We start from the raw sequence: 55,787 nt of genomic DNA, 5'->3' as shown, positions 1-55,787 counted from the left end.
CACCCAGCCGTCCACTTCGATGCGTTCGGCGGCCGGGGCCGCCTCGGTCAGCGTGCGCTCCACCTCTCGGATGGCCGAGTTACGGACGGTCCGGGTGGACAGCTGCTTGAGCGAGACGATCGCCGCCACTGGCACGGTCTCGGTCGCCCCGTCGCGCTCGAGGACCAGCCGCTCGGCGGAGGCCTCGACCAGGATCCCGGTCAGGTCGGACAGGGTGGGCGTGTGGCTGAGCGCGGGATTGGGCGTGGCGCGCCAATCGGCCGGCCCGCCCGCGCCCAAGCGGTAGCGGACCACCACGCGGTCACCGCTGAGTGGCTGCACCCTCGTCTCCGGCGGCCGGGGCTAGTCGTCGTGCCCGAAGGGGTCGACGTCCGAGCCGGGCAGCCAGGTGAGGCCGGGCACGCCCCAGCCGTTGCGCTTGACGGCCTTCTTGGCGGCGCGCGCGTTGCGGCCGATCAGCACGTCCACGTATAGGAAACCGTCGAGGTGCCCGGTCTCGTGCTGCAGCATGCGGGCGAAGAAACCGTGGCCCTCGATCTCGACGGGCTTGCCGTCGCGGTCGGTGCCGGTCACCTTGGCCCACTCGGCGCGGCCGGTGGGGAAGCCCTCACCGGGCACCGACAGGCAGCCTTCGTCGTTGTCGTCCGGGTCCGGCATGGTCTCGGGGAGCTCGGAGGTCTCCAGGACCGGGTTGATCACCTCGCCGCGGCGCCGTTCGGCACCGTCCGGGCAGTCGTAGACGAACATTCGCAGCCCGCGGCCGACCTGATTCGCGGCCAGGCCGACGCCGTTGGCGGCGTCCATGGTCTCGTACATATCGTCGAGCAGTTGGACGAGTTCGGGCGCGGGGCGGCCGGTGTCGTCGAGCTCGACCGGGGTCGTCGGCTGGTGCAGCACGGGCTCACCGATGATGCAGATGGGGAGAATCGCCATGAAAAGGACTGTACTGGCCGCCCCGTCGGTGAGTCATCGCGCCGGGTGAGGCCGACTCGTGATTAGATACTGAGCGAAAGAACATCGCTGTCATTCGACAGTCTGACTGCGTGCACGAAGAAGGGGAACTCACCGGTGTCGAATGGCGCAGCCGCTGAGCAGGAGTCGGGCCGACCCGACCCGCATGAGGTCGGCGCGGACGGCCTCACTCGTCGCGAACACGACATCCTCGGCTTCGAGCGGCAGTGGTGGAAGTACTCCGGCTCCAAGGAAGACGCGATCAAGGAGCTCTTCGGACTCTCCTCGACGCGGTACTACCAGATCCTCAATGCTCTCGTGGACCGACCGGAGGCCCTCGCCGCCGATCCCATGCTGGTCAAGCGGCTGCGCCGACTGCGTGCCTCGCGGCAGAAGGCACGTGCCGCCCGGCGCCTCGGTTTCGAGATCACGTGATGTCTCGCGCGGCCACGCCGGTCGCGTGAGTTAGAGTTGCCGTGATGAATGCTGACCGCGAACCCAATCGTCTCCCGCTGCGCGCGGGGGCCATGCTGCTGCTCGCCGTCGCCGTGGTCTTCATCGGCCTCGGGTGGAGTTCGGCAGCCAAGAGCGGCGACGAGTCGCCCCAGGAGAAGCTCGCCAAGAGCGGTAGCCAGAGCACCGCTTCCTCGGTGGTCTCGTCGGAGGGCAAGTCTTCGTCGGCCGCCACGTCCGAGGCTCCCAAGTCGACGACCGCCGGTGCCGCCGACGTTCCCGCGCTGTGCGTCCTCAACGCCGGTTCCACCAAGGGCTGGGCCAAGGACGTGTCCGACCAGCTGAAGTCGGCAGGCTTCACGATCGGCTCCGAGCCGGGCAATCTGAGCACCAGCAGCGTCACCGAGAACACCATCTTCTATGGTGAGGGACAAGAAGACGCCGCGCAGAAGGTGGCCGACGCCGTCCCCGGCGGCGCCTCGCTGAGCGTGCGGCCGCCCGCATTCACCCGCTGCGAAGGCGAACTCGCCGTCGTGGTGGTCAACCCGTAAATCCGTCCGACCGCAGTCACCTGCGCGTCCAGCCCCAGTAAGAACCCGCCGAAGGAGCCGACATGACCGCCAGCCTCACCACCGGTGCCAAGATCACGCGTGGAGTCCTCACGCTCGCTGCTGCCGGTCTGGCCGGCGCGGCGCTGACTGCCTGCACCCCGAACGAGCAGCCGACCAGCGCTCCGGGCACGACGCCCCCGGTGGTCACCGGCAACCAGGTGATCCCCGGCGATCTGGTCAACGCCGACGACGTGCCGGCCGAGCCGGGTTCGGCGATCGGCACCGTCACCCTGCTCAGCTCCGAGGGCGACAGCGTGGGAGCGGCGAGCTTCGTGGCGCTGGGTTCGAGCACCAAGGTGAACCTGCGCGTCACCACCCTGGAAAAGGGCCAGTACAAGGTCGAGGTGCGCACCGGCACCAACTGCGACACCATGGGCGAGAAGTTCACCGGCACCGGCAACGCCATCGCCGGCGGCTCGCTGCCCGGCATCTCGGTCAACGACAAGGGTGCGGGCTCGGCCAACCAGACCGTGAACGTGAACATCGGTGAGCTCGACGGCAAGGCAATGGTGCTGCTCGACGGCACCGCCACCGAGCCGGTCGCCTGCGGCGTCATCACCGCCAACTAGTCGACGCTTCGTCGACGCCGAACGCAGGTCGCATGGCTCCGGCGGCGCGCACCACACCCATCGAGTTCCGCGCGTCGGCTGCTCCGACGCTCGGGGTCGAATGGGAGTTGGCGCTCGTCGATCGGCACACCCGGGACCTGGTCAACGCCGCCGACCCTCTCTTCGAGCTCATCGAGGGGCGCGGGCTGAGTCGGCGCACGCACATCCATAAGGAACTGCTGCGCAACACCGTCGAGCTGGTGACCGGCATCTGCCGGACCACCGCCGAGGCGATGGACGATCTCGGGGCGACGCTGGCGCAGGTGCGCGAGCTCACCGACGAGCTGGGCATCGACCTGTACGGCGCGGGCACGCATCCGTTCGCCGAATGGTCGGGGCAGCAGCTCACCGAGGGTAGCCGGTACGCCGAGCTGATCGAACGCACCCAGTGGTGGGGCCGCCAGATGCTGATCTGGGGCGTGCACGTGCACGTGGGCATAGACCACCGCGACAAGGTGCTGCCGATCCTGTCCAGCCTGCTCACCTACTATCCGCACCTGCTCGCCTTGTCGGCGTCGTCGCCGATGTGGGCGGGCCAGGAGACCGGCTACGCCAGTAACCGATCGATGATGTTCCAGCAGCTGCCCACCGCGGGGCTGCCCTTCCAATTCCAGCAGTGGTCGGAGTTCGAGGCCTTCGTGGGCGACCAGCGCACCACCGGCATCATCGACAACCTCACCGAGATCCGCTGGGACATCCGGCCGTCGCCGCATCTGGGCACCATCGAGGTGCGGGTGTGCGACGGCGTCTCCAACCGCCGGGAACTGGCCGCGCTGGTGGCGCTGACACACTGCCTGGTGGTGGACCTGGATCAGCGGCTCACTGCGGGCGAGGAACTGCCGCAGATGGCCCCGTGGCTGGTGCAGGAGAACAAGTGGCGAGCCGCGCGTTACGGGCTCGACGCCATCGTGATCCTGGACTCGGACTGCCACGAACGGCTGGTGACCGACGACCTCGCCGACCTGCTGGTGCGGCTGGAACCGGTCGCGGCACGACTGGGCTGCACCGAGGAGTTGGCGTCGGTGGCCGAGATCATCGCTGGGGGCGCCAGCTACCAGCGGCAGCACCTGGTCCACCGCAGCGCCGGGAATCTGCGTTCGGTGGTCGACGCGGTGGTCGGCGAACTCGACTGACCGCGGCCGCGGTTCGGGAGCCGGTCAGTCCTCCGGGGTGTCGCGCCTCTGTACGCGCAGTTGCGACTCGTCCATGAGACGCCCGCCGCTGCCGGGCGATTCCCGGTACACCAGGCGGCCGACGCGCTGGGCGATCACCGGCGCGGTGATCAGCATGAACAGCGCGGTCAGCACCAGCATGCCGCCGTCGGGGTGGCCGGCGATCTGGATGAGAGTGCCGATCAGCACCAGCGTCATGCCGAAGGTCTGCGGTTTGGTGGCCGCGTGCATGCGCGAGAGCGTGTCTGGGAAGCGGACGATGCCGATGGCGGCGGTCAGCGCCAGCAGGCTGCCGCTGAGCACGAAGGCAGCAGAGAAGATGTCCCGGATCATTGGTCGTCCCTCACGCGGAAGCGGGCCACCGACACGGTGCCGATGAAGCTCACCAGGGACAGCACCACGATGCCGGGCACGATGGTGGTGTTGTAGGTGGCGGCCACCCACACGGCGAGCGAGGAGATGATCATCGCGACGAGCGTGTCGATGCCGACCAGTCGGTCGAGGGTGGTGGGGCCGCGCAGCGACCGGTACAGGGTGAGAACGATGGCGGTCATCAGCATGGCCCCGCTGATCGCCCAGACGATGCTCATGGCGGCTACCGCTCCTTTCGGCGACGACGCGACGGCGGCGTCGCGTCGGCCACCCGCTGGCGTTCGGTGAACGGGACGTGGTGGAAGTCGTCGTCGATCCCGTGGAAGGGGCTCGGCTGCCACTCGCTGTCGCGCTCGAAGGTCTTGATGAACTGACGCTCCACGTACGCCATCTGCTGGTGGAAGGAGTCGACCTGCTTCTGGGTGCGCACATCGAAGACGTGTACGTACAGGATGCGGCGCAGGTGATCGACCTCCACCACCATGGTGCCGGGCACCAGGTTGATGTAGTCGATGGCCAGGGTGAGCACCATGTCGGACTTGATGGCCAAGTGGACGCGGACCACGCAGCCCAGCGGAGGGGCACCGGGGCGCACCGCCGCCCACGCCACCTGGGCCGACGAGACCAGGAAGTTCCACAGCAGGTTGGCCAGCAGATTGACCGCGGCGATCGGGTGGACGCGACCCTCCACCGGCACCCGCGGCAGCGGCAGCAACAGCATCACGGCGACGCCCACCACCATGCCGACGACGATATTGCCCCAGGTGACGTCGCCCCACAGCAGCACCCACACGAAGGTCAGCCAGGACAGACCCCACAGGCGGACACCGAACTCGCGCAGGTCCCCGCCCATCCATTTGGGCATGTGCAGGCGGTTGTGCAGCCAGACGATGAACGTGGTCAACGGCCAGGCGAAGCCGACGACCGCGTTGCGCCAGAGGGAGCCGAAGAACGCCGGGACGCGGCGTTTACCCACCGGGCGCGGGCTGGGCCGGTCCGGGTACGGGGTGTTGCTCATCGGTCACCTCCCAGCACGGCGGTCAGATAGGGTCGACGGTCGTTCAGGTCGTGCGCGGCGTCGCCGGTGAAACCGAAGATCGGTCCCGCCCACACGGTCAACGCGATCCCGGCGGCGAGCATGGCCGCGGTCGGCAGCACCATGGCGGCGGGCATGCGGCCCACATCCTCCCGCTCCTCGAGTAGCACGTCCTCGCCCTCCTCGATGAGCGCGGAGGCGGTGCTGTTGGTGAGCCCGCCCTCGGGGGCGTCGGCGCGCGGCCGCCAGAAGGCCTTGGTCCAAACGCGAGCCACCACGTACAGGGTGAGCAGGCTGGTGATCACCGAGCCGGCCACCAGCAGCCAAGCCAGCACCGAGCCGTCCTTGACGCCGCCTTCGAGCAGTGCGACCTTGCCGATGAAGCCGGAGAACGGCGGGATGCCGCCGAGGTTCAGGGCCGGGATCAGGAAGAGCGCGGCCAACACCGGGCTGGCGAACAGCCCGCCCAGGCGACGCAGCGACGCGCTGCCGGCCTGGCGTTCGATCAGGCCGACGACCAGGAACAGGGTGGTCTGCACCAGAATGTGGTGCGCCACGTAGTAGATCGCCGCCGACAGCGAGATCTCCGAGCCCACCGCGATACCGAAGATCATGTAGCCGATGTGGCTCACCAGCGTGAACGACAGCAGACGTTTGATGTCCGACTGGGCGATGGCGCCCAGGATGCCCACCAGCATGGTCGCCAGTCCGGCCACCATGAGCAGGTTGTCCATGGAGCCGCCGGGGAACAGCAGAGTGTTGGCGCGGATGATCGCGTACACGCCCACCTTGGTCAGCAGGCCCGCGAACACGGCGGTGACCGGCGCCGGCGCCGTCGGATAGGAGTCGGGCAGCCAGGTGGAGAGCGGGAAGACCGCCGCCTTGATCCCGAAGGCCACCAGCAGCACCGCGAACAGGGCGTTGCGGGTGCCCGAGGACACGTCGTCGAGCCGGACCGCCATCTCCGCGAGATTCAGAGTGCCGGTGGTGGCGTAGGCGAAGGCGATACCGGCCAGGAAGATCAGCGACGACACCATCGAGACCATCACGTACGACGCGCCGGCACGGACACGGTCGGCGCTGGCCCCGAGGGTCAGCAGCACGAAGCTGGCCGCGAGCAGCACCTCGAACGAGACGTACAGGTTGAACAGGTCGCCGGCGAGGAAGGCGTTGCACACGCCCGCGGTCAGAATCAGGTACGACGGCAGGAAGATGGACACCGGCTGGTCGGTGGTGCCGTCGCGGATACCCTGCCCGATGGCGTACACCACCACCAGCAGCAGCACGATGGTCGAGACCACCAGCATCAGGGACGCCAGCCGGTCCACCACCAGGGTGATGCCGAGCGGACCGTTGGGGTATCCCTCGTCGCCCCAGCCGCCGATCTTGACCGCGTACGGGCCGTTGACGCTGGTCAGGTACAGCATCATCGCCGAGGCGATGAGGGCGACGCTGATCGCGCCGACGGTCACCGCGCGCTGGAACCGCGGGTTGCGGCCCTGCAGCAGGCACAGGGCGGCGCCGAGGAACGGCACCAGGGTGGGCAGTGCGATCAGCACGGTGATCCACGACGACTGCGGGATCAGGGCGTCCAGGCTCATCGCCGCTCCTCCCCGTCGCGCGCGGTGTCGTCCTCGGTCTCGTCGTCGGTGTCCTCGCCGGGCATCTCGTCCGGGCTGAACTCGGGGAGCCGGTCGATGATCGACGCCTCGTCGGGCATCAGGTCGGGTTCGATCACGGTGCGGTGCAGGGCGGCGAACTCCTCCGGGGTCAGGGGGTTGCCGCGCGCGTCGAAGAGGTCGCCGATCACGGTGAACTGGCCGGTCTCCGGGTCGTCGCTGCGGTCGCGGTCGGGGCGTTCGCTCAGCGACCCCTGGATCACCTTGAGGTCCTCGGAGTCGTCCTCGAGGTCGTCGTCCACGTCGCGGTTGATCACGAACAGGCGATAGGTGAGGGCCAGGACGAACGCGGCGATGCCCATGGTGATGACGATGGCGGTGAGCACCATCGCCTGGGCCAGCGGGTCCGCGTCGGCGGTGGCGCCGATGGACTCGGCGCCCTTGATCGGCGGGCTGCCCGCGGGACCGGCGACGGTCACGATCAGGATGTTGAGACCGTTGCCCACCAGCAGCAGACCCAGCAGCATGCGGATCAGGCTGCGCTCCATGATCAGGTAGGTGCCGGCCGCCGCCAGGATGCCGGCGACGATCAGCAGCCCGAGGTTCACGCTCATCGACTCACCTGCCGGGGCGGGGCGATGGGGGAGAGCCCGATGGTGCTGTCGGAGTGCTCCGGCGCATCCAGGCGCGCACCGAGGCTGCGCAGGACGTCCAGGACCAGGCCGACGACGATCAGGTAGATGCCGGCGTCGAAGAACATCGCGGTCACCAGCGTCACCTCGCCGAAGACCGGCAGGTACATCTCGATGACCGCCGAGGACAGGGCGGGCGCACCCAGGACGAGGGAGGTGGCGGCGGTCGCCGCCGAGACCAGCAGGCCGGCCCCCAGGATGTTGCCCGGCTCCACCGGCAGCGCCTCCCCGAGTTCGTAGCGGCCACCGGCCAGATAGCGCAGCACCAGGGCCAGACCCATCACCAGGCCGCCGGCGAAACCGCCGCCCGGGGCGTTGTGCCCGGCGAAGAAGAAGTACACCGACAGCACCATCAGGGTGGGGAAGACCAGGCGGGTGGTGGCTTCGAGCACCATCGACCGGTGCTGCGGGTTGCCCAGTTCGCTGCCGCGCAGCCAGGTGGTGCGGTCGGTGGAGGCGTCGTCGTCGAGCCCGGCCTCGCTGCGGACCAGCGCGGTGACCCGGGGCGCGCCGCCGGTGCGGCGGCTGCGGAAGACCATGGACGCCACACCGGTGGCGGCGACGATCAGGACCGAGACCTCGCCGAGGGTGTCCCAGGCGCGGATGTCCACCAGCAGCACGTTGACGGTGTTGCCGCCGTGCCCGATCTTGTAGGCGGCCTCGGCCAGGTCGTCGGCCAGCGGACGCGCCGACCGCGCGGCGGCGGCGAAGAGCCCGATCAGGATCATGGTGACGCCGAAGGCGACCGCGATGAGGGCGCGTAGCGGGCGGAAGCCGGTCTTGTGCCGGGGCTGCGGTTCGGCGGCCAGCTTGCGGAGCACCAGGACGAAGATGACCAGCGTGAGACTCTCCACCAGAAACTGGGTGAGGGCCAGGTCGGGTGCGCCGTAGATCGCGAACAGGGCGCCGCAGCCGTAGCCGGTGATGCCGACGGTCAGGGCGCCGGCCAGACGGTTGCGGAGGAACACCGCTACCAGTGCGGAGGCGGCCACCACGAGGCCGATCACGGCCTGTTCGACGTTGTCGAAGCCGCGCAGCTCCAGCCGGTCGCGGGCGCCGAGGAAGAGTGCGGCCACCGGCACGATCACCGCGGTGGAGATGATCACGCCCTGGGTGATGGGCAGCGAACCGCGCTGGGTGTTCCGGGTGACCCACAGCGACAGCGTGTCGGCGCCGCGGATGACGCGGTCGTACACGCGGTCGGCGTTCAGGCGCGGCGGATGATCGAACAGCTGGTCGCGAATGCGGCGCAGGATCAGGAACAGCGCGGGACCGGCCAGATACACCACGATGGTCAGGACCACCGGCAGCCCGAATCCGTGCCACAGGGCCAGGTGCTCGATCTTGTGGCCGTAGGCGGGCAGCGTCTCGGCGTAGGGCTCCAGGCGGTCGGTGAGCCAGGAGCCGGAGAATCCCGCCACCACGCCGAACGCCGCGAGCAGCGCCGGGGGCAGCAGGAACATGGCGCTCGGCGGGTGCAGCTGCGCGACGGCGCGGGTGGGCAGGGACCGGACCTTGCGGCCGAACGCGCCCCACAGGAAACGGGCCGTGTAGGCGAAGGTGATGATCGCGCCCAACACCACCACCAGGTCGATGGCGTGCGCGAGCCAGGGGGTGTAGGCGCCGGTGGACCACAGTGCACCGAAGGCCGATTCCTTGCCGACGAAGCCCAGGGTGAACGGCAGCCCGGCCATGCTGGCGCCGGCCACCGCGGCGGTGGCGGCCAGGAACGGCAGCCGGTGGCCCAGGCGGGCCAGCAGTCGGATGTCGCGGGTGCCGGTGGAGTGGTCGATGATGCCGACCACCATGAACAGGCTGGCCTTGAACAGGGCGTGCGCGATGACCATCGCGAGGCCGGCCATGGCGACGTTCGCGTCGCCCACGCCCACCAGCACCACCATCAGGCCGAGCTGGGAGACGGTGCCGAAGGCCAGGACCAGCTTGAGGTCCAGCTCGCGCAGGGAGCGCCAGCCGCCGAGCAGCATGGTGCCCAGGCCCAGGGTCACGATGATGACCTGCCAGCTGATCTGGGTGTGGAAGGCCGGGGCCAGGCGCGCCACCAGGTAGATACCGGCCTTGACCATGGCGGCCGCGTGCAGGTAGGCGCTCACCGGGGTGGGGGCGGCCATGGCGCCGGGCAGCCAGAAATGGAAGGGGACGATGGCCGACTTGCTGAGCGCGCCGACCAGCAGCAGCGCCACGGCGATCGCGGCGTACACGCCGTCGGGCGGGTTCTCGATCAGGTCCGAGAGCAGGTAGCTGCCGGTGCGCTGGCCCAGCATGATGATGCCCACGAGCATGGCCAGGCCGCCGAATGTGGTGACCAGCAGGGCCTGGGTGGCTGCGCGCCGGGAGGTGGCGCGGACCGCGTTGAAGCCGACCAGCATGAACGACAGCACGGTGGTGGCTTCCCAGAAGAAGTACAGCACCAGCATGTTGTCGCTCAGGACCAGGCCGAGCATGGCCCCGGCGAAGGCGACGATCTCGCCGCCGAACACCTCGACGCGTTTGCGCATCTCGTCGAAGTAGTTGGCGCAGTACACCAGGACCAGGGAGCCGACCCCCAGGATCAGTACGCCGAGCACCGCGGACAGGGTGTCCAGCCGCAGCACGATGTCCATCTGCAGGTCGGGCACCCACGTGAAGGTCTGGGTCTTCGGTTCCTGCCCGGCCGTCGGCCAGTTCAGCGCCAGCCAGACCAGGGCGCCGGCCGGCATCAACGCCAGCACATAGAAACCTCGTGCACCCAGGCTTCGCATGATGGGGGGCGCGGCGAGCGCACCGATCCCCAGCGCGATCAGAACCCCGAGCAAGGGGTCCTCCGAACCTGAGTCAAAAGAGGCACTCCGTCGTCTGTCGTATGGGCGGGCGGGGTGTCGGTGAGCGATTACTGCTGGCTTACTTTACCGTTCAGGCATGCGGCCCTTACAACGAGTCCTTGTCGCGATCGTCACGGCGGTGCTCACCCTGCTGGCGGTGACCGGCTGCGGTGGCGACGATGCCCCGTCCACCGAGGGGGCGGCGCTGCCGAAGGACTTCCCCACCGCGCAGGTGCCGCTGGTCGACGGCACGGTGCTGACCGCCGACGGGGAGACCTCCGAATGGCAGGTCACCGTGCAGGTGCGCGCGGATGCGGGCGACCCCTTCACGACGGCGGTCGACGAGCTGGTGGAGGCCGGATACGCCGAATCCTCGCGCACCGAGACCGACCGGGAGAAGTCGGTGCTGCTGTCCAAGGAGGTCGACGGGAAGACCTACTGGGTCACCGTCGGATTGTCGGCGGCCTCCTCCACGGCGGCCAGCACGGTGATGTACTCGGTCACCCTGACCTGACTCGCAGGAGGTCGGTACCGGCCTCACAGGGAGTTGGCAGGAAGCGGCGGCAGGCTGGTCCTCAAGTGCCTGAGAGTCACTCGGCACATGAGGAAAAGGGGACCGATTCATGACCACTCCAGGCAACCAGCCGCACGACCCGCAGAACGCACAGGACCCGCAGGACCCGCAGGCCGAGCAGCCGACGCAGGCGCTGCCGGAGGCCCCCACCGCGCCGATCGCGCCGGTCGCCGGCGCTCAGCAGGCACCGCCGACGGCGCCGGCCGCGGCACCGAACAAGCGCAAGTGGGTGATCGGCGGCGCCGTCGCCGCGGCGGTGGCCTTCCTGCTCATCGGTTTCGGCCTGGGCTACATCACCGGCGACCTGACCGGCGACGATCACGACGGCCGCGGCGGGCACGCCCGTTCCGGGCAGGACTTCGGCTCGCGCGGCGGCGGCCCCGGCGGTGACATGCGGATGGACATGCAGCGCGGCGGCCAGGGCACGACCGGCGATCAGCGCGGGCAGCGCCCGGGCCGCTCGACGGACGAGACCACCCCGAGCACGACGCAGCAGTCCACCACCGAGCAGGCGCCTGCGGCGAGCTGATCAGCGGCGCCGGTCGTCCTTGGGCGGTCCGGCGGGCACGCGCAGGCCGAGCCGCGCCGAGGGGCGACGCACCGGAATCACCCGCCGACGGGTGCCGGCGGCCACCTCGGCGCGACGCTCGTCGCGCCGTTGCAGGCGGCGGTCGCGCGGCGCACTGTCCCAGTGTTCGGGTCGGCTGCTCACCCAGCGCTGCATCCGCCACGCGAACGGGATGTGCAGCAGGTACGCGGCCACCATCACCAGCATCAGCACGTAGGGGAAGGTGAACAGCAGGGCGGCGGCACCGGCCACCACGATCAGCCCGGGGGCCAGCAGCCGCGCCCGCGGTTTCGCGGACTTGAGGCTCAGGGTGGGCACGCGGCTCACCGCGAGCAGGCCGATGAACACCAGCCAGCAGCCGACGAACACGGTGCTCGTCCACCAGCCCTCGCCGAACTGTTCCAGCAGCCCGACGGGCAGCAAGACCATGACGGCGGCCGCCGGAGCGGGCACGCCGACGAAGAAGTCCCGGGTGTAGGCGGGCGCCGAGTCGTCGTCGAGCAGGGTGTTGAAACGCGCCAGCCGCAACACGATCGCCGAGCAGTAGACCAGGACCAGCGCCCATCCGATGCCGGAGGCGGCGTCGGAGTGGTCGCGCAGCAGGATCGTGTAAACCATCACCGCGGGCACCACGCCGAAGTTGATGGCGTCGGCCAGCGAATCCAGTTCCGCGCCGATGGCGCTGGAGGCGTCCATCATGCGCGCCACCCGGCCGTCGAGACCGTCCAGCACCGCCGCGGTGACCAGCAGGAGCAGCGCGAGATCGGCGCTGCCGCCGTCCGCGGTGCGCATAGCGGTGAGCCCGGCGCAGATCGCCAGCACGGTCAGCGCCGACGGGATGAACAGTCGGCCGGAGCGGGCGGTGCGTTCGGTGCGGCGGGCCCGTGCCGGGCGGAGGCGTCCGGCGACCCGTCGACGGCCGGACCGTCGGCGCGGGGTCATCTCGGCAGCTCGGCCAGGACGGTTTCGGCGCCGATCGTCTGCTGGCCGACGGCGACCTTCGGTGCGGTGCCCGCCGGCAGGTACACGTCGACCCGCGAACCGAACCGGATCAGACCGTAGGTGTCGCCCAGCGTCACCGTGTCCCCGGCGGACGGCTCGCAGACGATGCGGCGGGCGATGAGCCCGGCGATCTGCACCACGCCGACGGCCTCGCCGGCCTCGGTGCGCAGGCGCAGGCAGGTGCGCTCGTTGCGCTCGCTCGCGGCGGGCAGGTCGGCGGAGAGGAACTCGCCCGGGGTGTGCGTGACCGCTTCGACGGTGCCGGAGATCGGAATGCGCTGCACGTGCACGTCGAAGACCGACAGGAACGTGCTCACACGGGGCAGCGGCGCGCTGCCCAGACCCAGTTCGGCGGGTGGGACGGCGGTGTCGACCAGTGCGACGGTGCCGTCGGCCGGTGCCACCACCGCGCCGGGTGTGGTCGGCGGCACCCGCGACGGATGCCGGAAGAAGAAGGCGCTCGCCCCGGCCAGGGCCGCAGCCGGGCGGGCCAGCCACGGACGTCGCCGCGCCACTATGGCGACGGCGGCGGGACCGAGAACGAAGGGCAGGCCCTTGGGGTGCACCGGCGGCACGGTCTCGGCGATGAGATCGAGCAGGTGCGCCGGCCCGGTGCGGTCACCGGGCTGAGCGGGTCGTCGTGCCATGTCTGATCAGTTCTCGACGGCGCGCTTGACCTTGCCCAAGGTCTCGCGCATACCGGCGGCCAGCTCGGCCTCGAAGCCGTCGTTGCCGCCGAAGACTTTGTCCACCAGGAACGACGACACCTTGCTGGTCTCGCCGCCCGGCACCGTGCGCCGCTGAGTAACGCGGGCCCCGTCGGAGGTCTCCTGGATCTCGAAGCCCCACACCGAGTTGTTCTCGGCCACGCGCCAGGCGATCTCGCGGCTCGGCTCGAAGGCCACCACCTTCGACGAGGTGGGCCACACCAGCGGGCCGCGGCGGTTGACGTTGAGGGTGCGGGTGCCGAGCTTCACCGGGCCGCCGAAGATCACCATCTTCTTGCACTGGGGGCTCCACTCGCCCATCCGGGCGAGGTCGGAGACCACCGTCCAGACCTGCGCGGGGGTACCGGCGATCTCGATGGATTCTTCGATGAGGGGTGCAGCCATGATCCAACTCCTCTGGTTCTCGGTTGCCCGAACGACTCTGTTCCCGAAACTATAGGTGCCGCTCGGTCACAGGGAGAGGGCGGCGCTGACGAACAGGCCGATCGCCACGAAGATCACCGCGTTCAGCCACACCGCCGGATGGTGGCGCCCGGTGCTCTCGGCGACGTCGTCCCCGTCGTCCTCGGGTCGTGCGTCGTCGTGATCGAGCAGCACCGCGCCGAGGCGGCCCGGGGTCAGCAGATCGATGAGGACGAACGAGAACATCATCAGCGCGATGGTGACCACGCCGTAGACGGCAGTGTTGACGATGCCGCGCCACAGCGGCAGGCCGGGATCGGCGGCGATGCCGCCGGCGAGGGCGAAGATCAGGCCGAGGGACTGGGCCACGGCCAGGATGACGGCGCTGCGGTTGCCTTCGCGCCAGATCTTGTTCCGCAGGTTCCCCGGGGTCACCAGCTCCAGGCCGAGGAAGCCGAGGAGCAGCAGCCCGACGGCGAGCAGGCTGTACGAAGTGAGGTCGGCCAGGTTCTCGCGCAGGAGAGTCAGCGAATCCATGCGTTCACCCTACTGTGCGAGAACCGGCCGCCCGGGTCACTCGGCGTCAACTCAACCGACGGTCAGCATGTCCCAGTCGCGCAGGCGCGCCCCGAGCTGTGCCACGTGCGCATCCGCGTCGCCCAGGGTGTGGGTGATGGCGGTCAGGCGGCTCACGTAATGCCCGATCGGGTACTCGGCGGTCATGCCGATGCCGCCGTGCATCTGAATGGCCTCCTGGCCGATCAGGCGGCTCGAACGGCAGATCTGCAGCTTGCCGCGCGAGGCCGTGATGGCGTCGGCGCTGCCCTCGGCAAGGGCGGCGGTCAGGTACGTGCTCATGCTGGCGGCCAGCTCGAGGGCCACGTACATGTCGGCGGCGCGGTGGGTGAGCGCCTGGAAGGCGGCCAGCGGCACCCCGAACTGCTTGCGCGTCTTGAGGTAGTCGACGGTCATGTCCAGCGACTTGGTCATCGCACCGACGGACTCGGCGCACAGGGCGCTCTGCTCGATGACGGCCACGGCCTCGATCACGGCGGAGGCGTCGGACTGGGTCAGGCGGGTGCCGACGGCGTCGGTGAACACCACCTGCGCGCCGCGCCGGTTGTCGTGCGTGCGGTACGGCACGCGTGCGACGCCGTCCTGGTCGGCGTCGACCAGGTACAGGCTCACGGTGCCGTCGGCCTCGCGGGCCGAGACCACGAAGACGTCGGCGCAGTCGCCGCGCGAGACCAGCGACTTGGTGCCGCTGACGGCGGTCCCGGTGGCGGTGGTGCCGATCGCGTACGACGGCCAGCGGTCGCCCTGCTCGTGGTGGGCGAAGGCGGCCAGGCGCTCGCCGCCGGCGAGGGCGGTCAGCACCTCTTCCTTGACGGCGTCGTCGGCGTCGGACCGCTCGATCAGCAGGCCGGGCACCACGACGGAGTCCAGCAGCGGCTCGGGGGCCAGCGAACCGCCGAACTCACCCATCACCACCGACAGTTCCTCCGGTCCGGCGCCCATGCCGCCGAACCGTTCGTCGAAGGTGAGCCCGAGGATGCCGATCTCGGCGAGCGAGGACCACACCTCACGGCTCCAGCCCAGCGGGGTGTCGGTGACCGCGCGCAGCGTCTCGATGTCGTACTTGCGGGTCAGCACTTCGCGCACGGTGTCGCGGAGCATGCCCTGTTCGTCGGAGAGCTCGAAATCCATGGTGTCTTCTTCCTTGACGTCTTCTCGCTCGGCCTACAGCCCGAGCACAGCCTTGTCGATGATCTGGCGCTGCACTTCCGAGGAGCCGCCGTAGATCGTGACCTTGCGGTAGTTGAGGTACTCGGGCACCGTGTGCGCGGCCCAGTCCGGGCTGAGCAGACCGGCCAGTTCGGCTTCCGGGTCGTCGGCCGGTGCGACGGGCAGCGAGTCGGCGCCGGCCAGATCGGCCAGCAACTCCAGTGCCTCCTGCTGCAGCTGGGAGCCGCGCAGCTTCAGCACCGACGACGCCGGGTTCGGCTTGCCGTCGGAGGAGGCGGCCACCACGCGCAGCTGGACCATCTCCAGGGCCAGCAGTTCGTTCTCCAGACCGGCCAGGCGGGCGGCGAACAGCGGGTCGTCGAGCATCACGCCGCCACCGGGTGCGCGGACCTGCGCGGCCAGCTTCTTGGCGCGGGCCAGCTTGGTCTTGGTCCAGCCGACGCGGGCGATGCCCGAGCGCTCGTTGCCGAGCAGGAACTTGGCGATGGTCCAGCCGTCGTTCTCCTCGCCGACCAGGCTGGTGACCGGGATACGGACGTCGTTGAAGAAGACCTCGTTGACCTCGTAGCTGCCGTCGATCAGCTTGATCGGCCGCAGCTCCACACCCGGGGTGTCCATCGGGAACAGCACGAAGCTGATGCCGGCCTGCTTCTTGGCGTCCGGATCGGTGCGCACCAGGCAGAAGATCCAATCGGCGAACTGGCCCAGCGTGGTCCAGGTCTTCTGGCCGTTGATCACGTACTCGTCGCCGTCGCGGACCGCGCGGGTCTTGAGCGAGGCCAGGTCGGAGCCGGCCTCCGGCTCGGAGAAGCCCTGGCACCACCAGATGTCCAGGTCGGCGGTCTTGGGCAGGAACGTGTCCTTCTGCTCCTGGGTGCCGAAGTGCGCGATCACCGGGCCCACCATGCCGGCGTTGAACGGCAGCAGATCGGGCACGAAGTTCAGTGCCATTTCCTCGCGCCAGATGTGGTGCTGCACCGGCGTCCAGTCCTGACCGCCGTCGGCCACCGGCCAGTGCGGCACGGCATAGCCGGCCTTGTTCAGAAGCTTGGTGGTGGTCACCACGTCGTCGGGGTAGATGGTTTCGCCGGCTTCGTTGCGTCGGCGGATGTCTTCGGGGATGACGGTGGTGAAGTATTCCCGCAGTTCGGTGCGGAACGCTTCCTCTTCCGGTGTAAATCGCAGCTGCATGCCTTATTTTTACCTGATCGAGCGCTTACCTGGTGCGGCAAGTACCTTCGAGAGGCATGAAACACGTTCACGCCTTCGGCGACGATGTTCTGGCCGAGCACGACGCCGTGGGGGTGGCCCGGGCCATCGCTGCCGGGGAGTTCCCGGCCGCCGAGGCCGCCGAGGCCGCCCTGACGCGGATCGATGCGGTGAACCCGGTGTTGGCCGCCATCGCCTACGACGATCGTGAGCGGGCGCGGGCGCGGGCCGGCGCGAACGGTTTCTCCGGGATCTTCGCCGGGGTGCCGTCGCTGATCAAGAACAACACCGACTTCGCGGGCCTGCCGACGGGGCAGGGTTCGGCGGCGGTGGCCCAGCGGCCCGCCGCCAAACACGAGCCGTTCACCGAGGAGTTCCTCGGCACCGGCGTCAATGTGCTCGGGGCGTCGACCCTGCCGCCCTTCGGGCTGACCGCCACCACCGAGTTCGTCGATCGTGAGCCCACGCGTAATCCGTGGAACACCGACTTCAGCTGCGGGGCCTCCTCCGGCGGCTCGGCGGCCCTGGTGGCGGCCGGTGCGGTACCCCTCGCGCACGCCAACGACGGCGGCGGTTCCATCCGTATCCCGGCCGCGGCCTGCGGCCTGGTGGGGCTCAAGCCGACGCGCGGTCGTACGGCGCCGGTACCGGCTTCGGCGAAATCACCGATCGACCTGGTGTGCAACGGCGTGGTGTCGCGGTCGGTCCGCGATACCGCCTACTTCCTGGCCGATCTGGAGCGGCAACGCCCGGTGAAGGGGCTGGAACCGGTGGGCCTGGTGGAGGGCGCGGGTGCGCGCCGCCTGCGGGTGGCGCTGATCGTCGATCCGATCACCGGCCAGCCGTTGGATACCGATACCGCGCGGGCGCTGACCGACATGGCCGAGCTGCTGAGTGAGCTCGGCCATCGCGTGGAGCAGGTGCCGCTGCCGGTGGACCAGGCCTACATCCGACAGTTCGTCGACTACTGGGCGCTGCTGGCGTTCTCCTTCGAGTACACCGGCCGGGCGCTGATCGGCCCGGGATTCGACCGTGCCCGGCTCGACCCGTTCACCCGGGGCCTGTCCCGTCGCTTCCTGCGGGGCTTCTACCGGTTGCCGTCGTCGATCATCGGGCTCAAGCGGGCCACCGCCCGGCTGCGGCGGTCCTTCGCCGATTTCGATGTGATCATGTCGCCGACGCTGGCGCACACCACGCCGGAGATCGGCTACTTGGATCCGGCGGGCGACTTCGACGAGATCTTCGACCGGCTGGTCCGGTACGTGTCCTTCACCCCGGCGAACAACTCGTCGGGAACCCCGGCGCTCTCGCTGCCCCTGGCCGGGTCGGCGGACGGGTTGCCGATCGGCATCCACTTCACCGCCGACCTGGGCGAGGAGCGCACGTTACTGGAACTGGCCTACGAGCTGGAGGCCGCTCGTCCGTTCGCCCGGATCCAGGACCTGTAGCGGTCGGACGTCCGCCGCGGTCAGGCCTCGTTGACGGTGATCTGCACGCCGTCGAGCATGGCCTGCGAGTCCTCCTGGTAGGTGGGGTCGTCCGGGTCGGTGGTCTGCACGGTCAGCACCACGGTGTTCGAGCCGCCGCCCTCCTTCGGGACCACGATCATCCGCGAGGTGATCGGGTGGACCGGCAGGCCCTCCATTCCGGAGGCGTCGTAGGTCACGGTGTACGACTCGAAGCCGCAGACCGTGCCGAGCTCGCCCTCGGGGACGTCGGTCTTCATCATCTTCTGCAGCGTGGAGATCTCGTTGTCGATGATCTGGTCGAAGGTGCCCGACGAGGGCACCACGGTGACCACGATGTTCGGCGCGAAACCGTTCTTGACCAGCGAGGTGTTGATCAGGACCAGGCGCACGAGTTCGCTGTCCTGCATGGTGTTGCGCTCCCAGCCCGCGGGCTGCGGGAGCTGGATCTCCGGCTGACCGGCGGCCGTGATGAGCGGGCCCTCGGTGGCGGCGCACGACCCGACGGCCGCGTTGTCGCCGATGCTGACGGGGGCGGTCGAGTCCGAGTCGGACGAGCAGCCGGCCAGCAGCGCGAGGGTACCTGCGGCGGCGACCGCGGTCAGGGTGCGGGCGACGCCGCGCGAGGTGAGGTTCATGGGTGGGGAGAATACCGGTGCACGCGGTGCGGGGCGCGTCGGATGTCTCCGGCGCGCCCCGCACAGCGGTACCAGCTGGTCGGCTGGTTCTGGGTCAGTGCGAGCTGGCCTGCTCGGCGCCGACGCCGGTGAGCGAGCGGACCTCCATCTCGGCGCGACGGGCCACGTCGGGCTTCTCCCGCGAGCTCAGCGTGCCGATGATGCCCAGCAGGAACGCGGCCGGGATGGACACGATGCCGGGGTTGGCCAGCGGGAACCAGGCGAAGTCCGAGTCGGGCAGCATGGAGTTGGCCTTGCCCGAGACGGCCGGGGAGAAGATGATCAGCACCAGGGTGATCACCAGGCCGCCGTACATGCTGAACAGGGCGCCGCGGGTGTTGAAGCGCTTCCAGAACAGCGAGTACAGGATGGTCGGCAGGTTGGCCGACGCGGCGACCGCGAACGCCAGGGCCACCAGGAATGCGATGTTCTGGTCCTTGGCCAGAATGCCCAGCACGATGCCGATGATGCCCAGCACGATGACCGTGTAGCGGGACACGCGCACCTGCTCCTCTTCGGAGGCGCCGTTCTTCTTGATGACGCTGGCGTAGATGTCGTGAGCGAACGACGCCGAGGCGGTGATCGCCAGGCCCGCGACCACCGCGAGGATGGTGGCGAAGGCGACGCCGGCGATCAGACCGAGCAGGACCTCACCGCCCAGGTGCAGGGCCAGCAGCGGTGCGGCGGCGTTCTGCTTGCCGGGGGCGGCCATGATGGTCTCCGGGCCGACGAGGGCGGCCGCGCCGTAGCCGAGGATCAGGGTGAAGATGTAGAAGCCGCCGATCAGGCTGATGGCCCACACCACGGACTTGCGGGCCTCCTTGGCGGTGGGCACGGTGTAGAAGCGCATGAGCACGTGCGGCAGGCCGGCGGTGCCGAGCACCAGGGCCAGACCCAGCGAGATCAGGTTGAACTTGGACGTGAAGTCGATGCCGTACTGGGCGCCGGGCGCCAGGATGTCGACGTCGGTGCGGGCCTGCGCCTCGCCGAGCAGCTTGGAGATGTTGAAGTTGATGCCGTTGGACAGCAGCACCCACACGGTCATCACGGCGGTGCCGGTGATCAGCAGCACGGCCTTGATGATCTGCACCCAGGTGGTACCCTTCATGCCGCCGATGAGCACGTACACGATCATCAGCAGGCCGACGATGGTGATCACGGTGGCCTGACCGGCGTCGCTCTCGATGTTCAGCAGCAGCGCGACCAGCGCACCGGCGCCGGCCATCTGGGCCAGCAGGTAGAAGATCGACACGGTCAGGGTGCTGATCGACGCGGCGAGCCGGACCGGACGCTGCTTGAGGCGGAAGCTCAGGACGTCGGCCATGGTGAATTTGCCGGTGTTGCGCAGCAGTTCGGCCACCAGCAGCAGGGCGACGAGCCAGGCGACGAGGAACCCGATGGAGTAGAGGAAGCCGTCGTAGCCGTAGATGGCGATGGCCCCGGCGATGCCGAGGAAGCTGGCGGCGGACAGATAGTCGCCGGCGATGGCGATGCCGTTCTGGGTGCCGCTGAAACCGCGGCTGCCGGTGAAGAACTCCGAGGCGCTGCTGGTGCCGGCGGAGCTGACCTTGATCACGACGAGGAGGGTGACGATCACGAAGCCGACGAAGATCAGGATGTTCAGCGTCGCGTTGCCGGTGTCGACTTCCTGTTCGGCGAGGAGGAGTGAGTTCACGACTGAGCTCCTTCGGTGGCCGCGGTCGGGGCGGTGTCGTAGTCACCGTCGGCGAAGCCCTGGCGGACGACCTCGGCCTGCGGGTCGAGGCGGTGGTTGGCGAAGTAGATGTACGCGGCGGTGATCGCGAAGGTGGTGACGAACTGCAGCAGACCCAGGATCAGGCCGACGTTGATGTTCCCCCACACCTTGGTGGCCATGAAGTCCGTGGCGAACACGCCGAGGCACAGGTAGACGGCGTACCAGGTGAGGAAGAAGGCCGTCATCGGGAAGACGAAGGTCCGCAGGGTGCGCCGCAGTCGCTGAAACTCCGGGCTCTGCTGCGCGACGATGAACTCGTCGGCGGTGTGTGCGACCCGCTCTGGGGGTTGCTCTGGGGCGATGGACACGGGACCTCCTCGATGCGATGCCGCGGGTCGCGGCCTTGCAAGAAGGTTCGAGGAGATCTGCCTCACAAACAATCGGAATTGTGACCGCAGCGACGAGGCCCGCCTGTGGTGCGGTGAGCGGTTGCCGCGCGCCGGTGAACGGCACCGGACTCGGTGTCGGATGCGCCGGTTATGTCAGGGTGCGGCCGTCGGCGTCAGTCGCCGGTGGGAGTGCGTTCGAGCACCATGCCGAAGCGTTCGGGCACGTGCATGCGGGCGAACACGGTGGCCACGTCCGAGCGCACCGATCGGCGGGTGGCCAGCGAGACCGCGATCATGGTGGCGAAGCTGAGCGGAACGGTGACGGTGGCCGGGAACGACAGGACCGACGCCGCCCAACTGTCGCTGGAAGCCATGACGGTGCCCGCCACCACCGCGGCGCCGGAGGTGATCGAGCCGACGACGAGGCCGGCGACGGCCCCGGCGGCGGTGAGGCCGCGCCACCAGATGCCCAGGACCAGCAGCGGACACAGGGTGGCGGCCGAGACGGCGAACACCAGACCCACCGAGCGCGACAGTTCGAGAGTGCCGGCCACCAGGGCCAGGCCGATGGGCACCAGGCCGCCGATCAGCGCGCACACGCGGAAGGTCCGCACGCCTGGACGCAGCAGGTCGGTGGACACCACGCCGGCGATGCTGATCAGCAGGCCCGACGCGGTGGCCAGGAAGGCGGCGATCGCCCCCGCGGCCACCAGCGCGACGAGCAGCTGCCCGGGCAGGCCGTCGAGGACGGCCGCCGGAATCATCAGCACGGCGGCGTCGGCGGTGCCGGTGGTGAGCACCTGCGGGACGTAGACGCGGGCAAGGACGCCGAGTACGGTGGGGAACAGGTAGAAACCGGCCAGCAGCGCGATCACGGTGAGCGCCGTCCGCCGCGCGGCGTTGCCGTTGCGGTTGGTGTAGAAGCGCACCAGCACGTGCGGCAGCCCGAGCGTGCCGAGGAAGGTGGCCAGCATCAGCGACAGCACCTGGTAGAGCGGGTGGCCGCCACCGAAACCGCCGCCGGAGCGGGACCAGGCGGCCCCGGTCTGCGGGGCATCGGAGACCACCGGGGTGGCAGCCCCGGCGTCGAGGACCAGCGTGGAGTCGTCACCGATGACGAAGGTGCCCGCGGTCAGCGGCTCGTCGGTCACGGAGCGTCCGTCCAGCGTGCCGGTGGCCCGCACCCCGGCCGGATCGGTCACGGTGACCGTCACCTCGGTGGGCACCTGGACGGTGGTGGCGGCGACGACCCGCGGTGGCAGCGGGGCGCCGAGGTCCTGTGGCTGCTGCGCGAAGTGGATCACCGCGAACAGGGCGGGAACGGCGATGGCCGTCAGCTTGAGCCAGTACTGGACGCCCTGGGCGAAGGTCACCGAACGCATGCCGCCGCTCACGACGTTCACCACCAGCGCCACACCGACCACCACCACGCCGACCCAGCCGGGCACGCCCAGCAGGATGTTCAGGGTGAGGCCGGCGCCCTGCAACTGGGGCACCAGGTACAGGACGCAGACCGCCACCACGACGATCATCGCGACGCGGCGCGCCCGCAGCGAACCCAGACGGAACTCGGCGAAGTCGGGGACGGTGTAGGCGCCGGACCGGCGCAGCGGCGCGGCCACGAACAACAGCAGCGCCAGGTAGCCGGCGGTGAAGCCGATCGGGTACCAGAGCGCGTCGGCGCCGTACTTGGCCACCAGCCCGGCGACACCGAGAAACGAAGCGGCGGAAAGGTATTCACCGGAGATGGCGGCGGCGTTCCAGCGCGAACCGATGCTGCGGGAGGCCACCAGGAAGTCCGAGGTGGAGCGGGCGCCGCGTCCGCCCCAGGCGCCGACCGCGACGGTGCCGAGGGTGGCCAGGGCGACGGCGAAGATCACCAGCGCCGCGCCGACTCCGGTCATCATCGGCCCGGCTCCTCGTCGTCGATGAGGCGGATGAAGTCGCGCTCGGCCTGTTCGGCGAGCCGGATGTAGAGACGCCCGGCCAGGTACAGCACCGGATAGGGCAGCAGGCCCAACACGATCCAGTTGAGGTTGATGCCCAGCAGGGTGGCCGTGGCGAAACCGTCGACGGTGGCGCCGACGATGGGGACGGCCGCGAAGATCAGCACCACCGCCAGCCCGATGCGCAGGGCGAGCCCCAGCTGGGCGCGCACCAGCCCGCGCACCAGGTGTTCGCCCACCCGGGTCTGTTCGGTCACTTCGGCGCGGGTCCGGACCGGGCGTGCGCCGCGGCGTTGCGAGAGGACCACGCGTTCGCGGCGCGGGCCGTTGCCCGGCATGTCAGTTCCCGTCCGGTGCGGTCCCGTCGCCCCGGCGAGTCCGGAAGGAGCGCAACGGATCCCGCACCAGGCGATCCTTGAGTTCACGCACCTGGCGGCGACTCACCGGCAGCTCCACCTCGGGGGTCTGGCCGGTTCCCCGAACGATCACCTTGGTGGCGGTGCCCACCGAGCGCAGACCGCTGACCATGGGCAGGGAGACCAGGTAGGAGCGGTGTACGCGGGCGAAACCGCCGGCGGCCCAGTGTGATTCGAGGGTCGCCAGGGTCACGCGCACCAGGTAGTCGCCGGTCTCGGTGTGCAGGCGGGCGTAGTCGCCGACGGCTTCCACCCAGGCGACCGAGTCGCGCGTGATCAACGAGGTGACGCCGCCGCGCTCCACGGGGATCACGTCCCCGGTCTCCAGTCCCGTGGTCGGCTCGCCGTCGGACCCGGCGTCCTCCGTCTGCGGGTGTCCGGCGTCGTCGTCGGTCTCGCGTCCGCTGCCGCGTAACGCGAGTATCCGGTCGATCGCTTGGGAAAGGCGTTCGGCGCGAACGGGTTTGAGGAGATAGTCCACGGCACCCACCTCGAAGGCGGCGACGGCGCGATCGGAGTGCGCGGTGACGAAGACCAGCGCGGGCGGTTGCGCGTAGCGGGCGAGCACCGACGCCAGTTCCATGCCGTTGAGTCCGGGCATCGAGATGTCCAGGAAGGCGGCCGCCACCGACTTCTCGGACAGCAGGCGGAGCGCCTCGGTGGCGTCGGAGGCGCACACCACCTCGCCGATCGCCGGGTGCTCGCCGAGCAGGTAGGCCAACTCGTCCAGGGCAGGTGCCTCGTCGTCGACGGCCAGCACGCGCAGTGCGGTCATCGGCGGCGTCCTTCCTGAGCTGAGGCGTCGGCCCGGATTCCGCTGGCGAACTTCGGCACACGCATGCTGACCTTGGTCCCCGCCCCGATTCCGGTGTCGACGATCAAACCGTAGTCGTTGCCGAAAGCCGATCGCAGGCGTTGATCCACATTCGTCAGGCCGACGTGCGCGCCCTCCTTCTCGTCCGACAGCAGGTCCGACGGTGCGAGGGCGTCGATGGCGCCGCTGCGCAGAAGCTCGGGGTCCATGCCCACCCCGTCGTCTTCCACACTGATCTCGCAGGTGGTGCCGACGCTGTGGGCGCTGATGGTGATGATGCCCTCGCGTCGACCGGCCAAGCCGTGCCGCACGGCGTTCTCCACCAGCGGCTGGAGCGCGAGGAAGGGCACCACGACGCCGAGCACCTCGGCATCCACATTGAGGCGCACGTCCAGGCCCGCGCCGAAGCGTGCGCGTTCGAGGGTCAGGTAGCGGTCGATGTTGCGCAGCTCGTCGGCCAACGCCGTGTACTGGCCGGCGGCGCGGAACGAATAGCGGGTGAAGTCGGCGAAGTCGAGGATCAGCTCGCGCGCCCGCGCCGGGTCGGTGCGTACGAAGGACGCGATGGTGCCCAGCGCGTTGTAGATGAAATGCGGGTCGATCTGGGCGCGCAGCGCCAGCACCTCGGCGCGGTCCAGCCGGGCGCGGGAGGCGTCGAGTTCGGCCAGTTGCAGCTGGGTGGTCGCGTAGTTGGCCACCTCGGTGATGGCGCCGATCTGCCCGGGGCCGGGCTGGCGCACGGTGGCCACCACCAGCACGCCGGAGCTGACGCCGTCGCTCAGCAGCGGTGCCGCGATCAGTTTGCGGACCACGCCGCCCACCCCGCCGGGATTCTCGGCCATCGCGCGGCGCCCGCCCTCCAGGGCTTCGACGGCCAGCGCGGCGGCGGCGGTCAGCACTCGGGGGCGCCAGATCTCGGTGGCTCCGTCGCGGCCCAGCAGCGCGCCGTCGGCGTCGAACAGGGCGACGCCCTCGGCGCCGGTCAGGGCCCGCAGCGGTCCGGCGGCCGCGGCGGCGGACTCCTCGGTGAGGCCGTCGCGCAGCGGGTGAGCGGCTTCGGCGGCCGCAGCGAGGGCATCGTGGACGGCGCGCTCGTGCGGCGTCGAGACCACCCGACGGGTACGCATGGCGACGACGAAGAGCACCAGCGCCAAAGCGCCGCCGAGCAGCAGGATCGCGATCAGTTCACCGGACATGGTGTCTACCGAATCTACTCGGCGAGTCCGAAGAATCGGGCACAGTGGACGAGGACGCTCGAGGGAGGATATTCGTGGGGAACACGGTTGATTGGGGCAAGCTGGCGAAATCGACGCGAGTGACGCCGGGCGACAAGGTCCGGCTGGCGCGCGACTTCGATCCGGCCGCCAAGCCGAAGAACATGGCGAAGAAGGACGGGCTGGCCCAGCTGGCGGCGGGCAAGGAGGAACTGTTCGCGCTGCAGGACAAGTTCTACGCCCAGGCCGACCGCTCGTTGCTGATCGTGCTGCAGGCGATGGACGCCGCGGGCAAGGACGGCACCGTCAAACACGTCATGTCCGGGATCAATCCGGAGGGCGTCGACGTGCACTCGTTCAAGGCACCGTCCGCCGAGGAGCGGTCCCACGGGTATCTGTGGCGGCATCAGAAGGTGGTGCCGCAGCTGGGCAAGGTGGGGATCTTCAATCGATCGCACTACGAGAACGTCCTGGTGACGCGAGTGCATCCGGAGATGCTGTGGCCCAAGACCGCGAACGCGACGGGCGGCGGCCTGTGGCGACGCCGGTACGAAGACATCAACGCGTGGGAACGCTATCTCACCGACAACGGCACCACGGTGGTGAAACTGTTCCTCAACGTGTCTCAGCGCGAGCAGGCGCGCCGGTTCCTGTCGCGGATCGACGAGCCGGAGAAGAACTGGAAGTTCTCTCAGGCCGACATGGCCGAACGCGCGCGGTGGCCGGAGTATCAGCGGGCGTTCGACGACATGCTGACGCACACCAGCACCGACTATGCGCCCTGGCACGTGATTCCGGCCGACCACAAGTGGGCGAGCCACCTGGCGACGTTCTCCGTGCTGCTGACCGTGATGCGCGACCTGGATCCGCAGTATCCGACGGTGTCGCAGGCCGAACTGGACGCGCTGGGCGGCTACCGGAAGATCCTGAACAAGGACCTGGGTCGCTGAGCAGTCAGAAGGGCGGCTCGTCGGGCAGTCCGGCGAAACGACGGTCGTGGTTGGCCTTGCGTTCGGCGCGACGTCGGGCGTGCTTGGCCGCGGTGCGGGTGCGGGCTCGTTGCGGGCCGTCTTCGACGGTGCCGGTCGCAGTTCCGGTCGCGTGCCGGCCGACGAGTTGGTGCGTGCAGCGCAGGTCGGCCAGGCGCGGGATCAACCACTGATTCGGGGCCAGGACTTCCACGGTCTGTCCCATCGGCGTGGTGACGCTCGAGTGGTAGCGGCCGTCGGCGTCGATCCAGAGGTCGTCGACGAAGCCTTCCAGATTTGTTTTCACCAGGTGGTGATAGCGGCACTTGGGAAGCAGGTTGCAAACGCAGGTGGGGCCCCCGAGGTCCGGGCGGACGTTGTCGTACTCGGCCACATGGTCCAGATCGCACGCGAAGGCGGCGCGTTCGCAACCCGGGATCGAGCAGGTGCCCCACAGGAAGCGAGCGATCAGGTCGGTCAGCAGGTTCGGCCGGTACGGATCGCTCGGAAGAGCGGTCTTGGCGATGACGACGGCCGGTCGTCCGTCGTTTCCGGCCTCGGGCCGTGAGCCATCGCCCCGGCGCTCGTCCGGGGTCTCGGAGCGGGGTGCTCGTCGATGCAGCGCCGCCTCCTCGGGGCGCTCAGCAGAGTCGTGCCCGGCGGTGGAACTGGGTTCGAGCAGGTCGTCGAGGCGGTGCTGACGGATCACGGCATCACCGCGGGCGGCGATCTCCCGCACATGCTCAGCCGAGATCGGGCCGTGGCCGTCGAGGTAACCGCACTTATCGCCGCCTTCCAGGGTGGTGGCGTCGCAGAGAACGTGGACGACGATGCGGGCGGCGCGGGCGTCGAGTTCGACGTCGCTGATTGCCGCGGTGCAACCGTCACTGTCGCAGGTGCACGTGAACGGCTTGCGTTGCAGCAGAGCGATGGCCGCGTCGGAACGGGCCTGGGTTTTGGTGCGCGGGTCCGCGGGGCAGCGTCCGGCAATCACCGCGTCGAGCATCTGGCGCGCGAGGCGGACGTCCTCGGCGGTCGCGGTGAGGAACAGCTGCGCCATGCCCGCTTCGAGGCTCTGGTGGCCGAGGCTGCGGCCGTCTTTGGCGTTCTCGCGTTCGCGGCGTGCGGCATCGGGATCGTTCTCGGCGACGTGGCGGCGGGCCATTGCGCCGGTCTTGGTGACTGAGATGCAGGTGTACGCCACCATGCGCCTGGGCCTGATCGACCGCGACCGCTTCCACCGCATCGCCCACGAAACCCGACTCGTGGTCGACGAAGCCCTCATGAGACAGATCGACGCCCGGATCGCCGCCGAAATCCTGGGCGCCCAACACGGATAGACGCGCGGTAGTCGTTCTCGGGCGTCGAGGGCGTCGGCGAGGAGTGCTTCGGCGGCGTACTGGGTGCTCTCCAGGCTCATCTGCAGTTCCAGCGTCGTCTGGGCTTCGGCGTCGATCAGCGACTTCTGGGTCGCGACGAGGTCGGTCGTCGCGGCGCAGACTCGGGAGTGCATGGACAGCGCGAACTGAAAGAGCTGCCAGTCCAGGAAGCAGTGTCCGTTCTTGGTCGCGGTGATCGCGCCGACGACGCACGCGGTGGGCAGGTTCGCGAGGTCGGTGCCGGGAGTGGGAAGGCCGCATCCGGTCAGGTCGGCGTCGGGCCACATCGACGCGGTTCGCTGCGTCATGGCTACTCACCTCCCCAAGCGAGTCATCACACCTTTGACTAGTGCTGGTGTTCTAGATCGAGTTTAGACCCGACCTACGACAAGAACGGGCGCCCGCGGCGACCGTCGGCCTAGACTCGGCGCTGTGATCGGGTACGACGACAAGCCGTGGTTGGCGGCCTATCCACCGGGTCGGCCCCCGCACCTGCGCCGCTCCTTCTCCACCGCCTTGGACATGTTCGATGCCGCGGTGCGCGCGGCGCCGACGGCGTCGGCGGTGCACTACTTCGACGGGTCGCTGCGGTGGGAGGAGGTGGATCGGGCGGCCACCGCGCTGGCCGCGCTGCTGGTCTCACGGGGCTTCGCGCCCGGTGACCGGCTGGCCCTCTGTCTGCAGAACAACCCCGCGTTCCTGGTGGGGCTGGTGGCCGCGTGGAAGGCCGGCGGCACCGCGGCGCTGCTCAGCCCCATGTCCACCGCGGCCGACCTGGCACGCTCGCTCGCGGCCTTCACCCCGTCGGCGCTGCTGGTACTCGACGATCTGTACATCGGCCGGATCCGGCCGATCCTCGCCGCCGGCGATACCGGCGTGACGATCGTGGTGACCACCTCGGCGCTGGACGGGCAGACCGAGGACGATTCGCGGCTGTTCGCCGACGTCACGCGACGTCGTCCCGCCGACGCGATCGACCTGTCCGGGCTCGTCGAGGCCTATCGTCCGGACGCCGGCGCGGAGGCGGTGCTCGCGCAGCGCCGGGTGGGTCCGTCGGACGTGGCGGTCCTGGCGGCCACCTCGGGCACCACCGGGCCGGCCAAGGGGGCGCAGCTGACGCACGCCAATCTGGCCTTCAGCGCGCAGGTGTACCGGGACTGGAGCGGCCTGGAGCCCGGCGAACCCGTGCTCGCGCTGGCGCCGGTGTTTCACGTGACCGGGCTGGTCGGGGCGGTCTCGTTGGCGATGATCGCCCGTTCGCCGCTGGTGCTCACGCATCGCTTCGAACCGGCCGTGATCGCCGCGGCCACCGCCCGGCGCCGCCCGGTGTTCTGCGCGGCGGTGATCACCGCGTACATCGCGCTGGCCGACAGCCCGGAGGTGGACGCGGCCGACCTGGCATCGCTGCGGCTGCGCTACTCCGGTGGCGCGCCGATCGCGCCGGACGTCGCCGAGCGGTTGGAGGAACGGCTCGGCGGGTACATCCACAACATCTACGGGCAGACCGAGACCACCTCGCCGTCGCACGCGGTACCGCCCGGCACGCGGGCGCCGGTGGACCCGGATTCGGGGGTGCTGTCGGTGGGGGTTCCGGTGTTCGACACCGTGGTACGCGTGGTCGACGACGACGGCCTCGACCTGCCGGTGGGTGAGATCGGCGAACTGGTGACCACCGGTCCGCAGGTGATCCCCGGGTACTGGCGTGATCCGGTCGCCACCGCGGACGCCTTCCTCGGCGGTGCGCTGCGCACCGGCGACGTGGGCTTCATGGACGCGCAGGGCTGGTTCTACGTGGTCGACCGCAAGAAGGACCAGATCAACGCCGCCGGGTACAAGGTGTGGCCGTCGGAGGTGGAGCGGCTGCTGTCCGCGCACCCCGAGGTGGAGGAGGCCGCCGTGGTCGGCATTCCGGACGAGTACCGGGGCGAGACGGTCAAGGCCTTCGTGGTGCGGCGCGAGGGCAGTGCGCTGGACGTCGACGAGGTGATCGCCTACTGCCGCGCCAATCTGACCGCCTACAAGTACCCGCGCGAGGTGGAGATGGTCGCCGCGTTGCCGCGGACCGCGACCGGAAAGCTGCTGCGGCGCGCGTTGCGCTGACGCCTGCCCGACCCGCCCGCTACGCTGTTCAGCGTGACTGAACACGTCGACGAGGCGGTGGGCGCGGCGGTGCGCGCGGCGCGCGGCCGGCGGGGGATGACCCTGCGCGAGCTCGCCCGGCTCCTGGAGGTGAGTCCGGGGACGGTCAGTGCGATCGAGAACGGCAAGGTGGGCCTCACCGTGCTGCGTCTGCGGCAGGTGGCGGCGGCGCTCGGGGTGGAGCCGGCGACGCTGCTGAGCGTCTCCGCCGACGAGCCGGAGCCCGCGGCGTTCGCGCCGATCGACGCCGACGCGCCCTGGGCGGTCTTCGATGAGCTGCCGCTGGATTCGGTGCTCACCGCGGCGGTGCAGGTCTTCGCCGAGACCGGCTATCACGGCGCGACGATGCGGGTGGTGGCCGCCGAGGCGGACCTGTCGGTGGCCGGGATCTACCGCTATCACCGCAGCAAGCAGCACCTTTTGGTGGCGTTGGCGGATGCGCAGCTGGCCGATCTCGCCTGGCGGGTGGAGGCGGCCGCGGCGCAGGCCGCCGACCCCGTGCGGGCCTTCGCCGACATCGTGAGTGCCGTGGTGCTCGGCCAGGTCAACCGCCGGGACCTCTCGTTCATCGTCGAGACCGAGTTACGCAGCCTGGAGGATCCGGATCGGACGCGGATCATCGCGCAGCGCGCCCGCGTGCAGCAGCGGATGGCCGACGCGGCGGTGGCCGCGGTGGCCGCCGGTCGGTTCACCGCGACTGCGCCGGAGGCCGGGGCGGCGGCGGTCCTGTCCCTGTGTCGGGCCATTCCCTTCCGCTTCGCCGGTGTCGAGATGCCCGACGGTCCCGCGCTGGCGGCCGAGTACGCGGGACTGGCCCTGTCCATGATGGGGACGATAGTTCAGTAATGCTGAACAAGGAGGCGACGGCGCCGGCGGCTTGATCGCCGCTGGCCGACGACTTTCCCGGTGGTACTTGACGGATTGCCGTCGTCGTGTGATTCTCATCTCGGCAGCTGGAGTAAACGTTCGTTCCGACCGCCCGCCGACAGCCCCCACCCGGAAGGTTCCCGATCATGACTGAAGTGCCCGACCTCACCGAACTGCTCGCCGACTCGCCCACCAACTGGGGCAAGTGGGGCCCCGAGGACGAAGTGGGCAGCCTCAACTACCTGACCGCCGAGCAGGTGCTGCGCGGCGTCTCGCTGGTCAAGCGCGGCGAACTCTTCACCCTGCAGCGGCTGATCGGCGACCCGAAGGGTGATCCGGTGTGGCCCGGCCGTTCGCCGGCCACCAAGGAGATGGTGTGGGACGAGTCGGACTGGGACGAGGGCGGCGAGGGCCCGCAGTTCCCCGGCGGTCTGCACTACGCCGATGACAAGCTGGAGGCCTTCCTGCAGGGCTCCACGCAGTACGACGCCCTCGGCCACGTCTGGTACGGCGGTCAGATCTGGAACGGGTACGACGCTCGCACCACCGTCGGCGGCCTGGAGAAGGCCAGCGTCGAGCCGATCGCCCAGCGCGGCGTGGCCGGACGTGCGGTGCTGCTCGACCTCGCCCGCTGGCGCGGTGTCGAGGCCCTCGGTCCTCGCGAGGCCTTCAACCACGAGGACCTGCAGGCCTGCGCGGCCGCCCAGGGCGTCGAACTGCGCCCCCGCGACATCCTGATCCTGCGCACCAACCACCTCGAGCTCTTCTTCCGGGACGAAGAGGCCTTCTACGGCGACTTCGGCGAGCCGGGCCTGGTCTACTCGCCCGAGTTGGTGCAGTGGTTCGCCGACATGGAGATCCCGAACCTGGTGACCGACACGATCGCCAACGAGGTGACCTACGATCCCGAGAGCGGTGCGGCGCTGGTCCTGCACAACGCCCTGATGCGCAACCTCGGCGTCGCCTTCACCGAGATCTGCGATGTGGAGAAGCTCGCCGCGGACTGCGCCGCCGACGGCGTCTACGAGTTCTTCTACGTCGCCGCGCCGTTGAAGATCCACGGAGCCAGCGGCTCCCCGGTGAACCCGGTCGTGATCAAGTGACCTACGCGGATCGACCGTGGCTGGCGCGGTACCCCGACGCTCAGCCGCATGACATCGAGACCGAGTTCGCCACCGGCCTCGCGATCTTCGACGCCGCGGTGGCCGCCGCGCCGGAGACCGAGTTCCTGCAGTACTTCGGAACGTCCCAGACGTTCGCCGACGTCGACAGGGCCTCTCGTGCCTTGGCGGCCGCACTCGCCGAACGCGGCTTCGGCCGCGGCGACCGGCTGGCGCTGTACGTGCAGAACAACCCGGCCTTCATCATCGGCATGGTGGCGGCCTGGCGCCTCGGCGGCGTCGCCGTGGCCATCAACCCGATGAACAAGGAGCGCGAGCTCACCTACTTGCTCAAGGACTCCGGTGCCACGGCGCTGCTGGCCCTGGACGATCTGTACGCGCAGATCGGCAAGGCCGTGGTCGACGGCGGTCAGACCGCCGTGAGCACCGTGGTCACCTGCTCGGCGCTGGACATGCAGGACCGCGGCGACGCGCGCCTGTTCTCCGACGCCGAACGGGTCCGCACCGACGGCACCCTGGATCTGATGGAGTTGATCGCCGCTGGCGGTGGCGACGACCTGCCCGATCCCGGCCTGAGCGCCGACGACGTGGCTGTCTTGGCGTACACCTCGGGAACCACCGGTGATCCGAAGGGGGCGATGAACACCCACGGTAACTTCGCCTTCAACGCGCAGACCTACCGCGAGTGGACCGGCCTGCAGGCAGGTGAGGGCATCCTCGGTATCGCGCCGCTGTTCCACATCACCGGCCTGGTGGGCCACATCATGGCCGCCATGCTGATCCGCTCGCCGCTGGTGCTGTCGCACCGGTTCGAGCCGTCGGTCATGCTCGACGCGATCCGCGAGTACCGTCCGGTGTTCACCATCGGTGCCATCACCGCGCTCAGCGCGCTGGCGGCGGCGCCGGGGGCCACCAAGGACGATCTGTCGAGTCTGCGGATCCTCTACTCCGGAGGCGCGCCCATCGCGCCGTCGGTCGGTGACCGGTTGGAGGGCCTGTACGGGGCCTACATCCACAACATCTACGGCCTCACCGAGACCAACTCGCCCTCGCACGCGGTTCCCCTCGGGGTGCGCGCGCCGGTGGATCCGGAGTCGGGTGCGCTGTCGGTGGGTGTGCCGGTGTTCAACACCGTGGTCCGCGTGGTCGGCGCCGACGGTCGCGATGTGCCGGTGGGCGAGGTGGGCGAGTTCGTCACCTCCGGTCCGCAGGTGGTGCCCGGCTACTGGAACAAGCCGGAGGCCACCGCGTCGTCGATCCCGGACGGTGCGCTGCACACCGGTGACGTCGGGTTCATGGACGCCGACGGCTGGTACTACGTGGTCGATCGCAAGAAGGACATGATCAACGCCTCCGGCTACAAGGTGTGGCCGCGGGAAGTGGAGGACGTCCTCTACACCCATCCCGCGGTGCGCGAAGCCGCCGTCGTCGGCGTGCCCGACGAGTACCGCGGCGAGACGGTCAAGGCCTTCGTCTCGTTGCAGCCCGGCGCCAGCCTGACTCCCGACGAACTCATCGGGTTCGCGAAGGAACAGATGGCGGCGTACAAATATCCGCGCTCGGTCGAGATCGTCGACGAGCTGCCCAAGACGGTGACCGGCAAGATTTTGCGCCGGGAACTGCGCGACGCGGTGAGCTAACCCCCCCCTGAGCTCACTGTGGCGCGAAGCGGCCCCTCTCCCGCCCCCCCGGGGAGAGGGGTCGCTGCCTTTTCCGATTGTCGATTCCGTTCCCGCGCGCCTTCTGCGGGGCTGCGGGAACGGAAACGACATTCGGGAACCGAAACGACAATCGGGAACCGAAACAACGCCGGTCCGACCTTGCACTCGCAGTGGGAGAGTGCTAAAAACGATGTTGGCACTCGCGGCATGTGAGTGCCAGGTCGGGACGGTGAGGCCGGTCCAATAGACACCCCGGTCGTCCGTCGCGGGCACCGAGTCCGGCCAGAGAACGTAGTGTCGCCCCCCACCGGAGGATCACTGAACTATGGCCAAGCAGATTGCTTTCGATGAAGAGGCCCGTCGCGGCCTCGAGCGGGGTCTGAACACCCTCGCTGACACCGTCAAGGTGACGCTGGGACCCAAGGGTCGCAACGTCGTCCTGGAGAAGAAGTGGGGTGCCCCCACGATCACCAACGATGGCGTGTCCATCGCCAAGGAGATCGAGCTGGAGGACCCGTACGAGAAGATCGGCGCTGAGCTGGTCAAGGAAGTCGCCAAGAAGACCGACGACGTCGCGGGCGACGGCACCACCACCGCCACCGTGCTGGCGCAGGCGCTGGTCCGCGAGGGCCTGCGCAACGTTGCTGCCGGCTCCAACCCGATGGGCCTCAAGCGCGGCATCGAGAAGGCCGTCGAGGCCGTCTCCAACTCGCTGCTCGACTCCGCCAAGGAGGTCGAGACCAAGGAGCAGATCGCTTCGACCGCCGGCATCTCCGCTGGTGACCAGACCATCGGCGACCTGATCGCCGAGGCCATGGACAAGGTCGGCAACGAGGGTGTCATCACCGTCGAGGAGTCGAACACCTTCGGCCTGCAGCTCGAGCTCACCGAGGGCATGCGCTTCGACAAGGGCTACATCTCCGGCTACTTCGTCACCGACGTCGACCGCCAGGAGACCGTCCTCGAAGATCCGTACATCCTGACCTACTCGGGCAAGATCTCGACCGTCAAGGATCTCCTGCCCCTGCTGGAGAAGGTCATTCAGGCCGGCAAGACCCTGCTGATCATCGCCGAGGACGTCGAGGGCGAAGCCCTGTCGACCCTCGTGGTGAACAAGCTGCGCGGCACCTTCAAGTCCGTCGCCGTCAAGGCTCCGGGCTTCGGCGACCGCCGCAAGGCCATGCTCGCCGACATCGCCATCCTCACCGGTGGCGAGGTCATCAGCGAAGAGGTCGGCCTGAGCCTGGAGACCGCCGGTCTCGAGTCGCTCGGTACCGCTCGCAAGGTGGTCGTCACCAAGGACGAGACCACCATCGTCGACGGTGCAGGCGACAACGAGCAGATCGCCGGCCGCGTGGCCCAGATCCGCAACGAGATCGAGAACAGCGACAGCGACTACGACCGCGAGAAGCTGCAGGAGCGCCTGGCCAAGCTGGCCGGCGGTGTTGCGGTGATCAAGGCCGGCGCTGCCACCGAGGTGGAGCTCAAGGAGCGCAAGCACCGCATCGAAGATGCCGTGCGCAACGCCAAGGCTGCTGTCGAAGAGGGCATCGTCGCCGGCGGCGGCGCGGCTCTGCTGCAGTCCGAGTCGGCCATCGACGGTCTCGACCTCGAGGGTGACGAGGCCACCGGCGCGCAGATCGTCAAGGTCGCGCTGTCGGCTCCGGCTCGCCAGATCGCCATCAACGCGGGCATGGAGCCCGGCGTGGTCGCCGATCGTATCCGCACCGCGGACAAGGGCACCGGCCTCAACGCTGCCACCGGCGTCTACGAGGATCTCCTCGCCGCCGGCATCAACGACCCGGTGAAGGTCACCCGCTCGGCGCTGCAGAACGCTGCGTCGATCGCGGCCCTGTTCCTCACCACCGAGGCCGTCGTCGCCGACAAGCCCGAGAAGAACCCCCCGGCCATGCCGGGCGGGGACGAGATGGGCGGCATGGGCTTCTGATCTGATCAGAGACTCTGCACCAAGCAGTCAACCGAAGGCCGGTCACCCACACGGGTGGCCGGCCTTCGGCGTCTGCGCGGTCAGCCGGTGGACGGGGGAGTTTCGCCGGGGTTCATCAGCTGTCACGAGGGGGGAACGACCTGCCGCGGCGCGCTGCCGCGCCGACGGCCTAGGGTGAAACGATGAGCATGGATGCGGTGGCGTGGGAGGTTCTGCACAAGTCGATGCGGACGCCCGGCGCGCGGTCGGGCAAGCACGAACGACGGGCCACGATGCGGCGGATCGCCGGGTTCGCGCGGCCGCACCGCCGCCGGATTCTGCTGTTCCTCGGGCTGTCGGTGATCACCGCCGTGCTCACCGTCATCACCCCGCTGCTGGCCGGTCGCGTGGTGAACCTGATCAACGCCGCCAGCGCGGAAGCGGGCCGGGAGATCGTGGTGCTGGCGATCCTCATTGCGGTGATCGCGCTCGCCGAGGCGGTGGTGTCCATCGCCACCCGCTGGTTCTCGTCCAACCTGGGCGAGGGACTGATCCTGGACCTGCGGCGCGCGGTCTTCGACCACGTGCAGCGCATGCCGGTCGCGTTCTTCACCCGCACCCGCACCGGTGCGCTGGTCAGCCGCCTCAACAACGACGTCATCGGCGCGCAGCGGGCCTTCAGCGACACCCTCTCCGGGGTGGTGTCCAACATCGTCACCCTGGCCCTCACCCTGGGCGTGATGTTCGCGCTCAGCTGGCAGATCACCCTGCTGGCGCTGGTCCTGCTGCCGGCCTTCGTGCTGCCCGCCCGCCGGATCGGGCGACGCGTGGCCGGCCTGGCCCGCGAGGGCGCCGAATACAACGCCCGGATGTCGACGCAGATGACCGAACGGTTCTCCGCTCCCGGCGCCACGCTGGTGAAGCTGTTCGGCCGTCCGGACACCGAGTCCGCCGAGTTCGCGCAGCGCGCGGGCGCGGTCCGCGACATCGGGGTGCGGCAGGCGATGCTGCAGACCTACTTCTTCACCGCCCTGATCCTGGTGTCCTCGCTGGCGTTGGCGCTGGTCTACGGGCTCGGCGGCTGGCTGGCGGTGCACCAGCACCTGTCCGCCGGCGCCGTGGTGTCGCTGGCGCTGCTGCTCACCCGGATGTACGCGCCGCTCACCTCGCTGGCCAACGCCCGCGTGGAGGTGATGAGCGCGCTGGTGAGCTTCGAGCGGGTCTTCGAGGTCCTCGACCTGGAGCCGCTGATCGCCGACCGCCCAGACGCCACCCGGGTGCCGCATCCCGAGCGCGGCGTCAGCGTGCACTTCGACGACGTCACCTTCGCCTATCCGTCCGCCGACAAGGTGTCGCTGGCCTCGCTGGAGGAGGTGGCGCAGCTCGACAGCCGCGGCGGGGAGACCATCCTGCACAACGTGTCCCTCGACGTGCCGGCCGGATCGATGGTCGCGCTGGTGGGCAGCTCCGGGGCGGGCAAGTCGACGATCGCCTCGCTGGCCACTCGCCTGTACGACGTCGACTCCGGTGCGGTGCTGCTCAACGGTGTGGACGTGCGCGACCTGACCGCCGAATCGGTACACCGCACCGTGGGGCTGGTGACCCAGGACGGGCACCTCTTCCACGACACGGTGCGCGCCAACCTGCTGCTGGCCGACCCGGTCGCGACCGACGATCAGCTGTGGGAGGCGCTGCGCCGGGCCCGACTGGAGGACCTGATCCGCGAGCTCCCGGCCCAGCTCGACACGGTCGTCGGCGAGCGCGGGTACCGGCTCTCCGGCGGGGAACGTCAACGGCTGACCATCGCCCGCATGCTGCTGGCCAAGCCGTCGGTGGTGATCCTCGACGAGGCCACCGCGCACCTGGACTCGACGTCCGAGGCCGCGGTCGCCGAGGCACTGTCCGAGGCGCTGGAAGATCGCACGTCGCTGGTGATCGCGCACCGCCTGTCCACCATCCGGGCGGCCGACGAGATCGTGGTCCTGGAGGCCGGACGCGTGGTGGAGCGGGGCGACCACGCGACGCTCCTGGCCGCCGACGGTCGGTACGCCGAGCTGTACAGAACACAGTTCGCCACGTCGGGATAACCGGCCGAACAGGGCATACTGGATGCCATGACTCAGGCTTCCACGCTGCCCGCCACCAGTCCCATTCCATCCCTCCCGAACCTGCGCGACCTGGGCGGCTGGTCGGCCGCGGACGGTCGCACCGTGGTGACCGGTCGCTTGTACCGGTCCACCGACCTGCGCAGCGTCGCCGGCGACGCGGCCGCCGTCCTGGCGCCGCTGGAGCTGAGCACCATCTACGACCTGCGGTCGGCCGCCGAACGCTCGGCGGTGCCCGACCCGACGATGACCGGGGTCGTCGACGTGCCGCTGGACGTCCTCGCCGATGCCGCCGACGCGATCCCGGGCAATCTCAACCAGATCATGAACGACCCGAAGCTGGCCGCCGAGCTGATCGGCTCGATGGAGGGCAAGGCCGCCGACTACATCACGGCGACCTACCGCGAGTTCGTGACGCTCAAGAGCGCGAACGCCGCCTACCGCCGCTTCTACCTCGGGCTCCTGGGCGAGGACGCCGGGCCCGCGCTGTTCCACTGCACCACCGGCAAGGACCGCACCGGCTGGGCCGCCGCCAGCTTCCTGAGCCTGATGGGCGTGGACCGCGACGACGTCTACCGCGACTACCTGACCACCAACGATCGGCTGCTGCCGGCGCTCGCGCCGCTGTTCGACAAGTTCGCGGCGGCCAGCGTCGACCCGGCCTCGCTGCGCCCGCTGCTGGGGGTGCAGCAGTCGTACCTCGACGCGACGTTCGCCTCCGTCGAGAGCGAGTACGGCGACCTCGCGACCTACTTCGCTTCCGGCCTCGGCATCGACGCGCAGGCGCAGGAACAGCTTCGTCGGCGATACCTGGCGGGCTGACCGGGCGCGCGGGGTAGGTTCTTTCCATGGCTGTCTCTGTTTCCAATGAATTCGATATCAAAGCCCCCGCCTCGGTGGTGCTCGACGTCCTCAAGGACATTCCCGCCCTCCCGGACTGGTCGAGCGCGCACAAGGCGGCCAAGGTGCTCAGCGAGCACGCGGACGGCACCCCCGATCGCGTCGAGGTCTCGGTCGGCATGATCGGTATCAACGACACCCAGGAACTGGCCTACACCTGGGCCGACGACCTCTGCGCCTGGACGCTGGTGAGCAGCTCCCAGCTGGCCAAGCAGACCGGTAGCTACAAGATCACCTCCACCGGCCCGGATACGTGCCACGTGCGTTTCGATCTGGAGATCGACCTGAAGATCAAGCTGCCCGGCCTGCTGGTCAAGAAGGGCCAGAAGGCCGCGGCCGACACCGCCAAGAAGGGGCTCACCGCCGAGTCCGAGCGCCGCGCGAAGGCCTGATCCGCGCGCACCGATACTGCCGGTCCGAGAGGGCGACGCCGATTCCGGCGTCGCCCTCTCGGCCGTTCTGATCCTCGGCGGACTGTGACACTCGCCCGGCATCCGGCCTGTCCGCGAACGTGCACGCGTGGGCGCGATACCCTGAATGCGTGGATGATTACCTCTCGCTCGAAAACTTTGAGATCGGTGAAGACCTGAGCAAGGTCTCCGGTCGTAAGGCGCTGCAGAGCGTCGTCGATCTGCATGACACCAGTGGTTTCGTCGTCGTCGACGACGATGACGACGACCCGATCCTGCTGACGCTCCCGCAGCGCAACGTGGTCGACACCTGGCGTGAGGACTACCCCTACGACGAGCGGATGGACCGCGGTCACTACGAGTCGGAGAAGCGCCGCCTCCAGGTGGAGCTCCTCAAACTGCAGAAGTGGTCCAAGCAGAACGGCATCCGCCACCTGATGGTCTTCGAGGGGCGGGACGCGGCCGGCAAGGGCGGCACCATCAAGCGCTTCAACGAACACCTCAATCCGCGCGGTGCGCGCACCGTCGCGTTGGAGAAGCCGACCGAGCGCGAAGCCACCGAGTGGTACTTCCAGCGGTACGTGCAGCATCTGCCGGCCGCCGGCGAGATGGTCTTCTTCGACCGCTCCTGGTACAACCGCGCCGGGGTGGAACGCGTCATGAGCTTCTGCACGCCGGACCAGTACGCGCAGTTCCTGGAGCAGGCCCCGGCCTTCGAGAAGATGCTGGTCGACGACGGCATCAACCTGGTGAAGTTCTGGTTCTCGGTGACCCCGCTGGAACAGCGCACCCGCTTCGCGATCCGCCAGATCGACCCGGTCCGCCAGTGGAAGCTGTCGCCGATGGACCTGGCGTCGCTGGACCGCTGGGCGTCGTACACCGACGCCAAGGAGAACATGTTCGGTAAGACGGACACCGACTGGGCGCCGTGGACCGTGGTCAAGAGCAACGACAAGAAGCGGGCCCGCCTCAACGCCATGCGGCACGTGCTGAGCCTGCACGAGTACGACGGCAAGGACCACGAACTGGTCGGCGAACCCGACCCGAAGATCGTGGCCCGCGCCCGCGACACCATCGGTGAGTGATCGACGCACGTGCGTTCTCTGCTGACCGGGCTCTTCCTCGTCGTCGCGGTTCTCGGCATGATCGTCGCGGTGCCCAGCACGTGGGTCACCACGCACGTGGTCTCCGTCGACGGCTTCGCTGACACGGCTGCACGGGCGGCGAGCAAGCCGGAGGTGCAGGAGTTCTTCGCCGCCAAGATCGCCGACGAGGTGGCCCAGTCCACCGACATCCCGCTCGCGGGATCGGTGGTGGCGCCGCTGGCCCAGACGTACACCCGCAGCCCGGCGTTCGTCACCGACTTCACCGAGGTGGCCCGGCAACAGCACGGATGGCTGTTCACCGCGCCGGCGCCGGACACCAGCCGCCACGTGATGGAGCTGGACGTGACCCCGATGGTCAATCGGGTGCTCGAGAGCGCACCCGTGCCGATCCGGATCGACCGGGAGATCACGGTTCCGTTGGATCAGACCCGCCTGACCGCGGGTTCGTTGGAGAGTTCCGGGTCGGCGCTGACGCTGACGGCGTGGATCTCGGTGATCGGCGCGGCCCTGGCCGCGGTGGTCGCGCTGCTCCTGGCCCGCAACCGGGCGGCGATCCTGGCCTGGCTGGGCGTGGGGGCCGTGGTGGCCGGCGGGGCCGGAGCCGCCCTCGCGATCTACTTGCGCGGCAAGGCCTCCGAGAGCGCCACCGGTGATCTGAGCAGTCGACACACGGCGACGGTGGTGGCCGACGAAGTGCTCGCCGGCCTGACCACCACCTCGTGGATCGTCGGTGCGGTCGGCCTGGCGGTGGCCGTGGTGGGCGCGGCGGCCGCAGTGGTGCTGGGCCGCCGCTGACCGCCGCCCTCGGTCACGCCTGGGCTGAACCCGATGCTTGGGCTGAACCCACTGTGCGCCACAGGAATTCGTAGGCGAGCGCCGACTTGAACGCGGCCTGCGCGTTGTCGGCCGCGCCGCCGTGGCCGCCTTCGATGTTCTCGTAGTACTGCACCGGGTGGCCGTACTCCTCCAGGCGCGCGACGAACTTGCGTGCGTGGCCCGGGTGCACGCGGTCGTCCCGGGTGGAGGTGGTCACCAGCATCCGCGGGTACTCGGCGTCCGCGCTCAGCCGTTGATACGGCGAGTACGCGCTCAGGTATGCCCACTCGTCGGGGTCGTCCGGGTCGCCGTACTCGGCCATCCAGGACGCTCCCGCCAGCAGCAGGTGGTACCGCTTCATGTCCAGCAGCGGCACCTGGCACACCAGCGCGCCGAACAGATCCGGGTACGTCGTGGCCATCACGCCCATCAGCAGCCCGCCGTTGGAACCGCCTTGCGCCGCAAGCTGTTCGGTGCTCGTCAGCCCGCGCGTCACCAGGTCGCGGGCGACCGCGGCGAAGTCCTCGTAGACCAGGTGACGCCCGGCCTTCTGCGCCTGCGTGTGCCACGTGGGGCCGTACTCACCGCCGCCCCGGATGTTGGCGATCACGTAGATGCCGCCGCGTGCGATCCAGCTGCGACCGGCGATCGCGGAGTACCCCGGGGTCATCGAGTTCTCGAAGCCGCCGTAGCCGTACAGCAGCGTGGGACCGGTGACGACGTCGTCGCGCTTGACCACGAAGTACGGAACGGCGGTGCCGTCGTCGGAGGTGGCGAAGTACTGGTGGGCGTGCACGTCGGCGGCGTCGAAGAACCCCGGCGTGGAGCGCAGCAGACTCACGCCGGTGGTGGCGTCGCCGTACAGCAGGCTCGGGCTCTGCGTGAAAGAGCTTGCGCTGAGCCAGATCTCGTCGCTGTCGTCGGGGTCGGTACCGATCACCGAGAGCGTCGCCAACTCGGGCAGGCCGGTGAGGGCCGCCGGTTCCCAGTCGCCGAGCGTCCGCAGCTCCAGTCGGGTGGCGACGTCGTGCAGGGTCACCAGCACCAGCCGGGACCGGGTGAACGCGTAGTCCTGCAGGCTGGTGTGCGCGTCGGGGAGGAAGAGCGGGGTGTGGGTGCGCTGTCCGGCGAGGTAGGCGGGGTAGTCGAAGACGAGCAGCGACCCGGCGGGCCGCAGGATGCCGTCCACCGTCCAGTCCGAGCGCGGCATCACCAGCAGGTGGTCGTGCCGCACCGAGAAGTGCGCGTCGGTCGGCACGTCGATGAGCACCGGCTCGCCGTCGACCAGTTGGTAGTTGAGGGAGTTGAAGAAGTCGGTGGAGCGGGACAGGAAGTGCCGCTCGTAGCCGGGCGTGTGGTCGTACGACGCTCCGGCCGCCACGTCGGTCACCTCGCCGGCGAACACCGTCGGGGCGTCGGCCAGCGCGGTGCCCCGCACCCAGCGGCGGGCGGTGCGCGGGTAGCCCGACGTGGTGAGAGCGGGCTCGCCGTCCTCGGTCTCGGCGAAGTCGGTGCCGACGTACACGGTGTCGGCGTCGATCCAGCCGATGTTCGACTTGGCCTCGGGCAGGGTGAAGCCGCCGTCCTCGGGTGCCACCCAATCGCGTTTTGCCACATCGAATTCGCGGACCACGGAGGCGTCGGCGCCGCCGCGTGAGAGGGAGACCAGGCCCCGGTCGTAGTCGGGGTACCGCAGGCTGACGCCGGCCCACACCCAGTTCTCGTCCTCGGCCGCGGCGAGCGCGTCCACGTCGATCAGCACGTCCCACTCGGGATCGTCGGTGCGGTAGGACTCCAGCGTGGTGCGGCGCCAGATCCCCTTGGGGTTGGTCGCATCCCGCCAGAAGTTGTAGAGGAACTCGCCCCGGCGACGGACGTACGGGATCTTCTCGTCGGTGTCGAGCACTTCGAGGGCGCCGGTGCGCAACTGCTCGAACCGCTCCGACGACGTGAGATCGTCGACGGTCGGTTCGTTGTGCGCGCGGACCCAGTCGAGGGCCTCGTCGCCGGTGACGTCTTCCAGCCAGAGATACGGATCGGTAGCCATGGCCGTCAGGGTAGTCACCGGCGACGACGGCGCGCTCAGGCGAGCGGGTCGGGGACCTCGCCGGTGCGGATCGGGCAGCGGGTGCTGGTGTAGATCGTCGGCATGCACAGGTTGCAGTGCACGCAGCGCGAGGCGGTGCTCGGGTCGGCCTCGACGCGGCGCGGCAGGTCCGGCTCGCGCAGCAGGGCGCGGCCCATCGCGACGAAGTCGAAGCCCTCGTTCAGGGCCAGATCCATGCTGGCGCGGTCGGTGATGCCGCCCAGCAGGATCACTGGCATCTTGACCGACTTGCGCAGCTCGCGGGCCAGCGGAAGCAGGTACGCGTCGTGGTACGGGTAGTGCTTGAGGAAGATCGGTCCGCCCACCTTGAGGCCGGTGCGCATGACGCCCTGGAAGGCGGCGGCGAACTCGGCGCGCGGCGGCTCGCCGTGGAACAGGTACATCGGGTTCAGCAGCGAGCTGCCTGCGGTGGGTTCGATGGCGTCGAGGAAGCCGTCGGACTCGAACATGCGCGCCGTCTCGCAGGCCTCGTCGAGGTTGAAGCCGCGCCACGGCTTGGGGCCGCGGCCGGTGCCGGGCTTGCCCACGCCGTCGAACATGTTGAGCTTGGCCCACACGGCCACGTCCGAGCCGACGGCGTTGCGCACGGTCTCGAGCACCTCGCGGGCCAGGCGTGCGCGGTTCACCAGGGAGCCGCCGTACTCGTCGCGCCGATGGTTCAGCAGCGGCGAGAGGAAGGAGCTGATCAGGTAGTTGTGGCCGCAGTGGATCTCCAGGGCGTCGAAGCCGGAGTCCACGGCGATCTTGGCGGCGGTGGCGAACTTCTCCAGCAGCGCCGGCACGTCGTCGGCGGTGACCTTCTTGGTCAGTGACATCCCCATCGGCGCGGGGATCGCGCCGGGGCCGAGGGCCTTGGCGCGGTTGGACACCGAGTTGGCGACGGCGCCGGCGTGGCCGAGCTGCGCGGCGGCCAGGGCGCCCTCGCTGTGGATCGCGTCGGTGAGGCGACGCAGACCGGGCACCGCTTCGTCGCGCATCCAGATCTGGTGGCGGTCGGTGCGGCCCTCCGGGGAGATGGCGCAGTAGGCCACGGTGCTGATCGCGACGCCGCCGGCGGCGTGCTCGCGGTGGAACTCGATCAGGTCGTCGGTGACGACGGCGTCGGGCGTCATGCCCTCGAAGGTGGCGCACTTGATGAGGCGGTTGCGCAGGGTCAACGGGCCGAGTTGGGCCGGGGCGAACGGATCGATCGCGGGCGTGGTCATGGGATTCCTTGGGCTGGTCGGAGGTGGGCTGGAAGGAAAACGGGCTGGTGGAAAACGGGCTGGGGAAGGGGAAGCTAGGGCGCGGCGGGTCCGCCGGCGAGGCCGGCGACCAGGAAGGCGCGCAGTTCGGCCGTGGCCGCCGGGGGCAGCGGATGGCCGGGGCCGACCTGGGCCAGCAGCGTGGAGAAGGCGAAGCGGCAGCGGTAGCGGGCCGTCGTGTCGTCCAGGTCCGGGCAGGCCCGCTGCAGGGCGCGCACCCACACGGTCAGGTCGAACCAGGTGCTCTGCCACTGCACGTGCGGGTAATTGAGCACGAAACGCGACAGCAGCGACAGGCGCAGCGCGCCGACGGGGTCGGCCAGGAGCCGATCCATCGGCGCCCAGATGGCGTCGACCAGGGCGGGCACGCTCAGCGGCTGCCGGTGGATGCGGTCGAGGTTCTCCGCCCACACCGGGGCCAGCCGCGTTTCCAGGAGAGCGGCGACGAGCTGTTCCTTGGAGCCGAAGTGGTAGTGCACCGCCGCCGGATTGGCGTGGGCGCGCGTGCAGATCCCGCGCACGGACACGGTGTCGTAGTCGTACTGCAGCAGCAGTTCCTCGGCGGCGTCGAGAAGCCGCTCGGAGGTGCGCGCGCGTGCGGCCGGCTCGGTCATGGCGGCTATTCAAGCACAGATTCGATCGTTGTTTCAATCATTGATTGAAAGGAGGGGGTCGAGGGGCTCGATCGACCCCGAGATTGGGGTCTGGCGGCGAGAAGGAACGCCCGATACGGTTCGCGCATGTCATATCCGGGCGGTCGACCGCCCCAGCACCCGCAGATGCCCCAGCACCCGCAGATGTCCACGCACCCGCAGATGCCTTCTCCCATGCCCGCTCCGATGCCGGGCGGGCACGGCCAAGGGCCGTCCACGTACCCGGGACCGCCGCTGTCCGGGACGTATCCCGGTGCGTATCCGATCGCGCCGCGACCGGTTCGAACGGTCCCGGCCGCCTTCGCCACCGCCGTCTTCGCGGCGATCGCCTTCGTGCTGGCGCGCGGCATCTCCCAGGTGCTGCAGAAGGCGTTCTCGATGGGGAAGCTGTGGCAGGTCGACACCGAGTTCGCCGCCCGGATGACCGTCACGGTGTTCGCGGCGTTGCCCCTGTTCGTGGTGATTCCGGCCGCGCTGTGGATGGCGCGCGGGCCGCGCACGGAGGGACGGTCGGTCGCCACGGCCTGCAGCTGGGCCGCGATCGTGACGAGCGTGCCGCTGCTCGTGGCGTTCTGGCTGCCTGTCGCTGCGGCGGCGCCGCCGGGCGCCGGCGTCTACTTCTCGGGGGCCTCGGACTTCCTGGTGGCCACCCTGCTGCTGGCGGCGTGGATCCTGACGCGCCGGGGCAGCGCCTGGAGCCTGCTCGTGGCGCCGGTCGCGGGTCTGATCGTGACGCAGACGGTGAAGCTGAGCGTCCCGCCCGCGCCGAAACGTGGCAACCGGTCGTTGGACGCACAGCTCTCGGACATCCTGAACCCGACGACACCGGATCTCGCCCCGCAATTCTGGTACGGGGTGCTCGGTACCGCGCTGTCGGTCCTCGTCGTGGCGGCTGGGGCATGGCTGGCCTACGGGGTGGACCGGGCGGCCGCGGCGGCCGGCCGGCCGGTGCCGGAGGCTCCGACGGGAATCCTGTCGAACCTCACCGCCGGCCGGCGCCGAGCCCTCGCCACCGGGGTGTACGGGTTGCTGGTCGCCATGCTGACCACGGCGGGCGCGATGGTCTATGCGTCCACGTACGCCTCCAGCGCGGTGTGGGCGATCGCGATGATCGGCGCCTACGCGCTGGTCGGCGTCGCGGCGTGGCGGTGGTTCGCCGACGGGGCGAGCCGCGCCGGCAGCTCCACGCACGCGCCGCTGCTGCTGTGGATCCCGCTCGGCGTCGCGGCGCTCTGCCTGCTGCTGCAGCTCTTGCTGGTGCTGACGGCCGACGACGAAGCCGCCGGCCACGGCGCCTGGTTCGGTCTCGCCTACCACCTGGGGGCGGCGGCGCTGGCCGCCGCGGTGATCGTCGCGATCACCGGGACGCCGTGGGGCACACCGGCCGCCTTCCTGCTCTTCATTCCGTCGGCGCTCGCGCTCGGCGACTACCGCGCGACGGTCATCATGTGGGCGATGGGCGACGCCGCCGGAAAGACCGTGACCCTGGCGGTCGTGTTCGCGGTGGCCGTCGGCGCCGGTGTGGCACTGAACCGGACGGTCGACTACGTCCGGGCCAACCCCGGCCTCTTCGCTGCCTCCGGCGGTGGTCAGGCTCCGCCGCCGGGCTACCCGCACGCCGGGTACCCGCCACCTCCGGGATATCCGCCGTCGGGCCAGTACCCGTCCGGGCCGTACCCGCCCCATCCGCACCAGCCGGGGCAGTACCGGCCGGCCCCGCCGCCTCCGCCTGCCGGTCCGCGCTGACCGTCGGGCCGACGCGCCGCGTTCAGACGCGCGCGGCGGCCGGTCCGGACTCCGCGTCGGCGGCAGCCTGCGGGTCGGGGCCGGGATCGTCGAGCTCCCGCCCGGGCACACCGGTGCCGCGCAGCGAGCAGCCCGCGGTCTCCCGCAGGAAGGCCAGCGCCACCATGCCGATCACGCAGGCGCCCATCAGGTAGACGGCCGGGAATAGGTTCCATCCGGTCGCGCCCACGACCGCCTCGTTGACCAGCGGCGCGGTGCCGCCGAACAGTGCGGTCGACAGGTTGTAGGAGATCGCGAAACCGGCGTAGCGCACGTGGGTGGGGAACATGGCCGGGAAGGTGGCCGAGATGGTGGCCAGCTGCGGCAGGTACAGCACGCCCAACACCACGAAACCCACGATCGCCCATCCGAAGCCCTGGCCCATCAGCCAGTACATCGGCAACGACAGCGCGAACAGGCCGATCAGCGACACCCACCACATGGGTTTGCGGCCGGTGCGGTCCGACCAGCGGCCGAACACCGGGATCAGGCACATCATGGCGACCTGGCCGATGAGCACCACGATGGAGCCGTTGTCCTCGGACAGGCCGATGGTGTTCTTCAGGTACTCGGGTTGAAACGCCAGCAGGGTGTAGTTGGCCACGTTGAGCGCCACCACCATGCCGAACATGATCAGGATCGGCTGCCAGTAGTCGATCAGGGTCTGCCGCAGCTTGGTCCACAGCGATCCCTCGACGGAGTCGGAGTCCTGCTCCTCCAGCTCGGTGAAGACCGGCGAGTCCTCCAGCTGCGAACGCAGGTACAGGCCCACCAGGCCCAGGGGCAGGGCGAGGAGGAAGGGCAGGCGCCAGCCCCAGGTGGACATCTGATCGTCGGACAGACCCAGGTTCAGCAGCAGCACCAGCGCGGTGCCCGAAGCGAAGCCGGCCAGGGTGCCGAACTCCAGGAAACTGCCGTAGCGGCCGCGTTTGTCGTCGGGCGAGTACTCGGCCATGAAGGTCGCGGCGCCGCCGTACTCGCCGCCGGTGGAGAAGCCCTGGACCACGCGGAGGGCGATCAGCAGGATCGGTGCCCAGACGCCGGCGACCGCATGGGTGGGCAGCACGCCGATGAGCGCGGTGGAGACCGAGATCAGCAGGATGGTCAGCGCCAACACGTGTTTGCGGCCGACGCGGTCGCCGATCGGGCCCCACACGAAGCCGCCGAGGGGGCGCAGGACGAACGAGACCGCGAAGCCCAGCATCACGCCGAGGGTGCCCATCGATCCGGGAAAGAACGCCTGGGTCAGGTAGGTGATGGTGGCCGCGTAGACGCCGTAGTCGTACCACTCGGTGGCGTTGCCGATCGCCGACGCGGTGATCGCTTTGCGGATGACCTGCGGGCTGGGGCGGGTCGGGTCGTCGGGCAGGCTGGGCAGGTCTCGGGTGGTCTCCGGGGTCATGTCAGGCTCCGTCTCTGTTCACCGTCGCGAGCGTCTCACGTGCCGGGGTGGGCGGGCTCCTGTCCTTCGGTTGTCCCCCGAACGCACTACGCATCGAGCTGTACCCCGAAGCGGGGGAAATGAACCGTTCTCGACGCGGGCGGTCGGCGGGACACGCCCGGGATCGTCGCCGATGACCTGCCGGGACAGGCAATATCCGCGAATGGGACATGGGGCGATCGAACGGACGTTCTTCTCGCCGGAGTGGGCCTGCGCGGGGCCCGTCCCGGGGGCTAGGGTTGAAGCCGTGACTGAACACTTCGACACCGTCGTCCTTGGAGCAGGTCCAGGTGGGTACGTGGCCGCGATCCGGTCCGCCCAGCTCGGCATGAAGACCGCCGTCATCGAGGAGAAGTGGTGGGGAGGTGTCTGTCTCAACGTCGGCTGTATCCCGTCGAAGGCGCTGCTGCGCAACGCCGAACTGGCCCACGTCTTCAACCACGAAGCGAAGACCTTCGGCATCTCCGGCGAGGTGAGCTTCGACTTCGGCGCCGCCTTCGACCGCAGCCGCAAGGTCTCCGACGGCATCGTCAAGGGTGTTCACTTCTTGATGAAGAAGAACAAGATCACCGAGATCGACGGCTACGGCGTCTTCACCGATGCCAAGACCATCCGCGTCGGCGATCGGGTCATCACGTTCGACAACGTCATCATCGACACCGGCTCGCAGGTCCGGCTGCTGCCCGGCGTGGAGCTGTCGGAGAACGTCGTCACCTACGAGAAGCAGATCCTCACGCGCGAGCTGCCCGGTTCCATCGCCATCGTCGGCGCCGGCGCCATCGGCATGGAGTTCGGGTACGTCCTGGCCAACTACGGCGTGGACGTCACCATCATCGAGTACCTGCCGCGGGTGCTGCCCAACGAGGACGCGGACGTCTCCAAGGAGATCGCCAAGGCCTACAAGAAGCTGGGCGTCACGATCCTCACCGGCACCGCGGTGAAGGGCGTCGACGATCAGGGTTCGCAGGTGGTGGTCAGCTACACAGACGCCAAGGGCGCCGAGGCCAGCCTCACCGTCGACAAGGTCCTCATGTCGGTCGGCTTCGCCCCGCGCACCGAGGGCTTCGGTCTGGAGACCACCGGCGTGGAACTCACCGACCGCGGCGCCATCGCGATCGACGACCACATGCGCACCAATGTGCCCGGCATCTACGCCATCGGTGATGTGACCGCCAAGCTCATGCTGGCGCACGTGGCCGAGGCGCAGGGCGTCGTCGCCGCCGAGACCATGGCCGGCGCCGAGACCATGCCGCTGGGCGACTACCGGATGATGCCGCGCGCCACCTTCTGCCAGCCCCAGGTGGCCTCCTTCGGGCTCACCGAGGAGCAGGCCAAGGACGAGGGCTACAACGTCACCGTCACCAAGTTCCCGTTCTCGGCCAACGGCAAGGCCCAGGGCCTGGCCGCCACCACCGGCTTCGCCAAGCTGGTGACCAACGCCGAGACCGACGAACTGCTCGGCGGTCACCTGGTGGGCGACAACGTCTCGGAGATGCTGCCGGAGCTGACGCTCGCCCAGAAGTGGGACCTGACCGCCAAGGAACTGGCGCGCAACGTCCACACCCACCCGACCATGAGCGAGGCGCTGCAGGAGACCTTNAAGATGTCGAAAAGCGGGGGGGGGGCGGGCAATATGCCCGCGGACCCCCTAGTTTTCGACACTTTTCGGCCGACGGGCGCGGACTACTCGGCGTTGACGAACTCGGCGAGCTTGGATTGGACTTCCGCGTCGATGCCCAGCACCTTGTCCTCGGCCGCCTTCACCTTGCCGAACTCGGCGCCGGCCTTCGCGACGATCTCGCCGATCAGCTTGGCCTGCTCGATCGAGACGATGTGGAACTTGCGGTGCTTCTTGAAATCCTTGTGGACCTCGCCGGCGATGCCGCCTTCGAGGGCGAGCTTGCTGACCAGGTCCAGCTTGGCCTCGCCCGAGCCCTCGCTGAAGTCGAGGTCCTTCAGATCCACCCACACCGTGTTGGGGCTGGTGGTCGAGGTGAACGCGTACCGCAGGTTGGTCAGGTCGATCACCACCTGCCACAGCGTCTGTGAGGCGTCGGGCTTGCCCGGCTCCGGGTTGCGGAAGGGCTGTGCGCAGTTGCGGATGATGGAGGCCATGGCGGCCATCGCCTGGATCTGCGAGGTCGGCGTGGGCTGGACGCCGACGTAGTAGAGGGCGCGCGCGAAGCGGTCGCGGGCGTCGCAGGTGCCGGGCAGGGGATCGTCACCGCCCAGTCCCTGGAACTTCGTGACCAGTTCCAGCTGCTGGTCGTAGGTGGGGGAGTTGGTCATCACCAGGTAGTCGCGGCTGTGATAGATCTTCAGCTCGCCGTCGACGTACTCGAAGACCGCCGAGTCGCCGCTGGCATCGTCGAGGGCCAGGTGCAGCGCCGGGCTGCTCTTGCCGGTCGGATCGGCCATCGGCACCACCTGCGGCCGGTTCTTCTCCGACCACGCCACCGCCTCGCCGACGGTCGCGAAATTGTCCAGGTAGAACTGCAGCCACACCGACATGGCGAGCGCGGGGCGGTCCGGATCGACGGTGCCGTACTCCGATTCGGCCAGCCACAGGATGTGTCCGGCCAGGCCCTTCTCGTTGAGGCCGTCGGTGGACAGGATGTCGTAGACGCCGGCGATGACGCTGCCGTACTTCGCGGTCCACCGGAAGGTGCCGTCGATCCGGTCATCGCGCTCGATACCCCGCGGCAGCTTCCAGAGGTTGGTGTGGAGATCCTGGTGGAAGTCCATGTTGCGGCCGACGATGACCGATCCGTTGGCATCCGGCCACAGCACGCGCGTGCACATGTCTGTCTCGCTTTCATTCGGGGTGATTGGCGCATTACCGACAATCGGTTGCGATCATATTTGCATATGATCGCGTCCATGGAGCGACGGTGGCGGCCCCCGCGTCCGCTGGATGTCGACGCGACCTTGCGCGCACATCGGCACGGTGCCGCCGACCCCGCGTACCGCCGGGCGCCGGACGGTTCGGTGTGGCGAGCCAGCTTCACCCCGGACGGGCCGGGCACCATCGCGGTGGCCGCCGACGCCGGTGAGGTGGTGGCGCGCGCGTGGGGCCCCGGGGCGCCCTGGCTGCTCGACGGATTCCCGGCTTCGCTGGGTGCGCTCGACGATCCGGCGTCGCTGCCGATCGACACTCCGGCGATGGCGCGGCTCGCCGCCCGGGCGCGCGGTTTACGGATCGGCCGCAGCGACCGCGTGTGGGAGGCGCTGGTGCCGGTGATCATGGAGCAGAAGGTGGTGGTCACCGAGGCGCTGCGGGCCTGGCGCTACCTGCTGTTGCGCTACGGCGAGCCGGCGCCGGGGCCGGTGGAGTTGCGGGTGCCGCCACCGCGGGAGCGGTGGCGGGAGATCACCGAGGCGCATTGGCATCGCAGCGGCCTGGAACCGGTGCGGATGCGCATCATCCGCAATGCGTCGGCCGTCGACGTGGAGACCAAGGCGGACAAGTTGACCGTGCTGCGGGGGATCGGGGAGTGGACGGCGGCGCTGACCCGGGCGCGGGCCCTCGGCGACGCCGACGCGGTGCCCGTCGGCGACTATCACCTACCGTCGATGGTGGGCTACACCCTGATCGGCGAAGCCGTCGACGACGCGGGGATGCTCGAACTGCTGGCGCCGTACGCCGGGCATCGGTACCGGGTGATCCGGATGTGCGAGCTGTACGGGCGGGCCGCACCGCGGCGGGGACCGCGCTTGGCGCCCAAGGACTACCGGGACTTTTAGTGCGCGCCGGTCGGGGCGGCTTTCGTCGAGGCTCGGCCCGGGCGTCGTCGGGCGGTGATCGCCGCCAGGCCCAGCGCGAAGACCACCGCGCAGATGCCGGCGAACCAGGCCAGGGCGCCGTCGACGCCCCAGGGCGGGCTGATCACCAGGTCCTGGCCGGTGCCCCACACGCCGTTCAGGAACGGCATGAAGGCCTGGATCTTGGTGCCGTTGGGCGCGAAGATGATCGCGTCCTCCATCACGAACACCCAGAACAGCAGCGCGGCCAGCGAGCCTGCGGGGTGCCCGATCAGCCCGGCCAGCCCCACGCCGAGGCCGCACGCGAAGAAGGCGTAGATCGGCACGGTGATGAGGAACCGGACGCCGACGGCGGACAGCGGGTCCACGTCGCCGTACACCGTCGGGAACGCCACCGGCAGCAGCGCCATCACCGCGGCGCACAAGATCGCGCAGGTCGCCGCGGTCACCAGGCCGTAGAAGAGCCAGCGCGCCACCGCGGACGTCCAGGGCCGGCGGTACAGGTGGCGGTCGAGGTCGCCTGCGGGCCCGCGCATGGCGGTGGCCTGCGCATAGGCCGCCACCAGCGCGCCGACTACCACCGTGAAGGTGATGATCCAGTACACCGAGTTCGACGTGGTGGCGGCGCTGACCGAGATCTTGCTGCTGTCCAGCCCTGCGATGCGTTCGGCGACGTAGGCGATCGCGGTGGTGATCAGCAGCGGCAGCAGTACGCCCGCCGGCAGCGCGCCGAGGAGCAACACGCTGCGCAGGCCGCCGGTGCGGATCGCTTCGGCCCGCACCCCGCGGCGCACCTGGGTCAGCGCCCCGCTCACGCCGCGGCCTCGGGGGACAGTGCGGCCAGGTACGCCGCTTCCAGATCCGGGTGGGTGCCGACGAACTCGGCGACGGGTACGGCCGGGGTGGTCCGCTGCCGGTCCACCACCACGATGCGGTCGGCGCTGCGCTCCACCTCCGACAGCAGGTGCGAGGCCACCACCACGGCGCGGCCCTGCCGGGTCAGGTCCGTCAGCAGCTGGCGGAACCACAGGATGCCCTCCACGTCGAGCCCGTTGAGGGGTTCGTCGAAGACGAGGGCGTCGGCGTCCGGCAGCAGCGCGGTGGCGATGCCCAGTCGCTGCCGCATGCCCAGCGAGAAGCCGCCGATGCGGCGGTCGCCGTAGGCGTCCACGCCGGTCTGCGCCAGCACGGCGTCGACCCGGTCGGCGCGCGTTCCGGTGGCGGCGGCGAACCAGCGCAGGTGCCGTCGTGCGGTGTGGCCCGGATGCACGGCGTCGGCGCCCAGGTGCATGCCCACCCGGCCGTCGATGCGGATGCTGCCGCCGGCCGGGGTCACCATGCCGCACAGGCTGCGCAGCAGCGTCGACTTGCCCGCGCCGTTACGGCCGAGCAGGTACACCAGCTCGCCGTCGGCGACCGACAGGTCGACGTCCCGCAGCACGGTGCGTCCGCCGAGGTTCACCCGCAGGTCGCGGACCTCGATCCGGGCCACGGCCGGTCAGGCGTTGCAGTAGATGTTGAGGCCGACGGTCTTGACGCCCTCGCACAGCGAACTGTTCGACAGTCGCCAGTTGCCGTCGTGCTTGGTGAAGACCACCGTCATGTTGATCGACGGGCGGCCGGCGGAACTGGCCTGCAGCGTGGCCGAGACCTTGTCGCCGGCGCGGTCGGTGATCTCGGTGATGTCGCTGGCGCCGCGGGGCGCGCGGAACAGGCCGAGCTGGTAGACGGTCTTGGGCACGATCACCGCGTCCATGCCGCCCTCCAGGTTGCGGGCCTTGGCCTCGTCGGACGCCTCGGTGGCCACCAGGAACTCCACGATCTCGTCGAGCTGCTGCACGCTCGGCTGATCGGCGGTCACGGTGAAATCGGCGGGAAGGGCGTGCGCGGCGGGGGCCGCCAGGGTCATGGCGACGAGGGCGGCGGTCGCGGCGGGCAGTGCGCGGGTGAGCAGGCGGGAACGACGAATCATGGGTACTCCTGGGTGTCGGTGACGGTTCATGAGGCGAGGTGCGCGGAGTCGGAGGGGCACTTAGCCAAGCCAACCCTAACCTATCGGTGGGCGGACGTACTCCTCCCCGCGGCGGTATCCGCGCCGGGGGGATCAGTGCGAGCTGGAGGCCTCGGCCACTTGGCTCAGGTTGAGCCGCAGTTCGCAGGCGCCGCCGGGGGCGGGCCGGACCTGGACCGCGTAGTGGGAGCTCAGCGTGGCGGAGCCGGCGGCGAGGGTGGCTTCCAGCAGTCCGCGGACCACGCCGCGGGCCACCTCGGGCAGGTCCTTCTCCAGCTCCTCCAGCGGGCAGCCGCACAGCGAGATCTCGTGCTGGCCGAAGGCGCTGACGACGTCGGTGATGCGGAAGCCGAGCCGGGTGAGGATGGTCTCGGCGAGCACCACCGGGTCCGGCAGGACGTCGGGGCCGAGGTCGGTGGTGGGCAGGTGCTTGGCCGCCCACGCGTGGCCCACTTCGGCGGCCAGTTCCTCGCGTTCTTCCGGGGTGGCGCCCAGGCGTGCGATCAGCATGAGCATCAGGTCGTCGATCGGCGGCGCGACGACCAGTCGGTAGCCCACGCGGGGACGGCCGACGCCCACCGGGGGCAGCCCGACGGCCACCGCCGAGCCCTCTTCGACCAGGTTGTTCAGGTGGAACCGGGCGGTGGTGACGTGCACCGACAGTGCCGCCGCGACGGTCTGCGCGTCGATCGGGGTGTCGGCGTCGGCGATGAGGGAGCGCACGCGGTCGCGCTGGCGAGGACTCATCGGCCGTGCACCACGATCAGGGTCGCCGTCGCATCGGTGCGCGCGTGCAGCTCGTGCGGCACACGCTTCTCGACGCAGATCGCCGTTCCTGGGACCAGTTCGCTGGTGGCGCCGTCGACGGTGAAATCGATGGTGCCCGCCTGCCCGAGCACCACGATCGGGTGCGCCGCGGTGTGCTCGGTCATCGCCTGGCCCTCGAGGAAGGCCAGGCGGATGAGCGTCTCGGTCTCGCCGCGGCGGACCACGGTGATTTTGGGACGACTGCCGGTGTCCGCGATATTCGGGTCGGCCAGACCGGTCAGGAACTGCCAGGTGGCGACTCCGGGCTCGGGGCTCGTGGTCTCACTCATTGCTTACCGGCTTTCGGGCGATGATCTCGATGGCGGCGAGCTCCTTGCGGTACTTGCGGAACACACTGCGCATGCCCAGGATACGGCGACGCGCGTCACTATTGCGAACCACGTTTCCGACGATACGCAGGGTGCGAAGCGGGCCTTCGTCGGCGATCACGCGGCGCGGCTCGAGGAGCGCCATCTTCGCGTAGCGGATCTGTTCGATTTCGAAGCCCGACGCGGTGAGCCGTGCGCGCCACTCGTGCTCGGTGAGCGGCCGGGCGTTGACCTTGATCGAGCGGGCCAGCGCCTGGCGGATCTCGGTCTTCTGCTCATCGGACAGGCTGTCCGGCTCCAGGGCCAGCTCGTGGATCGCGTAGCGGCCGCCGGGGCGTAGCACGCGGAAGGCCTCGCCGATGATGGCGTCCTTACCGCGCTCGGACTGCATGGTCAGCATGGCCTCGCCCACCACCACGTCGCTGCTGGCGGCGTCCAGGCCGGTGTCGGCGGCGTCGGCCTCCACGAGGCGGCCGCGTTCGCCGACCACCTTCTGGGTGAGGGTGACCGCGGCCGGATCGGCTTCGACGCCGACGTAGCTCTTGGGGCCGGCGGCCAGGATGTCCGCGGCGGTCTTGCCCAGGCCCGGCGCCAGTTCCACCACGTCGGCGTCGGCGATTCCGGCGTCGCCGAGCATGAGCTGGGTCAGTTCCAGGCCGCCGGGACGCAGGACCCGCTTGCCCATGCGGGCCAGCAGCCAGTGGCCGGGCAGGTCCTCGTCTTTGCGTGCGGCGAGGGGGAGTTCGGCGGTGGTCTCCGGCATGGCGTTGCTCCTGAAATAGGAAGGATAGGTATACATAAAATAGCGTACCCTTACCTAATTGAAAACCCCACACGAGGTCCGGTTTCTCGATCCGGAAAGTCCCCCGATCGGGTGCCGGTCGAACGAACGACAGACCCCCCACCTGCGGTGACACCACTTCTCTGGGATTTGTCGTCCACAAGGATGAAATGTTCCGTTCGACGGGTGAGTCCCCTGGAGTGGTGGGGTTTGGTGGCTCGCTGAGGGCGGTGGACACGCCGGAGAGCTTGGTGTCGCCGTTGGGGTGGGCCATCGCGTGATGATCAG

General features: G+C 69.5%; 53 protein-coding genes and 1 pseudogene (1 of these 54 running past the window's edge). 21 read left to right on the top strand and 33 right to left on the bottom strand.

Going from position 1 to position 55,787, the window contains the following annotated elements; translation table 11 throughout:
• Together ACFFJD_RS05800 and ACFFJD_RS05795 are read right to left on the bottom strand one after the other, a co-directional pair.
• Positions 1–321: the 5' portion of a GNAT family N-acetyltransferase, cg3035/Rv0428c family gene (locus ACFFJD_RS05800; RefSeq protein ID WP_382362083.1), read on the bottom strand. It extends 312 nt beyond the left edge of the window; 321 of the gene's 633 nt are visible here — the first part of the coding sequence; the start codon lies at positions 319–321; its stop codon lies off the left edge, out of view.
• A 21-nt stretch (positions 322–342) separates the two neighbouring features.
• On the bottom strand, positions 343–933 hold the full coding sequence (locus ACFFJD_RS05795; RefSeq protein ID WP_382362081.1) for a peptide deformylase: 591 nt from the start codon (positions 931–933) through the stop codon (positions 343–345).
• Between the two features lie 135 nt (positions 934–1,068).
• On the opposite strand from ACFFJD_RS05795, the gene napA reads away from it, so the two are divergent.
• From napA to ACFFJD_RS05775, 4 genes are all read left to right on the top strand, one after another.
• A complete protein-coding gene (napA, locus tag ACFFJD_RS05790) occupies positions 1,069–1,386 on the top strand; it encodes a nucleoid-associated protein NapA (RefSeq protein WP_382362079.1) in 318 nt (105 codons plus the stop codon).
• Positions 1,387–1,430: 44 nt separating this feature from the next.
• Positions 1,431–1,955, top strand: a complete 525-nt coding sequence (locus ACFFJD_RS05785) for a LytR C-terminal domain-containing protein (RefSeq protein WP_382362078.1) — start codon at positions 1,431–1,433, stop codon at positions 1,953–1,955.
• A gap of 62 nt (positions 1,956–2,017) precedes the next feature.
• Positions 2,018–2,584 (top strand): superoxide dismutase family protein, encoded by a 567-nt coding sequence (locus ACFFJD_RS05780; protein WP_382362076.1) that lies wholly within the window; start codon positions 2,018–2,020, stop codon positions 2,582–2,584.
• A gap of 32 nt (positions 2,585–2,616) precedes the next feature.
• A complete protein-coding gene (locus ACFFJD_RS05775) occupies positions 2,617–3,756 on the top strand; it encodes a glutamate--cysteine ligase (RefSeq protein ID WP_382362074.1) in 1,140 nt (379 codons plus the stop codon).
• 24 nt (positions 3,757–3,780) lie between these two features.
• Here the strand turns inward: ACFFJD_RS05775 and mnhG are convergent, their stop codons facing one another.
• The 6 genes from mnhG to ACFFJD_RS05745 are packed head-to-tail and all read right to left on the bottom strand — an operon-like array spanning position 3,781 to position 10,327.
• A complete protein-coding gene (gene mnhG, locus ACFFJD_RS05770; protein ID WP_382362072.1) occupies positions 3,781–4,128 on the bottom strand; it encodes a monovalent cation/H(+) antiporter subunit G in 348 nt (115 codons plus the stop codon).
• Positions 4,125–4,385, bottom strand: coding sequence for a monovalent cation/H+ antiporter complex subunit F (locus ACFFJD_RS05765; protein WP_382362070.1), 261 nt, complete (start codon positions 4,383–4,385; stop codon positions 4,125–4,127). Before ACFFJD_RS05765 ends, mnhG begins: the two co-directional genes overlap by 4 nt.
• A gap of 5 nt (positions 4,386–4,390) precedes the next feature.
• Positions 4,391–5,185: a Na+/H+ antiporter subunit E gene (locus tag ACFFJD_RS05760; protein ID WP_382362068.1), complete on the bottom strand. Its 795-nt coding sequence runs from the start codon at positions 5,183–5,185 to the stop codon at positions 4,391–4,393.
• The gene (locus tag ACFFJD_RS05755) at positions 5,182–6,789 is read right to left on the bottom strand and encodes a Na+/H+ antiporter subunit D (RefSeq protein ID WP_382362147.1); all 1,608 of its coding nucleotides are present in this window, start codon (positions 6,787–6,789) and stop codon (positions 5,182–5,184) included. The genes ACFFJD_RS05760 and ACFFJD_RS05755 overlap by 4 nt, the downstream gene beginning before the upstream one ends.
• Before the next feature lie 11 nt (positions 6,790–6,800).
• A complete protein-coding gene (locus tag ACFFJD_RS05750) occupies positions 6,801–7,436 on the bottom strand; it encodes a Na(+)/H(+) antiporter subunit C (RefSeq protein ID WP_382362066.1) in 636 nt (211 codons plus the stop codon).
• Positions 7,433–10,327, bottom strand: a complete 2,895-nt coding sequence (locus ACFFJD_RS05745) for a Na+/H+ antiporter subunit A (RefSeq protein WP_382362064.1) — start codon at positions 10,325–10,327, stop codon at positions 7,433–7,435. Before ACFFJD_RS05745 ends, ACFFJD_RS05750 begins: the two co-directional genes overlap by 4 nt.
• A gap of 103 nt (positions 10,328–10,430) precedes the next feature.
• On the opposite strand from ACFFJD_RS05745, the gene ACFFJD_RS05740 reads away from it, so the two are divergent.
• Entirely contained in the window at positions 10,431–10,847 is a 417-nt protein-coding gene (locus ACFFJD_RS05740; RefSeq protein ID WP_382362062.1) for a hypothetical protein, read from the top strand.
• A gap of 109 nt (positions 10,848–10,956) precedes the next feature.
• Positions 10,957–11,436, top strand: a complete 480-nt coding sequence (locus ACFFJD_RS05735; protein ID WP_382362060.1) for a hypothetical protein — start codon at positions 10,957–10,959, stop codon at positions 11,434–11,436.
• Here the strand turns inward: ACFFJD_RS05735 and ACFFJD_RS05730 are convergent, their stop codons facing one another.
• The 6 genes from ACFFJD_RS05730 to ACFFJD_RS05705 all read right to left on the bottom strand — a co-directional run bounded on the left by ACFFJD_RS05730 (position 11,437) and on the right by ACFFJD_RS05705 (position 16,544).
• Positions 11,437–12,417 (bottom strand): CDP-alcohol phosphatidyltransferase family protein, encoded by a 981-nt coding sequence (locus ACFFJD_RS05730; RefSeq protein WP_382362058.1) that lies wholly within the window; start codon positions 12,415–12,417, stop codon positions 11,437–11,439.
• On the bottom strand, positions 12,414–13,124 hold the full coding sequence (locus tag ACFFJD_RS05725; RefSeq protein ID WP_382362056.1) for a phosphatidylserine decarboxylase: 711 nt from the start codon (positions 13,122–13,124) through the stop codon (positions 12,414–12,416). The genes ACFFJD_RS05730 and ACFFJD_RS05725 overlap by 4 nt, the downstream gene beginning before the upstream one ends.
• Before the next feature lie 6 nt (positions 13,125–13,130).
• Positions 13,131–13,589, bottom strand: a complete 459-nt coding sequence (locus ACFFJD_RS05720; protein ID WP_382362054.1) for an SRPBCC family protein — start codon at positions 13,587–13,589, stop codon at positions 13,131–13,133.
• Positions 13,590–13,655: 66 nt separating this feature from the next.
• Positions 13,656–14,144 (bottom strand): DUF350 domain-containing protein, encoded by a 489-nt coding sequence (locus tag ACFFJD_RS05715; RefSeq protein ID WP_382362052.1) that lies wholly within the window; start codon positions 14,142–14,144, stop codon positions 13,656–13,658.
• 51 nt (positions 14,145–14,195) lie between these two features.
• Positions 14,196–15,314, bottom strand: coding sequence for an acyl-CoA dehydrogenase family protein (locus ACFFJD_RS05710; protein ID WP_382362050.1), 1,119 nt, complete (start codon positions 15,312–15,314; stop codon positions 14,196–14,198).
• A gap of 33 nt (positions 15,315–15,347) precedes the next feature.
• On the bottom strand, positions 15,348–16,544 hold the full coding sequence (locus ACFFJD_RS05705; protein WP_382362048.1) for an acyl-CoA dehydrogenase family protein: 1,197 nt from the start codon (positions 16,542–16,544) through the stop codon (positions 15,348–15,350).
• Between the two features lie 56 nt (positions 16,545–16,600).
• On the opposite strand from ACFFJD_RS05705, the gene ACFFJD_RS05700 reads away from it, so the two are divergent.
• Positions 16,601–18,010, top strand: a complete 1,410-nt coding sequence (locus ACFFJD_RS05700) for an amidase (protein WP_382362046.1) — start codon at positions 16,601–16,603, stop codon at positions 18,008–18,010.
• Between the two features lie 20 nt (positions 18,011–18,030).
• On the opposite strand, the gene ACFFJD_RS05695 is transcribed toward ACFFJD_RS05700, so the two are convergent.
• The 7 genes from ACFFJD_RS05695 to ACFFJD_RS05665 form a co-directional block, all read right to left on the bottom strand.
• Positions 18,031–18,666, bottom strand: a complete 636-nt coding sequence (locus tag ACFFJD_RS05695) for an LpqN/LpqT family lipoprotein (protein ID WP_382362044.1) — start codon at positions 18,664–18,666, stop codon at positions 18,031–18,033.
• Between the two features lie 94 nt (positions 18,667–18,760).
• Positions 18,761–20,380: a monocarboxylic acid transporter gene (locus ACFFJD_RS05690; RefSeq protein ID WP_382362042.1), complete on the bottom strand. Its 1,620-nt coding sequence runs from the start codon at positions 20,378–20,380 to the stop codon at positions 18,761–18,763.
• Entirely contained in the window at positions 20,377–20,769 is a 393-nt protein-coding gene (locus ACFFJD_RS05685) for a DUF485 domain-containing protein (RefSeq protein WP_382362041.1), read from the bottom strand. Before ACFFJD_RS05685 ends, ACFFJD_RS05690 begins: the two co-directional genes overlap by 4 nt.
• Before the next feature lie 194 nt (positions 20,770–20,963).
• A complete protein-coding gene (locus tag ACFFJD_RS05680; RefSeq protein WP_382362146.1) occupies positions 20,964–22,694 on the bottom strand; it encodes a sodium/solute symporter in 1,731 nt (576 codons plus the stop codon).
• Positions 22,694–23,074: a hypothetical protein gene (locus ACFFJD_RS05675; RefSeq protein ID WP_382362039.1), complete on the bottom strand. Its 381-nt coding sequence runs from the start codon at positions 23,072–23,074 to the stop codon at positions 22,694–22,696. Before ACFFJD_RS05675 ends, ACFFJD_RS05680 begins: the two co-directional genes overlap by 1 nt.
• 1 nt (position 23,075) lies before the next feature.
• Complete coding sequence (locus ACFFJD_RS05670; protein WP_382362037.1) at positions 23,076–23,927, bottom strand: LytR/AlgR family response regulator transcription factor; 852 nt, start codon at positions 23,925–23,927, stop codon at positions 23,076–23,078.
• On the bottom strand, positions 23,924–25,162 hold the full coding sequence (locus tag ACFFJD_RS05665; protein WP_382362035.1) for a sensor histidine kinase: 1,239 nt from the start codon (positions 25,160–25,162) through the stop codon (positions 23,924–23,926). Before ACFFJD_RS05665 ends, ACFFJD_RS05670 begins: the two co-directional genes overlap by 4 nt.
• 74 nt (positions 25,163–25,236) lie before the next feature.
• Here ACFFJD_RS05665 and ACFFJD_RS05660 point away from each other — a divergent pair, with 74 nt between their 5' ends.
• The gene (locus ACFFJD_RS05660; protein ID WP_382362033.1) at positions 25,237–26,130 is read left to right on the top strand and encodes a polyphosphate kinase 2 family protein; all 894 of its coding nucleotides are present in this window, start codon (positions 25,237–25,239) and stop codon (positions 26,128–26,130) included.
• A 4-nt stretch (positions 26,131–26,134) separates the two neighbouring features.
• Here ACFFJD_RS05660 and ACFFJD_RS05655 read toward each other — a convergent pair whose 3' ends face one another.
• Positions 26,135–27,835: an HNH endonuclease signature motif containing protein gene (locus tag ACFFJD_RS05655; RefSeq protein ID WP_382362031.1), complete on the bottom strand. Its 1,701-nt coding sequence runs from the start codon at positions 27,833–27,835 to the stop codon at positions 26,135–26,137.
• A gap of 124 nt (positions 27,836–27,959) precedes the next feature.
• Between ACFFJD_RS05655 and ACFFJD_RS05650 the strand changes: the two genes are divergently transcribed.
• The 10 genes from ACFFJD_RS05650 (at position 27,960) to ACFFJD_RS05605 (ending at position 40,558) form a co-directional block, all read left to right on the top strand.
• Positions 27,960–29,627 (top strand): class I adenylate-forming enzyme family protein, encoded by a 1,668-nt coding sequence (locus ACFFJD_RS05650; protein WP_382362029.1) that lies wholly within the window; start codon positions 27,960–27,962, stop codon positions 29,625–29,627.
• Between the two features lie 33 nt (positions 29,628–29,660).
• Positions 29,661–30,512, top strand: a complete 852-nt coding sequence (locus ACFFJD_RS05645; RefSeq protein WP_382362027.1) for a TetR family transcriptional regulator — start codon at positions 29,661–29,663, stop codon at positions 30,510–30,512.
• A gap of 167 nt (positions 30,513–30,679) precedes the next feature.
• Positions 30,680–31,636 (top strand): cyclase family protein, encoded by a 957-nt coding sequence (locus ACFFJD_RS05640; RefSeq protein ID WP_382362025.1) that lies wholly within the window; start codon positions 30,680–30,682, stop codon positions 31,634–31,636.
• Positions 31,633–33,294, top strand: coding sequence for an AMP-binding protein (locus tag ACFFJD_RS05635; RefSeq protein ID WP_382362023.1), 1,662 nt, complete (start codon positions 31,633–31,635; stop codon positions 33,292–33,294). The genes ACFFJD_RS05640 and ACFFJD_RS05635 overlap by 4 nt, the downstream gene beginning before the upstream one ends.
• A gap of 346 nt (positions 33,295–33,640) precedes the next feature.
• Entirely contained in the window at positions 33,641–35,263 is a 1,623-nt protein-coding gene (gene groL / locus ACFFJD_RS05630; protein WP_382362021.1) for a chaperonin GroEL, read from the top strand.
• 182 nt (positions 35,264–35,445) lie between these two features.
• Positions 35,446–37,329 (top strand): ABC transporter ATP-binding protein, encoded by a 1,884-nt coding sequence (locus ACFFJD_RS05625; protein WP_382362019.1) that lies wholly within the window; start codon positions 35,446–35,448, stop codon positions 37,327–37,329.
• A gap of 27 nt (positions 37,330–37,356) precedes the next feature.
• Positions 37,357–38,169: a tyrosine-protein phosphatase gene (locus tag ACFFJD_RS05620; RefSeq protein ID WP_382362017.1), complete on the top strand. Its 813-nt coding sequence runs from the start codon at positions 37,357–37,359 to the stop codon at positions 38,167–38,169.
• A gap of 26 nt (positions 38,170–38,195) precedes the next feature.
• Positions 38,196–38,639 (top strand): SRPBCC family protein, encoded by a 444-nt coding sequence (locus ACFFJD_RS05615; protein WP_382362015.1) that lies wholly within the window; start codon positions 38,196–38,198, stop codon positions 38,637–38,639.
• A 149-nt stretch (positions 38,640–38,788) separates the two neighbouring features.
• A complete protein-coding gene (gene ppk2, locus ACFFJD_RS05610) occupies positions 38,789–39,742 on the top strand; it encodes a polyphosphate kinase 2 (protein ID WP_382362013.1) in 954 nt (317 codons plus the stop codon).
• Positions 39,743–39,751: 9 nt separating this feature from the next.
• Positions 39,752–40,558 carry a hypothetical protein gene (locus tag ACFFJD_RS05605; protein WP_382362011.1) on the top strand — a complete coding sequence of 269 codons (807 nt, stop codon included), beginning with the start codon at positions 39,752–39,754 and terminating at the stop codon, positions 40,556–40,558.
• 13 nt (positions 40,559–40,571) lie between these two features.
• Here ACFFJD_RS05605 and ACFFJD_RS05600 read toward each other — a convergent pair whose 3' ends face one another.
• From ACFFJD_RS05600 to ACFFJD_RS05590, 3 genes are all read right to left on the bottom strand, one after another.
• A complete protein-coding gene (locus ACFFJD_RS05600; protein ID WP_382362009.1) occupies positions 40,572–42,626 on the bottom strand; it encodes a prolyl oligopeptidase family serine peptidase in 2,055 nt (684 codons plus the stop codon).
• A 35-nt stretch (positions 42,627–42,661) separates the two neighbouring features.
• Positions 42,662–43,891 carry an NADH:flavin oxidoreductase gene (locus tag ACFFJD_RS05595; RefSeq protein ID WP_382362007.1) on the bottom strand — a complete coding sequence of 410 codons (1,230 nt, stop codon included), beginning with the start codon at positions 43,889–43,891 and terminating at the stop codon, positions 42,662–42,664.
• A 74-nt stretch (positions 43,892–43,965) separates the two neighbouring features.
• A complete protein-coding gene (locus tag ACFFJD_RS05590; RefSeq protein ID WP_382362005.1) occupies positions 43,966–44,544 on the bottom strand; it encodes a TetR/AcrR family transcriptional regulator in 579 nt (192 codons plus the stop codon).
• Between the two features lie 126 nt (positions 44,545–44,670).
• On the opposite strand from ACFFJD_RS05590, the gene ACFFJD_RS05585 reads away from it, so the two are divergent.
• Positions 44,671–46,329, top strand: coding sequence for a hypothetical protein (locus tag ACFFJD_RS05585; RefSeq protein WP_382362004.1), 1,659 nt, complete (start codon positions 44,671–44,673; stop codon positions 46,327–46,329).
• A 22-nt stretch (positions 46,330–46,351) separates the two neighbouring features.
• Here the strand turns inward: ACFFJD_RS05585 and ACFFJD_RS05580 are convergent, their stop codons facing one another.
• Positions 46,352–47,770, bottom strand: coding sequence for an MFS transporter (locus ACFFJD_RS05580; protein WP_382362002.1), 1,419 nt, complete (start codon positions 47,768–47,770; stop codon positions 46,352–46,354).
• A gap of 286 nt (positions 47,771–48,056) precedes the next feature.
• Here ACFFJD_RS05580 and lpdA point away from each other — a divergent pair.
• Positions 48,057–49,403: pseudogene (gene lpdA / locus ACFFJD_RS05575) on the top strand (dihydrolipoyl dehydrogenase); the annotation flags it as partial.
• Between the two features lie 89 nt (positions 49,404–49,492).
• On the opposite strand, the gene ACFFJD_RS05570 reads toward lpdA, so the two are convergent.
• Positions 49,493–50,611: a linear amide C-N hydrolase gene (locus ACFFJD_RS05570; RefSeq protein ID WP_382362000.1), complete on the bottom strand. Its 1,119-nt coding sequence runs from the start codon at positions 50,609–50,611 to the stop codon at positions 49,493–49,495.
• 78 nt (positions 50,612–50,689) lie between these two features.
• On the opposite strand from ACFFJD_RS05570, the gene ACFFJD_RS05565 reads away from it, so the two are divergent.
• Positions 50,690–51,553: a DNA-3-methyladenine glycosylase family protein gene (locus ACFFJD_RS05565; RefSeq protein ID WP_382361998.1), complete on the top strand. Its 864-nt coding sequence runs from the start codon at positions 50,690–50,692 to the stop codon at positions 51,551–51,553.
• Here ACFFJD_RS05565 and ACFFJD_RS05560 read toward each other — a convergent pair.
• The 6 genes from ACFFJD_RS05560 to ACFFJD_RS05535 form a co-directional block, all read right to left on the bottom strand.
• Positions 51,550–52,386 (bottom strand): ABC transporter permease, encoded by an 837-nt coding sequence (locus tag ACFFJD_RS05560; RefSeq protein WP_382361996.1) that lies wholly within the window; start codon positions 52,384–52,386, stop codon positions 51,550–51,552. The genes ACFFJD_RS05565 and ACFFJD_RS05560 overlap by 4 nt on opposite strands.
• Positions 52,383–53,063, bottom strand: coding sequence for an ABC transporter ATP-binding protein (locus ACFFJD_RS05555; protein ID WP_382361994.1), 681 nt, complete (start codon positions 53,061–53,063; stop codon positions 52,383–52,385). The genes ACFFJD_RS05560 and ACFFJD_RS05555 overlap by 4 nt, the downstream gene beginning before the upstream one ends.
• A gap of 6 nt (positions 53,064–53,069) precedes the next feature.
• Positions 53,070–53,543 carry an MTB12 C-terminal domain-containing protein gene (locus ACFFJD_RS05550; protein WP_382361992.1) on the bottom strand — a complete coding sequence of 158 codons (474 nt, stop codon included), beginning with the start codon at positions 53,541–53,543 and terminating at the stop codon, positions 53,070–53,072.
• A 132-nt stretch (positions 53,544–53,675) separates the two neighbouring features.
• On the bottom strand, positions 53,676–54,329 hold the full coding sequence (locus tag ACFFJD_RS05545) for a helix-turn-helix domain-containing protein (protein ID WP_382361990.1): 654 nt from the start codon (positions 54,327–54,329) through the stop codon (positions 53,676–53,678).
• Positions 54,326–54,679 (bottom strand): cupin domain-containing protein, encoded by a 354-nt coding sequence (locus ACFFJD_RS05540; RefSeq protein WP_382361988.1) that lies wholly within the window; start codon positions 54,677–54,679, stop codon positions 54,326–54,328. The genes ACFFJD_RS05545 and ACFFJD_RS05540 overlap by 4 nt, the downstream gene beginning before the upstream one ends.
• Positions 54,672–55,481, bottom strand: coding sequence for a class I SAM-dependent methyltransferase (locus tag ACFFJD_RS05535; protein ID WP_382361986.1), 810 nt, complete (start codon positions 55,479–55,481; stop codon positions 54,672–54,674). Before ACFFJD_RS05535 ends, ACFFJD_RS05540 begins: the two co-directional genes overlap by 8 nt.
• Positions 55,482–55,787: the final 306 nt, after the last annotated feature.

The sequence above is a fragment of the Gordonia phosphorivorans genome (genome assembly GCF_042432625.1).
In the GTDB taxonomy this organism is placed as follows: Bacteria; Actinomycetota; Actinomycetes; order Mycobacteriales; family Mycobacteriaceae; genus Gordonia; species Gordonia phosphorivorans.
This window is presented reverse-complemented; position numbering and strand designations above follow the sequence as displayed.

Coding starts and splice junctions, on each gene's coding strand:
- ACFFJD_RS05775 (WP_382362074.1), top strand. CDS start 2,617: ATGGCTCCGGCGGCGCGCACCACACCCATCGAGTTCCGCGCGTCGGCT.
- ACFFJD_RS05725 (WP_382362056.1), bottom strand. CDS start 13,124: ATGGCACGACGACCCGCTCAGCCCGGTGACCGCACCGGGCCGGCGCAC.
- ACFFJD_RS05710 (WP_382362050.1), bottom strand. CDS start 15,314: ATGGATTTCGAGCTCTCCGACGAACAGGGCATGCTCCGCGACACCGTG.
- ACFFJD_RS05625 (WP_382362019.1), top strand. CDS start 35,446: ATGAGCATGGATGCGGTGGCGTGGGAGGTTCTGCACAAGTCGATGCGG.
- ACFFJD_RS05760 (WP_382362068.1), bottom strand. CDS start 5,185: ATGAGCAACACCCCGTACCCGGACCGGCCCAGCCCGCGCCCGGTGGGT.
- ACFFJD_RS05675 (WP_382362039.1), bottom strand. CDS start 23,074: ATGCCGGGCAACGGCCCGCGCCGCGAACGCGTGGTCCTCTCGCAACGC.
- ACFFJD_RS05740 (WP_382362062.1), top strand. CDS start 10,431: ATGCGGCCCTTACAACGAGTCCTTGTCGCGATCGTCACGGCGGTGCTC.
- ACFFJD_RS05640 (WP_382362025.1), top strand. CDS start 30,680: ATGACTGAAGTGCCCGACCTCACCGAACTGCTCGCCGACTCGCCCACC.
- mnhG (WP_382362072.1), bottom strand. CDS start 4,128: ATGATCCGGGACATCTTCTCTGCTGCCTTCGTGCTCAGCGGCAGCCTG.
- ACFFJD_RS05765 (WP_382362070.1), bottom strand. CDS start 4,385: ATGAGCATCGTCTGGGCGATCAGCGGGGCCATGCTGATGACCGCCATC.
- ACFFJD_RS05565 (WP_382361998.1), top strand. CDS start 50,690: ATGGAGCGACGGTGGCGGCCCCCGCGTCCGCTGGATGTCGACGCGACC.
- ACFFJD_RS05715 (WP_382362052.1), bottom strand. CDS start 14,144: ATGGATTCGCTGACTCTCCTGCGCGAGAACCTGGCCGACCTCACTTCG.
- ACFFJD_RS05750 (WP_382362066.1), bottom strand. CDS start 7,436: ATGAGCGTGAACCTCGGGCTGCTGATCGTCGCCGGCATCCTGGCGGCG.
- ACFFJD_RS05570 (WP_382362000.1), bottom strand. CDS start 50,611: ATGTGCACGCGCGTGCTGTGGCCGGATGCCAACGGATCGGTCATCGTC.
- ACFFJD_RS05595 (WP_382362007.1), bottom strand. CDS start 43,891: ATGACCACGCCCGCGATCGATCCGTTCGCCCCGGCCCAACTCGGCCCG.
- ACFFJD_RS05655 (WP_382362031.1), bottom strand. CDS start 27,835: ATGACGCAGCGAACCGCGTCGATGTGGCCCGACGCCGACCTGACCGGA.
- ACFFJD_RS05615 (WP_382362015.1), top strand. CDS start 38,196: ATGGCTGTCTCTGTTTCCAATGAATTCGATATCAAAGCCCCCGCCTCG.
- ACFFJD_RS05585 (WP_382362004.1), top strand. CDS start 44,671: ATGTCATATCCGGGCGGTCGACCGCCCCAGCACCCGCAGATGCCCCAG.
- groL (WP_382362021.1), top strand. CDS start 33,641: ATGGCCAAGCAGATTGCTTTCGATGAAGAGGCCCGTCGCGGCCTCGAG.
- ACFFJD_RS05590 (WP_382362005.1), bottom strand. CDS start 44,544: ATGACCGAGCCGGCCGCACGCGCGCGCACCTCCGAGCGGCTTCTCGAC.
- ACFFJD_RS05600 (WP_382362009.1), bottom strand. CDS start 42,626: ATGGCTACCGATCCGTATCTCTGGCTGGAAGACGTCACCGGCGACGAG.
- ACFFJD_RS05695 (WP_382362044.1), bottom strand. CDS start 18,666: ATGAACCTCACCTCGCGCGGCGTCGCCCGCACCCTGACCGCGGTCGCC.
- ACFFJD_RS05550 (WP_382361992.1), bottom strand. CDS start 53,543: ATGATTCGTCGTTCCCGCCTGCTCACCCGCGCACTGCCCGCCGCGACC.
- ACFFJD_RS05700 (WP_382362046.1), top strand. CDS start 16,601: ATGAAACACGTTCACGCCTTCGGCGACGATGTTCTGGCCGAGCACGAC.
- ACFFJD_RS05705 (WP_382362048.1), bottom strand. CDS start 16,544: ATGCAGCTGCGATTTACACCGGAAGAGGAAGCGTTCCGCACCGAACTG.
- ACFFJD_RS05735 (WP_382362060.1), top strand. CDS start 10,957: ATGACCACTCCAGGCAACCAGCCGCACGACCCGCAGAACGCACAGGAC.
- ACFFJD_RS05665 (WP_382362035.1), bottom strand. CDS start 25,162: ATGTCCGGTGAACTGATCGCGATCCTGCTGCTCGGCGGCGCTTTGGCG.
- ACFFJD_RS05680 (WP_382362146.1), bottom strand. CDS start 22,694: ATGACCGGAGTCGGCGCGGCGCTGGTGATCTTCGCCGTCGCCCTGGCC.
- ACFFJD_RS05720 (WP_382362054.1), bottom strand. CDS start 13,589: ATGGCTGCACCCCTCATCGAAGAATCCATCGAGATCGCCGGTACCCCC.
- ACFFJD_RS05580 (WP_382362002.1), bottom strand. CDS start 47,770: ATGACCCCGGAGACCACCCGAGACCTGCCCAGCCTGCCCGACGACCCG.
- ACFFJD_RS05780 (WP_382362076.1), top strand. CDS start 2,018: ATGACCGCCAGCCTCACCACCGGTGCCAAGATCACGCGTGGAGTCCTC.
- ACFFJD_RS05540 (WP_382361988.1), bottom strand. CDS start 54,679: ATGAGTGAGACCACGAGCCCCGAGCCCGGAGTCGCCACCTGGCAGTTC.
- ACFFJD_RS05785 (WP_382362078.1), top strand. CDS start 1,431: ATGAATGCTGACCGCGAACCCAATCGTCTCCCGCTGCGCGCGGGGGCC.
- ACFFJD_RS05730 (WP_382362058.1), bottom strand. CDS start 12,417: ATGACCCCGCGCCGACGGTCCGGCCGTCGACGGGTCGCCGGACGCCTC.
- ACFFJD_RS05795 (WP_382362081.1), bottom strand. CDS start 933: ATGGCGATTCTCCCCATCTGCATCATCGGTGAGCCCGTGCTGCACCAG.
- ACFFJD_RS05670 (WP_382362037.1), bottom strand. CDS start 23,927: ATGACCGCACTGCGCGTGCTGGCCGTCGACGACGAGGCACCTGCCCTG.
- ACFFJD_RS05545 (WP_382361990.1), bottom strand. CDS start 54,329: ATGAGTCCTCGCCAGCGCGACCGCGTGCGCTCCCTCATCGCCGACGCC.
- ACFFJD_RS05535 (WP_382361986.1), bottom strand. CDS start 55,481: ATGCCGGAGACCACCGCCGAACTCCCCCTCGCCGCACGCAAAGACGAG.
- ACFFJD_RS05620 (WP_382362017.1), top strand. CDS start 37,357: ATGACTCAGGCTTCCACGCTGCCCGCCACCAGTCCCATTCCATCCCTC.